This window comes from Paenibacillus sp. OV219 (assembly GCF_900110075.1).
Lineage (GTDB): Bacteria > Bacillota > Bacilli > Paenibacillales > Paenibacillaceae > Paenibacillus_Z.
In genome coordinates this window covers 1-57,671 of record NZ_FOCJ01000017.1, presented here as the reverse complement: position 1 = coordinate 57,671, position 57,671 = coordinate 1, and the positions used below count along the sequence as shown (strand labels likewise).

The 57,671-nt window shown below is 52.5% G+C and carries 49 protein-coding genes (1 of these 49 running past the window's edge); 10 read left to right on the top strand and 39 right to left on the bottom strand.

Features of this window, described 5'->3' with window-relative positions; all coding sequences use genetic code 11:
• Both mutY and BMY11_RS27215 read right to left on the bottom strand, forming a co-directional pair.
• Window positions 1-1,149: the 5' portion of an A/G-specific adenine glycosylase gene (mutY, locus tag BMY11_RS27220; protein WP_090583400.1), read on the bottom strand. 171 nt of this gene lie to the left of the window's left edge; only the first 1,149 of its 1,320 coding nucleotides appear in the window; it begins with the start codon at window positions 1,147-1,149; the stop codon falls past the left edge of the window.
• Window positions 1,150-1,205: 56 nt separating this feature from the next.
• A complete protein-coding gene (locus tag BMY11_RS27215) occupies window positions 1,206-2,063 on the bottom strand; it encodes an AraC family transcriptional regulator (RefSeq protein ID WP_090583397.1) in 858 nt (285 codons plus the stop codon).
• Window positions 2,064-2,212: 149 nt separating this feature from the next.
• Here BMY11_RS27215 and BMY11_RS27210 point away from each other — a divergent pair, with 149 nt between their 5' ends.
• Window positions 2,213-2,563, top strand: coding sequence for a c-type cytochrome (locus tag BMY11_RS27210; protein WP_090583395.1), 351 nt, complete (start codon window positions 2,213-2,215; stop codon window positions 2,561-2,563).
• 74 nt (window positions 2,564-2,637) lie between these two features.
• Here the strand turns inward: BMY11_RS27210 and BMY11_RS27205 are convergent, their stop codons facing one another.
• From BMY11_RS27205 to BMY11_RS27195, 3 genes are all read right to left on the bottom strand, one after another.
• Window positions 2,638-2,865 carry a hypothetical protein gene (locus tag BMY11_RS27205; protein WP_090583393.1) on the bottom strand — a complete coding sequence of 76 codons (228 nt, stop codon included), beginning with the start codon at window positions 2,863-2,865 and terminating at the stop codon, window positions 2,638-2,640.
• Window positions 2,866-2,975: 110 nt separating this feature from the next.
• On the bottom strand, window positions 2,976-3,368 hold the full coding sequence (gene acpS / locus BMY11_RS27200; RefSeq protein ID WP_090583391.1) for a holo-ACP synthase: 393 nt from the start codon (window positions 3,366-3,368) through the stop codon (window positions 2,976-2,978).
• 21 nt (window positions 3,369-3,389) lie between these two features.
• Window positions 3,390-4,526 (bottom strand): SGNH/GDSL hydrolase family protein, encoded by a 1,137-nt coding sequence (locus tag BMY11_RS27195; RefSeq protein ID WP_090583389.1) that lies wholly within the window; start codon window positions 4,524-4,526, stop codon window positions 3,390-3,392.
• 236 nt (window positions 4,527-4,762) lie between these two features.
• On the opposite strand from BMY11_RS27195, the gene BMY11_RS27190 reads away from it, so the two are divergent.
• Window positions 4,763-5,431, top strand: a complete 669-nt coding sequence (locus BMY11_RS27190; RefSeq protein ID WP_256217801.1) for an endonuclease domain-containing protein — start codon at window positions 4,763-4,765, stop codon at window positions 5,429-5,431.
• Between the two features lie 1,123 nt (window positions 5,432-6,554).
• Here BMY11_RS27190 and nadE read toward each other — a convergent pair.
• The 6 genes from nadE to BMY11_RS27165 all read right to left on the bottom strand — a co-directional run bounded on the left by nadE (window position 6,555) and on the right by BMY11_RS27165 (window position 10,947).
• Window positions 6,555-7,364: an ammonia-dependent NAD(+) synthetase gene (nadE, locus tag BMY11_RS27185; protein WP_090583386.1), complete on the bottom strand. Its 810-nt coding sequence runs from the start codon at window positions 7,362-7,364 to the stop codon at window positions 6,555-6,557.
• A gap of 17 nt (window positions 7,365-7,381) precedes the next feature.
• A complete protein-coding gene (locus BMY11_RS27180; RefSeq protein ID WP_090583383.1) occupies window positions 7,382-7,816 on the bottom strand; it encodes a BrxA/BrxB family bacilliredoxin in 435 nt (144 codons plus the stop codon).
• 98 nt (window positions 7,817-7,914) lie between these two features.
• Complete coding sequence (locus BMY11_RS27175; RefSeq protein WP_177182850.1) at window positions 7,915-8,334, bottom strand: DUF3905 domain-containing protein; 420 nt, start codon at window positions 8,332-8,334, stop codon at window positions 7,915-7,917.
• 15 nt (window positions 8,335-8,349) lie between these two features.
• Window positions 8,350-8,493 (bottom strand): hypothetical protein, encoded by a 144-nt coding sequence (locus tag BMY11_RS29045; RefSeq protein ID WP_177182849.1) that lies wholly within the window; start codon window positions 8,491-8,493, stop codon window positions 8,350-8,352.
• 21 nt (window positions 8,494-8,514) lie between these two features.
• On the bottom strand, window positions 8,515-9,213 hold the full coding sequence (locus BMY11_RS27170) for a hypothetical protein (RefSeq protein ID WP_090583379.1): 699 nt from the start codon (window positions 9,211-9,213) through the stop codon (window positions 8,515-8,517).
• A gap of 15 nt (window positions 9,214-9,228) precedes the next feature.
• Complete coding sequence (locus tag BMY11_RS27165; RefSeq protein WP_090583377.1) at window positions 9,229-10,947, bottom strand: ATP-binding protein; 1,719 nt, start codon at window positions 10,945-10,947, stop codon at window positions 9,229-9,231.
• A 195-nt stretch (window positions 10,948-11,142) separates the two neighbouring features.
• Between BMY11_RS27165 and BMY11_RS27160 the strand changes: the two genes are divergently transcribed.
• A complete protein-coding gene (locus BMY11_RS27160; RefSeq protein ID WP_090583375.1) occupies window positions 11,143-12,399 on the top strand; it encodes a BaiN/RdsA family NAD(P)/FAD-dependent oxidoreductase in 1,257 nt (418 codons plus the stop codon).
• Between the two features lie 58 nt (window positions 12,400-12,457).
• On the opposite strand, the gene BMY11_RS27155 is transcribed toward BMY11_RS27160, so the two are convergent.
• Window positions 12,458-12,856, bottom strand: a complete 399-nt coding sequence (locus tag BMY11_RS27155; RefSeq protein WP_090583373.1) for a hypothetical protein — start codon at window positions 12,854-12,856, stop codon at window positions 12,458-12,460.
• A gap of 152 nt (window positions 12,857-13,008) precedes the next feature.
• Here BMY11_RS27155 and BMY11_RS27150 point away from each other — a divergent pair, with 152 nt between their 5' ends.
• Window positions 13,009-13,980: a helix-turn-helix domain-containing protein gene (locus tag BMY11_RS27150; RefSeq protein ID WP_090583371.1), complete on the top strand. Its 972-nt coding sequence runs from the start codon at window positions 13,009-13,011 to the stop codon at window positions 13,978-13,980.
• 99 nt (window positions 13,981-14,079) lie between these two features.
• On the opposite strand, the gene BMY11_RS27145 is transcribed toward BMY11_RS27150, so the two are convergent.
• The 3 genes from BMY11_RS27145 to xylA form a co-directional block, all read right to left on the bottom strand.
• Window positions 14,080-15,852, bottom strand: coding sequence for a methyl-accepting chemotaxis protein (locus BMY11_RS27145; protein ID WP_177182848.1), 1,773 nt, complete (start codon window positions 15,850-15,852; stop codon window positions 14,080-14,082).
• 291 nt (window positions 15,853-16,143) lie between these two features.
• Window positions 16,144-17,643: a xylulokinase gene (gene xylB / locus BMY11_RS27140; protein WP_090583366.1), complete on the bottom strand. Its 1,500-nt coding sequence runs from the start codon at window positions 17,641-17,643 to the stop codon at window positions 16,144-16,146.
• 15 nt (window positions 17,644-17,658) lie between these two features.
• Window positions 17,659-18,972 (bottom strand): xylose isomerase, encoded by a 1,314-nt coding sequence (gene xylA, locus BMY11_RS27135; RefSeq protein ID WP_090583364.1) that lies wholly within the window; start codon window positions 18,970-18,972, stop codon window positions 17,659-17,661.
• Window positions 18,973-19,176: 204 nt separating this feature from the next.
• Between xylA and BMY11_RS27130 the strand changes: the two genes are divergently transcribed.
• Both BMY11_RS27130 and BMY11_RS27125 read left to right on the top strand, forming a co-directional pair.
• The gene (locus BMY11_RS27130) at window positions 19,177-24,696 is read left to right on the top strand and encodes a DUF7507 domain-containing protein (protein WP_090583362.1); all 5,520 of its coding nucleotides are present in this window, start codon (window positions 19,177-19,179) and stop codon (window positions 24,694-24,696) included.
• A 79-nt stretch (window positions 24,697-24,775) separates the two neighbouring features.
• On the top strand, window positions 24,776-25,942 hold the full coding sequence (locus tag BMY11_RS27125; RefSeq protein ID WP_090583359.1) for an ROK family transcriptional regulator: 1,167 nt from the start codon (window positions 24,776-24,778) through the stop codon (window positions 25,940-25,942).
• Between the two features lie 1,116 nt (window positions 25,943-27,058).
• Here the strand turns inward: BMY11_RS27125 and BMY11_RS27120 are convergent.
• From BMY11_RS27120 to BMY11_RS27080, 9 genes are all read right to left on the bottom strand, one after another.
• Window positions 27,059-27,796, bottom strand: coding sequence for a hypothetical protein (locus BMY11_RS27120; RefSeq protein WP_090583357.1), 738 nt, complete (start codon window positions 27,794-27,796; stop codon window positions 27,059-27,061).
• A gap of 140 nt (window positions 27,797-27,936) precedes the next feature.
• On the bottom strand, window positions 27,937-28,881 hold the full coding sequence (locus BMY11_RS27115; protein WP_090583355.1) for a TauD/TfdA dioxygenase family protein: 945 nt from the start codon (window positions 28,879-28,881) through the stop codon (window positions 27,937-27,939).
• 20 nt (window positions 28,882-28,901) lie between these two features.
• The gene (locus BMY11_RS27110) at window positions 28,902-30,254 is read right to left on the bottom strand and encodes an LLM class flavin-dependent oxidoreductase (RefSeq protein WP_090583353.1); all 1,353 of its coding nucleotides are present in this window, start codon (window positions 30,252-30,254) and stop codon (window positions 28,902-28,904) included.
• 28 nt (window positions 30,255-30,282) lie between these two features.
• A complete protein-coding gene (locus BMY11_RS27105) occupies window positions 30,283-31,173 on the bottom strand; it encodes an ABC transporter permease (protein ID WP_090583351.1) in 891 nt (296 codons plus the stop codon).
• Complete coding sequence (locus tag BMY11_RS27100; protein WP_371262955.1) at window positions 31,166-32,089, bottom strand: ABC transporter ATP-binding protein; 924 nt, start codon at window positions 32,087-32,089, stop codon at window positions 31,166-31,168. The genes BMY11_RS27105 and BMY11_RS27100 overlap by 8 nt, the downstream gene beginning before the upstream one ends.
• 27 nt (window positions 32,090-32,116) lie before the next feature.
• On the bottom strand, window positions 32,117-33,178 hold the full coding sequence (locus tag BMY11_RS27095) for an ABC transporter substrate-binding protein (protein WP_090583349.1): 1,062 nt from the start codon (window positions 33,176-33,178) through the stop codon (window positions 32,117-32,119).
• Between the two features lie 183 nt (window positions 33,179-33,361).
• Complete coding sequence (locus BMY11_RS27090) at window positions 33,362-34,579, bottom strand: MFS transporter (protein WP_256217800.1); 1,218 nt, start codon at window positions 34,577-34,579, stop codon at window positions 33,362-33,364.
• A gap of 23 nt (window positions 34,580-34,602) precedes the next feature.
• Complete coding sequence (locus tag BMY11_RS27085) at window positions 34,603-35,022, bottom strand: GIY-YIG nuclease family protein (protein WP_090583347.1); 420 nt, start codon at window positions 35,020-35,022, stop codon at window positions 34,603-34,605.
• A gap of 51 nt (window positions 35,023-35,073) precedes the next feature.
• Window positions 35,074-35,838, bottom strand: coding sequence for a DUF2087 domain-containing protein (locus tag BMY11_RS27080; protein ID WP_090583344.1), 765 nt, complete (start codon window positions 35,836-35,838; stop codon window positions 35,074-35,076).
• Between the two features lie 284 nt (window positions 35,839-36,122).
• On the opposite strand from BMY11_RS27080, the gene BMY11_RS27075 reads away from it, so the two are divergent.
• On the top strand, window positions 36,123-36,632 hold the full coding sequence (locus BMY11_RS27075) for a hypothetical protein (protein WP_090583343.1): 510 nt from the start codon (window positions 36,123-36,125) through the stop codon (window positions 36,630-36,632).
• A 1-nt stretch (window position 36,633) separates the two neighbouring features.
• Here the strand turns inward: BMY11_RS27075 and BMY11_RS27070 are convergent, their stop codons facing one another.
• Window positions 36,634-36,864, bottom strand: a complete 231-nt coding sequence (locus BMY11_RS27070; RefSeq protein ID WP_090583340.1) for a hypothetical protein — start codon at window positions 36,862-36,864, stop codon at window positions 36,634-36,636.
• A 294-nt stretch (window positions 36,865-37,158) separates the two neighbouring features.
• Complete coding sequence (locus BMY11_RS27065) at window positions 37,159-38,394, bottom strand: MFS transporter (RefSeq protein WP_090583338.1); 1,236 nt, start codon at window positions 38,392-38,394, stop codon at window positions 37,159-37,161.
• 205 nt (window positions 38,395-38,599) lie between these two features.
• On the opposite strand from BMY11_RS27065, the gene BMY11_RS27060 reads away from it, so the two are divergent.
• Window positions 38,600-39,652, top strand: coding sequence for an efflux RND transporter periplasmic adaptor subunit (locus BMY11_RS27060; protein WP_090583336.1), 1,053 nt, complete (start codon window positions 38,600-38,602; stop codon window positions 39,650-39,652).
• Window positions 39,653-39,739: 87 nt separating this feature from the next.
• Here the strand turns inward: BMY11_RS27060 and BMY11_RS27055 are convergent, their stop codons facing one another.
• The 6 genes from BMY11_RS27055 to BMY11_RS27030 all read right to left on the bottom strand — a co-directional run bounded on the left by BMY11_RS27055 (window position 39,740) and on the right by BMY11_RS27030 (window position 47,954).
• Window positions 39,740-42,862 carry a beta-galactosidase, LacZ type gene (locus BMY11_RS27055; RefSeq protein ID WP_177182847.1) on the bottom strand — a complete coding sequence of 1,041 codons (3,123 nt, stop codon included), beginning with the start codon at window positions 42,860-42,862 and terminating at the stop codon, window positions 39,740-39,742.
• 154 nt (window positions 42,863-43,016) lie between these two features.
• Window positions 43,017-44,189 carry an ABC transporter permease gene (locus BMY11_RS27050; protein WP_090583334.1) on the bottom strand — a complete coding sequence of 391 codons (1,173 nt, stop codon included), beginning with the start codon at window positions 44,187-44,189 and terminating at the stop codon, window positions 43,017-43,019.
• A complete protein-coding gene (locus tag BMY11_RS27045) occupies window positions 44,155-44,880 on the bottom strand; it encodes an ABC transporter ATP-binding protein (protein WP_090583332.1) in 726 nt (241 codons plus the stop codon). Before BMY11_RS27045 ends, BMY11_RS27050 begins: the two co-directional genes overlap by 35 nt.
• The gene (locus BMY11_RS27040; RefSeq protein ID WP_090583329.1) at window positions 44,880-46,289 is read right to left on the bottom strand and encodes an efflux RND transporter periplasmic adaptor subunit; all 1,410 of its coding nucleotides are present in this window, start codon (window positions 46,287-46,289) and stop codon (window positions 44,880-44,882) included. The genes BMY11_RS27045 and BMY11_RS27040 overlap by 1 nt, the downstream gene beginning before the upstream one ends.
• A complete protein-coding gene (locus tag BMY11_RS27035; protein ID WP_090583327.1) occupies window positions 46,286-47,026 on the bottom strand; it encodes a hypothetical protein in 741 nt (246 codons plus the stop codon). The genes BMY11_RS27040 and BMY11_RS27035 overlap by 4 nt, the downstream gene beginning before the upstream one ends.
• Window positions 47,027-47,180: 154 nt before the next feature.
• Window positions 47,181-47,954 carry a phytanoyl-CoA dioxygenase family protein gene (locus BMY11_RS27030; protein WP_090583324.1) on the bottom strand — a complete coding sequence of 258 codons (774 nt, stop codon included), beginning with the start codon at window positions 47,952-47,954 and terminating at the stop codon, window positions 47,181-47,183.
• Between the two features lie 133 nt (window positions 47,955-48,087).
• Between BMY11_RS27030 and BMY11_RS27025 the strand changes: the two genes are divergently transcribed.
• Window positions 48,088-48,966, top strand: coding sequence for an AraC family transcriptional regulator (locus BMY11_RS27025; RefSeq protein WP_090583322.1), 879 nt, complete (start codon window positions 48,088-48,090; stop codon window positions 48,964-48,966).
• A gap of 97 nt (window positions 48,967-49,063) precedes the next feature.
• Here the strand turns inward: BMY11_RS27025 and BMY11_RS27020 are convergent, their stop codons facing one another.
• Together BMY11_RS27020 and BMY11_RS27015 are read right to left on the bottom strand one after the other, a co-directional pair.
• Window positions 49,064-49,900 (bottom strand): class I SAM-dependent methyltransferase, encoded by an 837-nt coding sequence (locus tag BMY11_RS27020; protein WP_090583320.1) that lies wholly within the window; start codon window positions 49,898-49,900, stop codon window positions 49,064-49,066.
• A 582-nt stretch (window positions 49,901-50,482) separates the two neighbouring features.
• Window positions 50,483-51,241, bottom strand: coding sequence for an SDR family oxidoreductase (locus BMY11_RS27015; RefSeq protein ID WP_090583317.1), 759 nt, complete (start codon window positions 51,239-51,241; stop codon window positions 50,483-50,485).
• Window positions 51,242-51,401: 160 nt separating this feature from the next.
• Between BMY11_RS27015 and BMY11_RS27010 the strand changes: the two genes are divergently transcribed.
• Window positions 51,402-51,995, top strand: a complete 594-nt coding sequence (locus BMY11_RS27010) for a TetR/AcrR family transcriptional regulator (protein WP_256217799.1) — start codon at window positions 51,402-51,404, stop codon at window positions 51,993-51,995.
• Window positions 51,996-52,222: 227 nt separating this feature from the next.
• On the opposite strand, the gene BMY11_RS27005 is transcribed toward BMY11_RS27010, so the two are convergent.
• From BMY11_RS27005 to BMY11_RS26985, 5 genes are all read right to left on the bottom strand, one after another.
• Entirely contained in the window at window positions 52,223-54,460 is a 2,238-nt protein-coding gene (locus tag BMY11_RS27005; RefSeq protein WP_090583315.1) for a response regulator, read from the bottom strand.
• Between the two features lie 53 nt (window positions 54,461-54,513).
• Complete coding sequence (locus tag BMY11_RS27000; RefSeq protein WP_090583313.1) at window positions 54,514-54,744, bottom strand: hypothetical protein; 231 nt, start codon at window positions 54,742-54,744, stop codon at window positions 54,514-54,516.
• A gap of 7 nt (window positions 54,745-54,751) precedes the next feature.
• A complete protein-coding gene (locus BMY11_RS26995; RefSeq protein ID WP_090583311.1) occupies window positions 54,752-55,072 on the bottom strand; it encodes a heavy metal-binding domain-containing protein in 321 nt (106 codons plus the stop codon).
• 117 nt (window positions 55,073-55,189) lie between these two features.
• Window positions 55,190-56,632, bottom strand: coding sequence for a sugar phosphate nucleotidyltransferase (locus tag BMY11_RS26990; RefSeq protein ID WP_090583309.1), 1,443 nt, complete (start codon window positions 56,630-56,632; stop codon window positions 55,190-55,192).
• A 36-nt stretch (window positions 56,633-56,668) separates the two neighbouring features.
• Complete coding sequence (locus BMY11_RS26985; RefSeq protein WP_090583307.1) at window positions 56,669-57,487, bottom strand: DUF6492 family protein; 819 nt, start codon at window positions 57,485-57,487, stop codon at window positions 56,669-56,671.
• Between the last annotated feature and the right edge of the window lie 184 nt (window positions 57,488-57,671).

The following is a 57,671-nucleotide window of genomic DNA, read 5'->3' as shown; positions in this document are numbered from 1 at the left end:
TAACACGGCAGTCTCCTGTTTCTCAGCGGCTTGCAGCCAGAAGCCGAACTCCGCGCGGAATACCTGCACATCCCACACGATGTGGCTGAACACATGCTCCATCTCGCCCCACCAGCTCGTCGGCCGCACGAGCAAGCCTTCCTCCGCCGATAGCGCGCGGCTTATAAAATCCGCTTGCCGCGCGTGCTGCTCCAGCGCCGCGCCCGCGCCCGCGCTCGCGAGCTGCGCAGCAGCTGCGCCCGATTCGGCCGCCGCAGCAGCTGCCGCTTTGGCGGCGGCGCCGCGCCCGCGCCGCTTCGCCGCCGTGCTGCCGGAGCTGTCGCCCTCCGGGGCGAACAGCACATGCGGCAGCTCCCACATCTGCGCGAGCAGGCCGCTCTCCGGCCGCTGGCGCACAAGAATTCGGCCAGCGTGCTCGCCGCTGCCGGTAATGATTGCAGCAAGCCGCGTCTCTGGCCGCGGCGGCTTGGCCTTCGTCTTGATTGGCAGGATGTGCTCCTTGCCTGCCATCCTGCCTTCGCAGTGCTGCATCACCGGGCAAGTGAGACAGCCCGGTGATTTCGGCGTACACACCAGCGCGCCTAGCTCCATGAGCGCTTGGTTGAAATCACCAGCAGCTCCCTCTGGGATGAGCGCTGCTGCAATCTTCTCAATACCAACGCGAGTCGCCGGCTTCGCAATGTCTTCCTCCAAGCAGAAATACCGCGACAGTACGCGCATCACATTGCCGTCCACCGCTGGCTCGGGCCTATTGAAAGCGATGCTCATAATCGCCCCGGTCGTATAAGGACCAATGCCTCTCAGCGCAGCGACGGCCTCTTTATCATCCGGCACTATGCCGCCGTGGCGGCTCAGTACTTCCCGCGCACCAGCCTGCAAATTACGCGCCCGGGAATAATAGCCGAGCCCTTCCCAGCTCTTAAGCACATCCGCTTCCGGCGCTTCCGCGAGCGCAGCCGCTGTCGGGAACTTCGCCATAAACCTCTCGTAGAACGGAATCACCGTATCCACTCGCGTCTGCTGCAGCATGATTTCTGACACCCATACCCGGTATGGATCGCGATTTTGCCGCCATGGGAGATCCCTTCGATTCGCCAAATACCAGCTCAGCAGCTCTCTGCTGAAATAACGGGCTGCTTCCGTTGTCATTGCCATTCTTCCCCTCTCAAACCTTACGATCATGCATGATCTAATTGATGTTAATTCTACTCGTTGTCTTTGCCTTGCTGGGTGTTATAGACATAAATTTGACGGTATCGCTTCGGTGTCAGCCCCGTGTATTGTTTAAAAAGACGTGACAAGTAATGATTCTGAAGTCCAATCTGGCTAGCAACCTCCGCTATTTGGATGTTCACATCCTCCAGCAGCGTCTTGGCACGCTCCATTTTGCGAATATTGATAAATTGAGTTGGCGCGTAGCCGACAATGTTCTTGAAGTAGCCGATAAAATAATTCGGATGCAAAAAAGCCAGCTTCGCCAGCTCGTCCACCGAAATCTGCTCACTAAGATGCTCTTCAATATATTCCAGCACATGATTAATTTTGGCAATCGGCTCAATCTCGAGAAATTTCTTTTCATTAAAGCCGCTATATTCCAGAAAATAAGCCATCATCTCAAACAACGCCGCCCTTACACGCAAGCCGCGTGTCAGCGTCTCCGATTGATACGCTGCGATCAGATGCTTGAACAGTGACACAATATGCTCCTGCTCCTGCTCGTTCAGCGCTATGCTTACCTTCAAATTCAGAATATCGAATAAATCCATATCGCCAATCGTCGCCCGGAAATTGCACCAGTACAAGCTGACGAACTGTCCCTCACTCGGACCGAAGAATTGCTGCGCTCCAGGTGGCAGCATTAACAGCCTTCCCGGCTTCAGCTCGTAGCACTGGTCTTTGATTTGAAGCCCGCCCTCGCCATCCTTGATGAACCAAAGGCGGTAAAATTCCGGTGGTTGCTCCGACTGCCAGCCTTTGTTCGTCACAGAGTGCGCAGCCATGGATACATCGGCATGGAACCGGTGAAAATAATTTTGTATGATCGTTTTGAATGTGAGCTTCATACAGATGCCATTCTCCCATTATCTAGCCTTTGATGTTACAGCAATACGCTCTATTATACCTCATGACGAAGCTTGTGTCGCACAGTTGCATCCTGCTCGCCGAGCGACCTATACTGAATACATCGATGCAACAGGAGGCCTGCTCTTTCATGTCAAACCACTCTACATATAAGATATTTTCAGCAAAATGGGGCTTTTTCGTGCTTTCCGCCTTGTTTGCAGCAACGCTTCTGAGCGGCTGCGACTCATCCTCTTCGGTCCAAACGGCTGCCGCTGATGTCCCGAAGGTATTTAAATCCAATTGCATTTCGTGCCACGGCACCGACCTGCAAGGGCGCATGGGAGCTTCAACAAATTTGACCCAAGTCGGTAAAAGAATGACCCAAGACGAGATTACGAAGCAAATCAAGGACGGCGGAGGCGGCATGCCCGCATTCGGGGGCAGGCTCTCTGCAGCAGAGATTGAAGATCTCGCCAGCTGGCTTAGCAAGAAGAAATAAAAAAAGACACTTATCCGCGGGGCAGCTTGCTCTTGCCTGCCTACACGTAAGCGTCTTCTTATCTATGCTCGTTCTTAGATTGATTCTGTTCTACGCGCATGGCTGCCTTTGCGCTGTTCAGGCAATCCTGTCGCAAGAGAGCCGTGGTAAAGCCACTTGGATATGCCCATTTCCGGATGAGCAGGGAAAAGGTCTCCTTGAATTAGAGGCAGCCAGCCGCCCCATACATCTCCGTATATGCCATCGAACGGCACGAACTCACCGCTCTTGTAATACCGCTTGGATGCGTTCTCACTTTTCATTCGCTTCAGCAGCTCCGTTCCCTTTAGGCCCATAGTAGTTGCTATTGGTTTATTCCAATTATGGGCAAAAGGTGACGCCGCTATGCATTCGTTTTCATTCCGCAGCAGCCTTACGCTTGCTCTGCGATTACATAGGCGGAAGCAAGCGAATGGTCGTGGGAGATGGAGACGTGAATCCGTGTTTGTTCTGCGCTTAGGCCAAGCCGTGACCAAGCGCCCTCGCTTAAGCGGCAGATCGGTCGGCCGCTGCTGTGCCGGTCGATCTCAATGTCTTGAAATCCGAGCGTGCTGCCGATGCCGCAGCCGAACGCTTTGGATACCGCTTCTTTCGCAGCGAAGCGGCCAGACACAAACTCCACTCGTCTTCCCCCGCTCGTTTGTGCTGCAAGCTCCTGCTCTCTCCCGGTCAATATTCGGCTGATGAATTTGTTGCCAATCTCGCCTTGGAGGAGCTTCTCCATTCGGTCGATCGACGAGATGTCATGTCCGATGCCAATAATCACTTCCGCGTTCAACCGCCTTATCTATCGAATGACGCCAATATGCGCCAATCGGAAATTCGTTCCCCGGCATTCCGCTCGGTCTCCGTGAATGACTTCTAGTTCAAACTTATGTTTGCCCGCCGGGAGCTCGTCGCCTAAGAAGTTATCGCGATACCAGCCGTCGTCGCCGCACCAGTCCGGACGCTCGCGTGAGGTCGCGACCCAGTCGCCGCCGTCGATTCGGTACCGGAATTCAGATGATGTTTTGCCAAAATCGAACCCAAGCGACAGTCCCCGTCCCTCGAACGAAAAAGCAAGCTTCGCCCCTACCGCAGCCGTTTCCAGCACCTGATCGATCCACTCGTAGAATGGCCATCGCCTGAGGACCCATGGGCCTTCCGTTCGCACCTCGGTGAGCGGCAGCAATTCGGCATCGCCCCAGTGATGCGGGTGCAGCGGCTCGGGTAGCTGCTGTTGCTGCAGGGAGTCCTGAAAGTTCGGAGGCTTCACCTCTGGGTGGAGTCGTTGATTGTGCTGATTGTACAGCTCCTTCTCGAGAAAAGCAACGATGCTCTGCGCATAGCTCAAGCTGCCGCGATGGGTCGGATGCAGGCCGTCCGGCAGCCATTCCTCCCAGCGCATGCGGCCCTTGCGCACTTCCTCCAGAGCGTGCAGGCCCATCCAGATCGAGCCGATGCCGTAGTGATCGGCAAGAGTTTCCAGCTCTGCAATCGTGTCCGGCACGCCATCCTCGCTCATAGCTGCATACATGCTCTGCATGAACGTGTGCGTGAACACGATGTCCCGGCTACCGTCTTCAAGTAGCTTGCGGACTAGCCCTTCGCGTGTGCGCTGCCGCTTGTCCGTAGGTTCACCGGAGTCGTTCACCGCATAGTCGATAAACACTAACTGGCAGCCGCGGTCGATCAAATCCCGCTTCGCCCGGAACACGGCAAGCTCGCTGCCCGTCGCGCCGATCGCGGCATTTTCGACAACGATGCGCGCCTGCGGGTATTGCTCCACGATCCAAGCAATGACCGGCTCCGGCCAATTATGCCTCGGCCTCGCATCCGTAATCGAGCCGCCAATAAATCCAACCGTCAACTGTCCTTCCTCGAGCGCCTTGCGTGTGTGAACCAAAGGATTGCGATGCTTCCAAACCGCTCCATCCATCGTCATTCATTTCCTCTCCAGTGAGGTTTAATGCGGGTCACATGCCTGAGATGCTAATCTACGTCTATCATATCACACGCGACACGCGACAACCCGATACACTAACTACTTTTCAATTTCCCAATGCTGTGATAAGGTGAGCTAAATGCATACGGTTGTGAAGTACACACCGCTCTTTCTGGACACGACGTGTTCCGGATTGGGCGGTTTTTTATTTTCAGATAGCGAGGAGCGTACTAGATATGAACTTTCAGATGGCATATCAGCAATGGTTCGAGGGGCAGCGCAGTAGCGCACAGGGAGATAGACGGCATCGGCTCGAGGATGGGCATGGACATGCGGAAAAGTTATTTTTGCAGCAGGTGTGGTATCCTGCTTTCCGAAGCTTTGACCATCTACAAACAGAGTACGAGGTGGCGGACTTCAAGGACGGCTCGCGTTACTTGGATTTTGCATTCATTCAATCTCCAATCAAACTTGCGATAGAGATTGATGGCTACGGTCCCCACGCCGCCAAAGCCAGCCGTTGGCAGTTCTCCGACTCACTTATGCGCCAAAATCATCTCATCATCGACGGATGGCAGATCCTCCGCTTCTCATACGACGATGTGAGCGAACGACCACGGATGTGCGAACAGACACTGCAGCAATTCATGGGATGCTGGCTCGGCGGCAACCGTTCTTCGACCAGTAGTGTCGACGAACTCGTCGAAGCCGAGATCTTCCGCCACGCCTTGCGCCTCGACCGACCTATCCGTCCGCGCGATGTGATGGAGCTGCTGCAGCTTGTAAAAAGAGATGCATACGAGGTACTGCATCAAATGGTTCATAAGAAGAAGTTACTCCCAGCTGGGAAAGGCTCTAAGAAGATCCGCTGTTACACAGTTAACTGTGAACTGATCCAAAACTAACAGTCCTAGCGAGAACATAATGTTCTCTCAGCTCCTTGTTTGAGCGAAATTACTTAGGCCGCGGCGATGAGAGCACGTATGTATTCTCTCAGCTAGCTTTCGGCGTGGTTGGATGCTGAGAGCACGTATGTGTTCTCTCAGCGACAGATTGTTGGTTAGTTTGTAAGCCGGCGGCGATGAGAGCACGTATGTGTTCTCGCAGCTAGCTTTCGGCGTGGTTTGGATGCTGAGAGCACGCATGTGTTCTCTCAGCGACAGATTGTTGGTTAGTTTGTAAGACGGCGGTGCTGAGAGCACGTATGTGTTCTCTTAGCTAGTTTTCGTCGTGGTTTGGATGCTGAGAGCACGTATGTGTTCTCTCAGCGACAGATTGTTGGTTAGTTTGTAAGACGGCGGCGATGAGAGCACGTATGTGTTCTCGCAGCTAGCTTTCGGCGTGTTTTGGATGCTGAGAGCACGTGTGTGTTCTCTCAGCGACAGATTGTTGGTTAGTTTGTAAGACGGCGGTGCTGAGAGCACGTATGTGTTCTCTCAGCTAGCTTTCGACGTGTTTTGGATGCTGAGAGCACGTGTGTGTTCTCTCAGCGACAGATTGTTGGTTAGTTTGTAAGACGGCGGTGCTGAGAGCACGTATGTGTTCTCTCAGCTAGCTTTCGACGTGTTTTGGATGCTGAGAGCACGTGTGTGTTCTCTCAGCGACAGATTGTTGGTTAGTTTGTAAGACGGCGGTGCTGAGAGCACGTATGTGTTCTCTCAGCTAGCTTTCGGCGTGGTTTGGATGCTGAGAGCACGTATGTGTTCTCTCAGCCACAGATTGTTGGTTTGATTGTAAGACGGCGGTGCTGAGAGCACGTATGTGTTCTCTCAGCTAGTTTTCGTCGTGGTTTGGATGCTGAGAGCACGTATGTGTTCTCTCAGCGACAGAACAGTAGTTTGTTTGTTTAACTTCGGTGCTGAGAGTACATATTTGATCTCTCAGCTAACTTTTGGCGCGATTTTGACGCCGAGAGCACGTATGTGTTCTCTCAGCTACAGAAGGTTGGCTAGTTCGGTGGGTGGATTTCGACGCAAAAAACCCCCTCCAGCCCAGCCGGAGGGGGTCAACCACACACATACAACTGCTTTAAATCCCAGGGATCGGATCCCGCTTGTGCGCCGTGCGCACGAACTGCTTCTCGAGCTTCGCGCGAGCGGCGTCGCTCACTTGCTTGCCTTCGAGGTAGTCGCTGTTCTCATCGTACGTGATGCCGAGCTCCGTCTCGTCGGTCTGGCCTTCCCATAGGCCCGCGGTCGGCGCCTTCGTGATGACCATCTCCGGCACGCCGAGCTCGGCCGCCAACTGGCGAACCTGCCGCTTGTTCAGCGTGCTGAGCGGCGTGATGTCGACCGCGCCGTCGCCCCACTTCGTGTAGAAGCCGGTGATTGCTTCGGACGCATGGTCAGTACCGACAACGAGCAGGTTCAGCTCAAACGCGAGCGCGTACTGGGTCACCATCCGCGTGCGGGCCTTCACATTGCCTTTACCCCCGCGGCTGAGATGCCGCGAGATGCCGATTGCCTTGAGGCTATGCTCAGCCTCAATCGCAATCTCATCGACCGCTTCTTGAATGTTCGTCTCGACGCGGTGCGTAAGGCCAAGTGCATCAGCTACTGCGTAGCTGTCTGAAATATCGACTTGTTCGCCATACGGCTGGAACACGCCAAGCGTTATATAGTCCTTGCCCGTCTCAGCGGACAACTCATCTGTTGCTTTCTTGCATAGTCCCGTCGCAACCGCGCTGTCCACACCGCCGCTAATGGCGATGAGCAGTCCAGTCGTACCCGACTTCAGCACATACTCTTTCAAGAAATCTACCCGTTGGCGAACCTCCGCTGCCGGGTCAATCTCTGGTTTAACGCCTAATTGCTTGATGATTTCCCCTTGTAGACTCATCGTAAGCAATTCACCTCTTAACGGCAGAAGCGTTCAAAGGCAGAAGTCAAATCTGCAGCGATATCAGCAGCTGAACGGTTCTCAATTTGATGACGCTCGATAAAGTGTACCAGCTCTCCATCCTTCATCAGTGCGATGGAAGGCGATGATGGCGGGTAAGGTGCGAAATATTCACGAGCCTTCGCTGTAGCTTCTTTGTCTTGACCTGCGAATACCGTATACAGGTGGTCTGGTGTCAGGTCATTCTGCAGCGCTTGCGCTACGCCCGGACGGCACTGGCCAGCAGCACAGCCGCAAACGGAGTTAACAACTACAAGCGCAGTTCCTTTCGCGCCAGGCAGCTTCGTTTCAACATCCTCAGGTGTGCGGAGCTCCTCAATTCCAAGACGTGTGAGATCATCGCGCATCGGCTGTACCATATCAAGCATGTATCGTTCAAAAGACATCGACATGTGTAATCGCTCCTTATGAGTTCATTTTCTTTCTATTATACGCCTCGCCGAAAATGAAAGCAAAGAAAAAGCAACCAGGCTATCGCCCGATTGCTCACTCAATTACCAGATTGCTCATCTAAAGTCTGGCTATCGCCCTCTTCAATGCCCATCGCAACGTTTTTGTCGGGATGCATGAAGATGCCACTCTGAGGTGCGATCCCCTGCTCAAAATACTCCCGGTTCTCGCTCGTCATAAAGCCGATGTCCTTGAACGGATGCACCCATTGATCACCTGCCATGACGGCGGGATCGGTTTCTTCCGTCCACTGGCTAAGTGGCGATTCCGGCGACTCATATTGATGATCGCCAATGGTCACTCCGAATTCATTCACGAATGGCGCACTCGGCCCCCGGCCTTGCCGAAACCCGGGCAAGAAATTGATTTCATACGGATCGAGCGCAGGGTCATCTCGCAAGCCATCAACCTGACTGACTTCGTCGCCACCAGCGCTGCCATTTCTATCTGGGCTGCTCATCCCCATCCATCCTCCTTAGGTTGAAGGGCGATTGGGGCCATCTAACTTCTTATCGTAACCTTCCGATTCCGGTGCTTTTCCATTACTACGCTGACTCTTGCTTGCAGCAGTATTCTGTGCCGAAGCGTTCTCCCGCGACTCTTGATTGTTGTCTACCATTGCTGGCACCCCCTTCCAAGCCTAGTATGTGCGGCTCTCCTTCTCCTTATGCTCATCTTTATCCCTTGCGGGCTCAGATAAAGGCAAGAGCGCACCGACCAGACCGCACCCTACAAAAAGCCACTGTAGACGGGTTAAACCAAGCGTCAATTCCGGTACAACACCAGGTGCATACGGGGCAAACAGACTCACAAGTAAGCCACCAAGGCCAGAACCTAACAATGCTATGGAAGCGAGTCTACCGCTCCCTGCCTCTGCATCAACCCTCAGCATCGCAGCATACACGAGCGCATAAAGAACCACATACCCAATTCCATACCGCAGGTCCGTTAACAACGTCCATGCCAGGCAAGCGGGAATAAGTGCAAAAGGCCACGTATCCAGCATCACCAAACTAGGTATTCGCCTGCGATATCGAACATAAGCGATATAGACGATTGAGGCGGCGAAGCCGTTCATCGCATCGAATCCGCTGCCACGCACGATCACTAGAGAGCTTGGCCGCTCCCATAACATCGAAGGCTCACGCAGCAAGAATAACAGCTTCCAACTAAGCAGCGTAATGATCGCAGCATTCACATACAACTGCCCCCACAGCTCGGACCGCTCCGTTCCTGTCAGCTTCAATTTGATCGCTATAAATCCGGCAGCTCCCGCTATAAGTGCAGCAAGCAACACGGAATCAAGCCGCAGCGGTCCTACAGCAATAACTTCCGGCAAAAGCACACGCTCCTTCTATGCAAGATGCACACCAGCAGCAACAGTTGCAGTCGACACTCCATAGTAATTCCGGTTCCGATCAAATTTCACCTTGAACGTCGTGCCGGTCCCTTCCCTCGAGTCGACAGCGATTTCTCCGCCATGCCTTTCAACGATGCTTAGGCACAGCGGTAGCCCAAGGCCCGTTCCACGAGTCTTGGTCGTGAAGAACGGTTCAAACAATCGCTCTAGCTTCTCCGCTGGAATGCCGCTGCCATTGTCTATCACGCGCAGCTCCACATGATCCGGATACGCCGTCGTTTCCAGCCGAAGCACTCCGTGCTGATCCATAGCCTCCATTCCGTTTCGCGCCAAATTCAAGATGAGCTGCTTCATCTCTTTCTCATTCAGCATAAGAGAAGGAATTCGATCATCCAGCTGCAGCTCTATAGATTGCCCTCGCATATTCGCATCGGCCATCAAGAGCGGCATAATATCGTTAATAATGACATGGAGCGAGCAGTTCTCCTTCTCAACGATCCGGTTCTGAGCAAGCGACAGAAAGTCATTAATGATGCTGTTCGCGCGGTCGAGCTCATCCATGACGATCCGGTAATATTGCTGCTGATCGCCGGGACTGCGTTCTTTCATCAGCTGAACAAAGCCGCGAATTACTGCCATTGGGTTCCGAATTTCATGCGTAATGCTGGCTGCCATCTGCCCGACAAGGCTGAGACGTTCCATCCGCCCAAGCTCCGCACGCAGTCGATTCAGCTCGGTAATATCATGCGCGATGAGGGCCGCACCGATAATTTCATTATTTTGAATATCGCGAACACAGATGCCGGAGTTGAGGTAGATTTTACCCTGCTCCTCCACATATTCCGTCGATAGCTTATGCCCATTCAGAGCTTGATGCAGAAGCCGCCCGAGCACATCCTTCTCAATATGATCGTACATAATCGTAAAATGCTGACCGAGCAGCTCATGGCGCATTTTGCCACCAACTTTGTCCCGCAGCAGATGAATCGCCATCTCATTAATATGGGTGATGCCGCCAAACGAATCGACGAAAATAACGCCAAGCGGTGTCTCGTCGATAAACTGCTGCAGCTTCTGCACTTCAATGCGGTAATTATTCGTGACGCCTTTGAGCTGGTGAGCGATTCTCTCTCTTTGCAGCAGACTTTCCGAGAAAACAACAAACAGCCACATAACTAAGAAGTAAGCAAGCTCATGAAGAATGAGGTGAGTCATTTCGGAAGAGGTAAGCTGAGGGTGCTTCACATGGTAGTAGTACATGAAGGAGGAAGCCCGGATGATAAGAATAACAGCCGTCATGCTTAGAACAATCGTATGTTTGCGACGCTTTGATAAATCCAGAAAGCCTTTCTGAAACTTATAGATTAGAGGCAGCAAGAGCAATGCGCCGCCGATTTCTATCCAGCCCCAGTTGCCATGCATCACTGTCCATTCCGATGCGGCGAATATTGCGGCTAGTATGAACATAATGCCGCTGCCGCCATATAAGGAACCAACAATCATCGGCACATAGCGGTAGTCCAGATCGAAGCCTTGAACCTCCGAGCAGATGCACAGCGCCATAATCATGCTTGATGCACATACAGAAGTGATGAGAATCAGGATATTTTTGCGTGGCTTTGAGTAGTCAAACCAGACTTGGAAGACGAAGACTGGCAATAATGCGACAAGAAATTGCAGGAGCATTAGCTTCCACACAAAGTAGAATCCCACCCTTCCAAATCCCCTGTTAATAGGGCAAAATTTTACTGTTATCCCGATTAAAGCACAGGTGACGCTATTTGACAATGTTGCGAATTAGTAGATTTCATGCCTGCTGCCGTGTAGACGGGCAAATTGCTGGATAGTATGATAGGTAACGACATAGAAGCTCTTTCTACAAAAAGCAACAATAAGGGGTATTACCTAATGACATATGACGTAATTATTATCGGCGGCGGCTCAGCAGGCTTAATGGCGGGCATCGCGGCCAGCAAGAACGGCGCGAAAGTTCTGCTGCTGGACAAGGGAGACAAGCTCGGCCGTAAGCTTGGCATCTCCGGAGGAGGCCGCTGCAACGTTACCAATAACAAGGACATCGACGAGCTCATCAAGCACATACCGGGCAACGGGAGATTCTTGCACAGCTCGCTCGCGAATTTCGGCAACAAGGATATCATCGCGTTCTTCGAGCAGCTCGGCATTCGGCTGAAAGAAGAAGATAACGGTCGGATGTTTCCCGTTTCGGACAAAGCCAAAACCGTCGTTGACGCCCTTATCAATCAAGTGCGCAAGCAAGGCGTTGATATTCGTGTGAATACGCCGGTGAAACGAGTGAATTTCAACGAGCAAAGCGTGCTAGGCGTAACGACCGCATCCGGCGAAATGATCTCCAGCAGAAGCGTCATCATAGCAGTTGGCGGCAAATCTGTACCCCATACCGGCTCGACCGGCGACGGCTATCCGTGGGCGGAATCGGCGGGGCATACTATTACGGAGCTGTTCCCGACCGAGGTGCCGATTACGGTGAACGAGCCGTTCATTGCGAGTAAGGAGATGCAAGGGTTGTCGCTGCGCGATGTGAGCCTCTCCGTCTGGAATGCGAAAGGCAAGAAGCTGATCTCGCATGAGGGCGATATGATCTTCACCCATTTCGGCGTATCCGGTCCGATTGCGCTGCGCTGCAGTCAGTTTGTCGTGAAGCAGCTGAAGCAGGCTGGCGGTGGCAACGTTTTGTTGACAATCGACCTCTTCCCAGGCAAAAGCACTGACGAGGTGTACGCTGAATCGCTGCAGGTGCTCAAACTCGAATCGAAGAAGGCCATCAAGAATGTGCTGAAGGGCTACTTGCCGGAGCGCATGGTTCCGCTGCTTCTGGCAGCTGCAGAGCTGGACGAGCAGCTCACCTATGACAATATTCCGAAGCAAGCTTGGCTTGCGCTTGCGAAGCTGATTAAGGCATTCCCGCTCCGCGCCTATGGGACATTGAAGCTGGAGGATGCTTTTGTCACTGGCGGAGGCGTGAACTTGAAGGAAATTGATCCGAAGACGATGGCTTCCAAGCTGAAAAACGGGCTCTACTTCTGCGGCGAAGTGCTCGATATTCACGGGTATACCGGGGGCTATAACATTACGGCTGCGTTCACGACGGGCTATACGGCCGGCACAAATGCCGCGCTGAAATAAGAAAGGCTGACAGGCGATTGAGTATCGCTTGCCAGCCTTTCTTTTCTTTCTTTCTTGATCAAGTATGTACATCGCCTGAGAAGTACCCGTATGAGCCGTCGTCCGGGAAGAATTCATCCTCAGCCGGTGCATCGTGATCCCTGTTCTTAAACCCGCCCTGCGCTTCCTCTTGAGCGACCAAATCCTCATTCACTACATGTGCCGGAATCGTAATGTTCGCCATATTGTAAGCATCGTTCGTCAGCTCAATATCCGGGATCGAGGACTGCACGGCCAATTGTCCGCCGTGTGACTGCGCGATCTCCAGTGCTGAAGTCAGATCGCTGCTCCGAATATGAATATGTACACTAGATCCTTGCTGAATGACGGGATCATAGCCGAGCTCTTGCAAGGTCGAGCTTGCGAGCAGCGCTGAACCTGAATCCCCGAATTGAAACATTAATGCTGTATCCTGCATATCGTGCACATCCTCTTTTTAGCTAAAATTATCCATTCTAAGCTAGCGTTCCTCCATGTGCGATATTTTATCCACCTATCTCAACTTCACTCACTTTATATAAAGTTATGTTATAATACCCGCATACAACACATGCAGGGGTGCGATGCACAATGATGGTTGATATGTTCGCGAATACTGCAAATGCGATATTAATTATACGCGAGCAGCAGAACTCAAGATATATTCATGATTGCACGAAATCGTTTTGCCATGTAACAGGATTCAAGCAGGAAGCGCTCATTGGCAACAAGCTGATGAACATGCCTGAGTCTGTTACGAACGAGCTCTGGCCGCTAATTGACCGGATGTGCGACATGATTTCGGACAAGCTGCCTGAAGCGCATGCGGAAGTAGATGTAACTGCGCCAAATAACATGCATATCTTCGCAGAGTTACATGTGAAGCCGATCAGATATGCGAATGACAGCTATTATCTGCTCACGTTCAGAGACCGTTCCGAGCATAAATGGATCGACGATTTACTCGTTAAGCAGCGTGTAGAACTATCGCTGGTTTTGACGAGCGCCGGTTCAATTACGTCGATGCGCAGCTACCATGAGCCAATTCCGTTTGACCGCCAGACCATTACGATGCAGCCCGGCCAGAGATTCGTTGCTGAATCCGACCGAGAACGTGTTAGAGCCATTCTAGACACGCTTCGAAGCCGAACCGATGCAACTGCAGAGCCGCTTATGTTTAAGCTACAGCTATTTGAGGACCAATACTTAGCCCATGCACTAATTAGACCTTTTTTTTATGCGGACGGCACCTTCCGCTGTTTCGCAATATGCATTTTATCGGTTGAAACGCTCCATCAGGCTGATGAAAAGCCAACCAAGAATATGACGATCGCTATGGAAGAATACAGCCAGGATGAGATGAACGAACCGTCCTTCAAGCTTCGCTTGCTTATGCTGAAGCGGAATATGACAGTTACGAAGCTCGCCGAGCATACACAGATTTCATTAACAACCATCTCCAACATCCGCAATGGCAAAATCAAAAAGCCACAGCGCCTCACCGCGCATCTCATCGCGGAACAGCTCGGCGTCTCGCCAGACGAAATTTGGGGCTCGCTATAACGGAAGACACCTGCGAGCCTCCTTACTAAAACAACCTCCAATTCCACTTCGTACGAGGTGGAATGGAGGTTGTTTTTAATTACTGCTTATAGCTTTCGTTTACAGCTTAAACTTCGAAGCGACTTCGTTCATCCCTTGCGCAATTTCGCTGAGTGAACGCGAAGACATAGCAATCTGCTCTGCAGAAGCTGTCTGCTCCTCAGTCGTCGCCGCTACTGTCATCGCGGTCTCTGCGCTACCTCTAGCGATTTCCTTCAGGCGCTTCATGCTGCTTATCACCTGTTCCGAGCCTGCCGCCATCTGCTCCGAAGCTGCGGCAACCTCCTGCACCTGGCCGGATACCCGCTCCGATGCGGCAGCGATCCCTGCGAACGACTCGCCTGCTTCACGTACGCTGCGCAGACCTTCTCCAGCTTCAACCGCAGTCGCGTTCATCGACTGTACGGCTACAAGCGTATCGTCAGTTACTTGCTGGATGACGTTCTCAATCTCATCAACCGCTTCGGAAGTCTGCTGCGCGAGCTTGCGCACTTCATCGGCAACGACTGCGAAGCCGCGGCCGTGCTCGCCTGCGCGCGCTGCTTCAATGGCAGCATTGAGCGCAAGCAAGTTCGTATGCTTCGACACTTCGCCGATCAGCTTCGAGATCATGCCGATATTGCGTGTATGCAGCTCCAGCTGATTCACTTGGTCAACCGACTTCTGCACCGTTTCATTAATACCGGTCATCTTCACCATCGCCTGCTTCACGGCTTCGAGACCGACAGCAGCTTCACGGCTCGCATCCGCCGACAAGCTCGCAACGACGGAAGTCGACTCCGCAATACGGTTAATGCCTTCGCCAAGATCTTGCGTCGTCTTGCTCACTTCCTCGAAGCGCTGCAGCGTCACTTCCGTACCCGCAGCCATCTGCGACACGGATTCCGCCGCTTGCTGGGACGCGCTTGCATTCTGCTCCGAAATCGCGAGCATCTGCTGTGAGGAGGAAGCGATGCCTGCGGACGCTTCCTGCACGCCGCGCATCGCCGTCTGCAGCTGGCTGATCATGCCGCTTAGCGAAGCGAATAGCGCGCCAATCTCGTCCTTGTTGCGAATCTTCGGCATCGTGACGAGCAGGTTGCCGCCGGCGATATCGTTCACAACTGTAGCCGCTTGCTTGATCGGCTTCGAGATCGCAGATCTTACATACCAGGTGAGCAGCACGACGAGCAGTACGCCAATCGCCAGCGCAATCAACACCATCTGCTTCGATTGGTCATAGATGTCAAGGTTGACCTGCTTCGCATCCTCAGCACCGCTATGGTTATTACGAACCAGATAGTCGATGTTGGCCTGAATAGCCATGTATGACTTCTCCGATTGTTTCATGAAATTGGACACCTGATCTATCGAAAGGTTCTGATTTGAAAGCTCAACCGTCTTCTTATATGTATTCTCATACGTCTTCCAAGCTTCCTCAAGGTTAGTGAGCAACCCTTGATCCTGGGAATCCGTATTGTTAATAATCGACTTATACGATGCGAAGCTGTCATTCACTTTCTGGATCGTCGCATCTGCTTCTGCTTTGTACTGCTTTTTCAAGTTCCCGTTCTGCTCAATGAGAAGCTTATACTGAGTGGACAACACATGATCCGCCATATAGTTGATATTATTGATTGTTTCTACGCCGGCCAACCATCTATCCGCAATGACCTTCGAATTGTCGTTCATTTTGGACATCATCATGGAGCTGATTACACCATTAGCAACGAGCAGCAGGAGAACGCTGATAAACGACAGCATTAGTTTGGCGCCAACCGTCATTTTGAGCTTCACATTCATCGGGTTCAGTTGTAAGTCAGGCTTCTTGTTTAGCTTCAATTTTTTCTTCATCTCGTGGATCTCCGCCTCTGCCATCAGTTAAATAGATTGCTATAATCTAGTCATACTAACACCAGTGTACTTTGGATCAGTCCCCAATAAACAGCGGTCTTATCGACAAATCCCGATTTTTCCCGCTTGTAACTTCTTCCAATCTAGTGCTAGCGTCATAGTTGCTCGTCTATTTTACCATCCCTTTACAGAAGTTTAAATAATTAAATAGTCGCATAAAATGACAAAAAAAATCCGCCGACTCACGTCCTTGAACGAGAGCCAACGGATTGCCTTATTAATGAAACATTATTATTTGCGGTACGGCTGCAAGGCAGCGTTCATGCCACGAGTTTGTGCATAGATATCCTGATAAATCCGGAACAAGCCTGCATACGCATCCACAGCAGCCGGATTCGGCTTGTAAACGGAGGAGCGCTTCACGAACAGCTCCGCGCAAGCGTCGAGACTTTCGAACCAGCCGCTGCCATATGCCGCGAGCATTGCTGCTCCGAGGCCTGGACCTTGCTCATTCTCAAGCGCCACTACGTCTGCATTGAAGATGTCGGCTTGCATTTGGAGCCAAACCGGATTCTGCGCGCCGCCGCCGATCGAGATGATCGTATCGACTGTCTTGCCCGCCTGTCGGAACATATCAACCGACTCGTTAAGCGAGAAAGTAATGCCTTCCATCACCGCTCTTGCAAAATGAATCCGTTCATGAGAGCCGTCGATGCCGATGAAGCTGCCGCGAATGACCGAATCTGGATGAGGCGTGCGCTCGCCGACGAGATACGGCGTGAACAACAGACCATTCGAGCCTGGTTTCACGTCGCCTGCGCCTTGAAGCAGCTCATCGTAGGACTCGCCCTTCGCGAATGTATTCTTAAACCAGCTGAGGCTGTATCCTGCAGCTAGCGTAACGCCCATTGCATAGAAAGCATCCTCTTTGCCGTGGTTGAAGAAATGCACTTTGCCGCGGAAGTCATTGCCGCTTCCTTGCTCATAGGACAGAATAACGCCGGACGTGCCGATGCTGCACATCGTCAGTCCTTCTTGCAGGATGCCCGAGCCGATGGCGCCACATGCATTGTCTGCGCCGCCCGCGAACACTTTCGTGTCTGCGCTGAGGCCGCAAGCCGCCGCCTGTTCAGGCAACAATGTGCCTGTCATCGCATGCGACTCGACAAGCGGTGGGCAGAACGATGCCGGCAGCTTCACCGCTTCCAGCACCTCGCTGCTCCAGTGTTTGCCCGCTACATCAAGCAGCAGCGTGCCAGCTGCGTCGGAGTAATCCATATGAAGCGCGCCCGTTAACCGGTAACGCACATAATCCTTCGGCAGCAGGAACGAAACCGCCTGTGCAAACACTTCCGGCTCGTGCTTACGCACCCATAGAATCTTCGGCAGCGTGAAGCCTTCCAGCGCCGGATTACGCGTTACAGTCAGCAGCTGCTCTTGGCCGACAAGCGCTTCGATCTCGCGGCATTCCGCAGTCGTGCGCGTATCGTTCCATAGAATCGCTTTGCGTACCGGCTTCCCTGCTGCGTCTAGCAGAACAAGACCGTGCATTTGGCCGGAGAAGCTGATTCCTTCGATTGCGTCAGCCGGAATGCCTGCGCTTCCGACCAGCTCGCTAAGCGCGCCGATCGTGCCCGTAACCCAATCCTCCGGCGTTTGTTCGCTCCAGCCGGAATGTTCATGATAAAGCGGATAGTCGCGCGACGCTTCGGCGGCTACAGTGCCGCTTCGATCAAGAAGCAGCACCTTTACCGCGCTTGTGCCGAGGTCAATACCGATGACGTAGGACATGCAGGGTTGATCCTCCTATACGCTGTAGATGATTTCGTTTAGCATCAATTTGACCCGCTCTTGACGGCCGGATTCATTCTTGATGAAGTTGTTTTGCAGTGCGTACTGCTCAAGCGATGCCAACGTTGCGCGGCCTGCTACGATCTCAGCGCCGATGCCGTCGCGGAAGCTGCGGTAACGATTGTCAACGATGTTGTCGAGAACCTTCTCTTCGATCAGCTTCGCTGCTGCTTTCAGACCCCAAGCGTAAGTGTCCATACCTGCGATGTGAGCCAGGAACAAGTCTTGGTCTTCGAACGAGCCACGGCGTACTTTCGCGTCGAAGTTAATGCCGCCACGACCGATACCACCTGCTTTGAGAACTTCGAACATTGTAAGTGTAGTCGAGTAAAGGTCAGTTGGGAATTCATCTGTATCCCAGCCGAGCAGAAGGTCGCCTTGGTTCGCATCAAGCGATCCGAGCATGCCGTTGATTGCTGCAACGCGGATTTCGTGCTCGAATGTGTGGCCTGCAAGCGTTGCATGGTTCGCTTCAAGATTCAGCTTGAACTTGTCTTTCAAGCCATACTTCTGTAGGAACGAAATAGTTGTAGCTGCGTCAAAATCATACTGATGCTTCGTTGGCTCTTTTGGCTTCGGCTCGATGAGGAATTGAGCGTCGAATCCGATTTCGTTCGAGTATGCAATCGCCATGTCGAACAGGCGAGCAAGGTTGTCGAGCTCAAGCGCCATATCCGTGTTCAGCAGCGTCTCATAACCTTCGCGGCCGCCCCAGAATACATAGTTCTCTGCGCCAAGACGTTTGCCCACTTCAAGGCTCTTCTTCAGCTGTGCGCCAACGTATGCGTATACGTCTGCGTTACAAGTTGTTGCTGCACCGTGCACGAAGCGCGGGTTCGTGAACATGTTAGCTGTGTTCCAGAGCAGCTTCGCGCCAGTTGCTTTCATGTTCTCTTCGAGCATATCGACGATTACGTCGAGGTTCTTATTCGTTTCAGCCAGCGTATCGCCTTCCGGTGCGATGTCACGGTCATGGAAGCAGTAGTAAGGGATGCCGATCTTGCTCAGAAACTCGAAGTTCGCTTCAACGCGGCGCTTCGCCTGATCCATTGCGTCAGCGCTATCCCAGCCGCGAACTGCTGTGCCTACACCGAATGGATCGGAGCCAGCACCAGTGAATGTATGCCAGTAAGCAACCGCGAAGCGCAGGTGCTCTTCCATTGTTTTTCCAAGTACGACTTCACTTGGGTTGTAATGTTTAAATGCAAGCGGATTATCCGATCCTTTGCCTTCGAATGCAATTTTGCCGATGTTATTGAAATATGCCATTTATGATTGCCTCCTAGAAATAATGTAAACGTTCTTATGACCCTATTCTAGCATTAAGAAACTTTGTTTGTCTACTAAACAAAGTGTGTTTTTTTCACCCGATTTTATTTTCATACAAGCATCCTATTCCAGACTGCCAGCATACCCTGTATGTAGTTTATTTTCGACAAAGTTCTGGGCATTCTTCAGGAGGCGAACCTCTGAATGGCTTGTGGTAACTTAGGCGTGGCAAATGATTTTAACGTGTTCGTGTTCGGCAATCATACGCAATCGTTCGTCGATTCCGGCGGACGTGTAGCCGTTGGCGGCAATGCGACCTACAACAGCTACGGGATTGGCGTTGCCTTGACATCCTCACAAACAAGAGCCGACCTTATCGTAGGCGGCAATATGAATATTACGGGCGGTACGAACTTCAATGGCAACAGCGTCATCAGTCCGACCGGAACCATTATTAAGTACACGATGACGAACAATAACGGCGTCTCTGGTCAGCCTTTCCGCGGAGCACCGGTTGACTTTGCTGCGGCTGAACAATACTTAACTTGCGCATCTTCCTCTTGGGGTACTCTTAGCCCGAACGGAACCGCATTCGTCAATTTCGGACAAATCGTTCTGCAAGGGAATAGCCCAACACTGAACATATTCACGATCAACGGGAACAACGTCGCTGGCTCAGGCGTGTCCCTCTCCTCTGCGAACGGCATTAACATCATTGCGCCTCCCGGCTCTACGATACTCGTCAATATCACCGGCACAAGCGTCGGGTTCGGTAGCTACGCCATCTTCAGAAACGGCGGTCAGTCCACAGCGGCTGACGGCGCGTTCATCATGTGGAACTTCTTTCAGGCGACGAACGCCTTCAACCTCAACCTGTCGATCAAAGGGTCCGTGCTCGCGCCGTTCGCCGCTTGGAGCGCTTCTGGCTTCGGCAATATCGACGGCACGATCGTAGCAGATTCACTCACGAATACGACCGGCTCCATCGAAGAGCATCATGTGCCGTTCACTGGCTGTTTGCCGGAAGTCTTCTGTACGCCTAGGCTCTCGCTCACGAAGACCGTCAACGGAGGAAGCTCCGTCACAGGCCCGCCGGGGACGCCACTCATCTACGTCATCACCGTCATCAACACCGGTGCCGGCAAGCTTTCGAACATTATGGTCACAGACCCTTTATTGAACTTTCAACAAACGATCCCCGAGCTTCCGGCAGGACAATCGATGCAGTTCACCATTCTATCCGAAATTCAGCCCGGCCTACCGGGAAGCAGTTATTTGAATACCGTAACGGCGCAGAGCAGCCTGACGCCTCCTCAATCCGCCTCTGTTACGATCACGATCCAAAACAGAGACGTTACCGCTGTTTTCCGAAAGTCCGTTCAGCCTACAGAAGCGATGCACGGAGATACCGTCGTTTACACGTTTACCGTCGATGTTCCGGAATTCGTCACACTGACCAATGTCCACTTGGTCGATCCGATACTTGGCATCGACATGACGTTCCCTACGTTTTCAGGTGGAGTCCTTCTGGAAGTGCCGTTCGTCATTCCTGCCAATGCTCCAATTGGGAGCAACTTCGTCAACACTGCAACACTCACAGCTAGCAATTTGCCTGTGACGCTGACGGATTCCGCATCGGTATTCATCACAGAAACGCCCTCTGTCTCTTTGACCAAAGAAGCCGATACCGCCACAGCAATTCCCGGACAAACCATCCATTACACCCTTACGGTCAGAAACGAATCCCAGGCAACACCACTCTTCAATCTGGTATTAACCGACCCGCTCCTGCAATTGAATCAAACCATTACGAAGCTAGACCCGAATACCTCGGTTGTTTTCTTCGGCATGTACACCGTTCCGCCGGGAACTCCTGCAGGTACGATCATTCACAATACCGCAACGCTCGTGTCCTCGCTTGGCACTGAGACGGCAAGCACGAATGTACTCATCACGCCAGCGCCGCTCATTACAATCACAAAGACGCCAAGCACGCAGCTAGCTCCTCCAGGCGCTACGGTTGAATACTCGATCGTCGTGACCAATACGGGCAATATCCCATTAACGGACGTCATGATCACGGATCCAGAGCTGTCGTTCTCCGTAACGGTTCCGTTTCTGCCGGTTGGCGGTCAGTATGTAGCGACCGTTCCATTCGTCATTCCACTTGGGACGCCCGCGGGCACGAAGCTGACTAACACCGCAGTCGTAATCACTGACCAGACGCCAGCCGCCACGGCAAATGCCGAAGTGACCGTTGCAGCTGTTTTCGGCTTATCGGTCGAGAAGACAGTGGATCAAGCTACCGCACTGCCTGGCGAGACAGTCCATTTCACCCTCGTTGTTACGAACACATCCAACACCGAGATCACGAACGTCGTCATTAGCGATCCGCTTCTACAACTGAACGAAACGATCCCTGTCATGCAAGAGAATGGGACCCAAATCTATCACATTCCGTTTACCATCCCGATCGGCACCCCTGCGGGTACGCTCCTGACGAACACGGTTAGCGCCGATTCGGACCAAACGGAACCGCATTCGGCAACCGTTCAGGTCGTTATCGGGGCAGCGCCTTCTCTTGCTTTGGAGAAAACCGTCACGCCGGCAAGCGGGCTTCCCGGCACGCCGATCACGTATACTTTTACCGTGACCAATACCGGCAATACGCTACTTACACAAGTGCGCGTACAGGATCCGCTCCTTGGCGTGGATACGACCATACCAAGCATCGCCATCGGAGGACTGTTTGCTTTCGATTTCCCTTCGGTTATTCCCGCGCTTCCTCCGGGCACCATTGTCCAGAACGTTGCAAACGCCGTTGCGACGGAGACGCCGACGCCGGTGTTTGCTGATGCCTTTATTACGGTCGGCACCCCTCCGACTTTGACTTTGACCAAGACGGTCAGCGCTGCCACCGCACTACCCGGGGAGACCGTCATATTCACGATAACACTGACGAATACGTCCGCCGTTACGTTGACGAACGTTCATCTCGTTGATCCCTTCTTCCAGATCGATTACACATATAGTGCCTTGCTGTCCGGTGACTCCCGGATAATTACCGCCAACTTTACGATTCCAGCCGACACGCCTGCCGGTACGGTCTTCGTGAACGAAGTCACCGTCTCGTCCGACCAGACGCCGCCCGTATCCGCAGATGCTTCCGTGACCACCGAAGCGTTCTTCGATATGGCTGTCACCAAAACAGTAAATATCGCAACGGCGCTGCCTGGGCAGACTGTCGTATTTACGATTGAAATCAGCAATACGGGTAATGCCCCTCTCTTTAACGTGCAAGTTTCTGACCCGTTCTTGGGCTTCTCTACGGTTATCTCGATGCTCCTGCAAGATCAAGTCCAAACGTATTTGATTCCATTTACGATTCCGGAGGATGCCGAGCCTGGCACAGTATTCACGAATACCGTCGTGGCGACCTCAGCGCAAACCGGCGACCGTGAGGCAAGCTCAAGCGTGCTCGTATTGCCTATACCGTCAGGCGAAATCAAGGTGCAGAAGCTCGTCAACACGCTAACGGCAAATCCGGGAGATACGGTCTTCTTCACCATCCTGGTTACCAATGACTCGACCGGCATCGTGAACGATATCCTTATTACCGATCCGCTTCTTGGCATCAGCGAAACGATCAACGAGCTTCAGCCAAGCACGTTGTATGCGCTCAGCGTACCGTACGTCGTGCCTCTCGGAACGCCTGCCGGAACAGTCATCACGAACACCGTAACTGTCGAAGCATTAGGAGAGACGCAGGAAGCTAGTGTTAGCGTGACTGTAAACGCAGTCCCTGGCCTTTCGATTACGAAGACGTCCGATGTGCAGACGGCGTCCCCTGGCGATGTCGTCAACTACACGATTACCGTGCAAAATACCGGCAACGCACCGTTAACAAACGTTACAGTAACCGATGCTACGCTAGGCTTCGCTACCGTTATTCCTGCACTCGCCATTGGCGCAAGCCAGGTGCTGAACGTAGCGTTCGTCGTTCCTGTCCTACCGCCGGGCACGATTCTGACCAATACCGCGTCAGCGACCGCTGATCAGGTGCCAACACCTGTAACAGCCTCGACTTCGATCAGCATCGGTGCGCCTGCTAGTGTGTTTCTTGCGAAAAGCGTTACGCCGGCCACCGCCGCGCCGGGCGAGATCGTTACTTTCACGATTGTAGCGACCAACACTTCAGGCAGCGAGCTAACGAATGTCTTGATGACGGATGAACTCCTTGGTCTGTTCATTGAGGCGCCTATCATTGCTCCAGGGGTATCGAGGACAATCGTGATGAACTATACGATACCGCCTGGCACGCCAGCCGGAACCGTTATTCCGAATGTCGTGACATTGACCACTGATCAGACGCTTCCGGCTTCGGCGGTTGCAGCCGTGACCGTAACCCCAGGGCCTGCCCTGACGCTGCAGAAGATTGAGAGCCAATCGTCGGCGCTGCCGGGAGATACGGTCCACTATATGATTATTGTGACGAATACCGGCAACGTGCCGTTAACGAACGTTCACTTAACGGATGCACTAATCGGCCTTGATGAAACGATCACACTTCTGAATCCGCTGAACTCCTTTACGATCGATATTCCGTTCGAGGTCCCACTTGGGCTGTCAGCCGGAGCGCGGGTGTTCAACACAGTCGTTGGCACCTCCGATCAGACGGAAACGGTAGAGGCCATGACAAACTTGACCATTCTGCCGTTCTACTCGGTTGAAGTCATCAAGACGGCTCTGCAAAGCGAGGTGCTGCCAGGTGGCGTCATTACGTTCAAAACGACCGTCACGAATACGTCTAATGCTCCTCTCACCAATGTGAGACTGGACGATCCGCTGCTCAATATCTCGGAAACCATCCAATCACTCGATATCGGTGAATCCATCACCTTGGTTGCTGATTATGTCGTTCCTAGAGGTACGCCAGCCAACTCGTTCGTGACGAACGTCGTCACGACGGTTTCGAGCGAGACGCCGCCAGCGACAACGATCGCCTCGGTTCTCGTTCTCCCGGCTCCGGAGCTCAGCCTCACGAAGCTGCTACCACCGATTGCACTGCCTGGGCAGAAGCTTCGTATGAGTCTGTTCTTTATGAACCAAGGCAATGTTACGCTGCATAACATCCTGCTCGTCGATGAGCCAGTAGGTCTGTCCTTCCATCTGGATGAGCTGATACCAGGCGCAAGCGAGCTCGGGTATCTATGGTTTATCATTCCGGCGGATGCACAACCAGGCTCGCGGATCGTGAACACCGCTGTCATTTCGTCGAATGAAACGGGGCGGGTTGAAGCAAGTCGAACAGTCAACGTTGTGGGGCTCATCATCGAGAAATCATCCAGCTCGTTGTCCGTCAACGTCCGCGATCGCATTACGTACAATCTGATCGTCCGCAACCCAACCCCGTATCCGGCAACCAATGTTGTGCTCCGTGATCCCCTGCCGAGCGAAGCCGTGTTCGTACCAGGCAGCGTCTGGGTGAACGGCGAACGTCTCCCTGATGCATCTCCGGGTTCTGCGGGTATTCCGATCGGCACAATTGCAGCCGGCGCACATGCAACCGTGTCGTTCAAAGCGACGGTGAAAGAGGAACCGCCGGGTGGCAAGCTGGATAACCAAGCGAATGCCAGCTCCACGTTTACAGATGACGGAACAACAGTCAGAGGCACGTCGCTATCCAATGTATGGACCGTCCGCGTCTACGACGATGAGGAATAAAAAGATGCAACTTCCACTTCCTCGTGGTAAAATCGTTTCCAACTCATCGCAAGAGGCGGATTCGAAGGGACGTTAGAGTATGGCGATTAAGAAAACCGGGGATTTGACGCTAGTCAAAAAAATCAATACAGCAATCGTGCTGGAGGCCGTGCTTCGTCATGCGCCTCTTTCGCGCGCGCAAATCTCGGAGCGGACCGGACTGAACAAGGCGACGGTGTCGAGCCTCGTTCAAGATCTGATCGACCGTCACCTCGTTGTCGATATTGGTCCAGGCGAATCCAGCGGTGGACGCAAGCCGAATATGCTGCTGTTCCATGCCAAGGCGGGCTACGCCATCGGAATCGATCTCGGCGTCAACTATATTCGCGGCATTCTCACCGATCTCGAAGGTACCGTCATCGTCGAACGTACGCTGCCGCTGCATACCCAGCAACAGGATAAAGTCATTAACCAGCTCATCGCTTGCATCGAAGGGCTCAAGACAGCAATACCTACCAGCCCGTACGGATTGGTAGGTATCGGAATTGGCGTGCCAGGCATTATCAATGATGAGGGTACGATTCTGTTCGCTCCGAATCTATCTTGGTCCGATGTGCCGCTGCGCACGCTTATCGAGGAACGGTTCGGCGTTCCGGTGACGATTGATAATGAAGCGAACGCCGGCGCGCAGGGCGAGCAGAAGTATGGCGCAGGCCGCGGCATTGCTACACAAATCTATGTCAGTATCGGCATCGGGATCGGTAGCGGCATTATCCTGGACAAAGAGCTGTACAAAGGCGCGTCCGGCTTCTCCGGCGAGCTTGGCCATCTGTCCATTGAAGCTGGCGGCAAGCCTTGCCGCTGCGGCAACCATGGCTGCTGGGAGCTGTATGCTTCGGAGAATGCGCTGCTTGAGCAGGCTGCTAACGCAGGCTATGACGACGATCTGGACAGTCTGTTGGAAGCAGCCGAACAAGGCAAAGAAGATGTCATCGCCTTGTTCCGGGGCATCGGAGAATGGATCGGCGCCGGCATCGCCAATATCGTCAACATCTTCAATCCAAATGTCGTCATAATCGGCAACCGGATGAGACGCGCAGAAGCTTGGATCAGCGAAGCGGTCACTGAGTCTGTCTCCAGACGCGCACTTGCGTATCACCGCGGACAGCTGCGGATTCTATATGCGGAGCTTGGGGACACGTCCGCTGTTCGCGGCGCGGCGCACTATGCGATTGACGCGTTCCTTGTGAAGATGAAGGACAGCTAGGACAGCTAGTGCGGCGGGGAGGCGAGGCTAGAGAGGATGTGCAACCTTTCTTCAGCGAACTCGCTAACAGTTGCATCGAACGCCATTAGGCTAATAACGGCACTTTCGAATTTTTAACGGATATCAGCGATGCTAATTGGCGATTTGGCAGCGAATTCTTCCGAATTGGTCCAATTAACCTCTCTGGTAACCGTTAGATTTTAAGAAGAGCTATAGGGTGCAAATAAACGCCGTGTCATCCGTTAAAATATGCGAGGGGCTGTACCTACTTGAGGTACAGCCTTTTTTGCATGTTATTAAACGAGACGGCCAGTTATCTTCGTAGTTCCGCTCTGAGAGTCCGGAAATCCGACGCTCAGTCCAATATTACCCGCAGTTTCGCTCTGAGAGTCCGTTTATCGGACTCTCAGAGCAAAAAACACGGCCATACTGACAGCTAAGTACACTGAGAGTCCGGAAATCCGACGCTCAGTCCAATATTACCCGCAGTTTCGCTCTGAGAGTCCGTTTATCGGACTCTCAGTCCCAATCGGCTAATTCCTGGTCGTGCCCGCTGACTAGCACCTTGCAATCTGGATCTACTGGCAAGTTGCGGACTGTTGGGCTGTTGGGCTGTTGGGCTGTTGGGCTGTTGGGCTGTTGGGCTGTTGGGCTGTTGGGCTGTTGGGCTGTCGCGATGTCGGACTGTCTCGATGTCACAATGTCGCCCGCGCTCATCACATGCCCGTTCCCTGCTAACGAACTACAGCAATCGTTATCCGTCCTTTTAGGCCGAGCCTAGCGCTGTAACGAACTGGTATGACGTTATTTGCTGCATATGAGCCTCTTTCGCCGAAGAATCACCAATTAGTTTTGTTACAGTTCGTTAGAATTTCATAAGTGTGATTTGGGCTGCAATAAGGAACGTACGGTTCGTTAGAGCGACACGTGCGACTCCGCGCTGTTCCGTGCTGTTCCGTGCTGTTCCGTGCTATTCCGTGCTGTTCCGCTCAGTTCCGCACTGTTCTGTTCCGCTCTTTTCCCGGTGCTTCGCTCTGCTCGACGCGCATAGCCAGAAAAAAGACCGTCCTCCCTAGCGAGGGATACGGTCTATTGCGGCATATAAGTACCATTCAGCTATGCTGATTCGTTCCGAACAAGTGGCATGATCTTCTGTACGAAAATCTCCCTGAACGCAGCTGTACTTTCAAAGCTATTCGTCGTCGATCCATTGTATAGTGTGAAATAGCGGCCCTCTCGATCAAACTGAAACTGTAGCTCCCCGAATCGTTCTTGCTTGTGATCCTGCCTCAGCTCTATCGTGATGGACGGTTCCCACAATACCGGAACGGTCTCGATTGATCTTGAATCCGCAAGCTCCTTATAGAGTTGCACGCTCTCCGTATCCCGCTCCGCAAGTGTAGCCCATAGCTTCTTTTCGTTGTCCAGAACCGTCATGTTAAAGCCTTGTTTGGTAGGATTAATTCCGCGATCCAAATATGTCGACATCTGATGCGGCGGGTCCATCAGGTGATCCAGCTTTTCAGCGAGCGGGAATAGCGAGAACAGAAACAGCATGCCGCCGAACAGCACCGCCGTCTGCTTCACCGGTCGGTTATGCTTCGTTCTACGCATCATTAAATATGCGAGCACTAAGCCGAGCGGCAGCGCGAAGCCATTGATGCGAAAAGCAAACACCGACAGCACCAAATAGCCGAGAAGCTTCAGGAAGAACAAAGGCTCTGGCACGCTAGATTTGCGCCCAGTCAGCCATACAAGAATCGCCACGAGCAGTAGCAGGACATAGCCGATCATATTGGAAACCATGACCGCTTCATGCGAGGGAGCTAATTCATGCGGTACGATGATTTTCACCACCTTTTTCCATGCGAATTTATTTGTTATTGTCTATCATAGCAAACAATTCACCCTGGAATGCAAAAAAAGCCTCTGACAGCGGCACCGCTCGCAACTAACGCGGGTACCTGACTGCCAGAGGCTATTCCTTCAAGCCATTATGCGCTTTCTACTGCAGTCTGCGGTGATGCCGGCACCTTCTTGCGGGTTACGCTGTGCTTTCCATCAATGCTGACCGGCACATCACCGTCAATCGTTACACGCCGCACGACACGGTGCTGATCGCCATAATCGTTCACAGCGTAGTGCTGTGTCGCCCGATTATCCCAGATGATCACGTCGCCTTCCGACCAGCGCCAGCGAACTGTGTTCTCAAGTCTCGTAATGTGGCTCTGAAGCAGAGAGAACAGCTGCGCGGAGTCCGCCGAGGACAGGCCGAGAATCCGTTTCACAAAATGACCGAGCACTAGCGTACGCTCGCCCGTCTCCGGATGAACACGGACAAGCGGATGCTCCGTCTCATATATTGTGGATGCGAATACTTCGCGATGCTTGGCGAGCGACACTTCATCCACTTCTTTGCTCCGATATGCCGCATAATCGTACTCATTCGAGTGGACCGCCCATAAGCCGTCTACGAGCTTTTGCAGCTCCGCAGGCAGGTTGTCGTAAGCGGCTGCCGTATTCGCCCATACTGTATCGCCGCCCGCTTCCGGCACGACAACCGCGCGAAGAATCGACGCTTGCGGGTACGCATCAACGAACGTGACGTCTGTGTGCCAAGAATCAGCGCGACCGCCATGCGCGGAGTTCAGCTCAAGCACGTAATCGGTCCCCTGCTTGATCGGCACGGTCGGATGCGCCACCGGGCTGCCGAGCAGCTTCGCGAAAGCCTCCTGACCAGCGTCATCCAGCTGTTGCTGACCGCGGAAGAAGACAACTTTATGCTTCAGCAGCGCTTCCCGGATGAAGCTGACTGTCTCTTCGTTCAAATCCGCAGACAGCTCCACTCCTCGGATCTCTGCACCGATTCTCCCTGCTACCTGGCGTACCTCGAAATTCACGTTTGCTTCCACGGCTTCATTACGTTCTACTTGGCTCATATTTATGGCCTCCTTATTAGTTAGATGATTTGGCTATTCTTCGAAATCGTTGCTGCGAACTGATTAACCGGACGGCTAAGTCCAAAATGCTCCCGTAGCGTGCTGCCCTGATACTCTGTGCGGAACAGCCCTCTGCGCTGAAGCTCCGGCACGACCTGTGATGCAAACTCCTCTAGTCCAGCAGGCAAGTATGGCGGCATGACATTGAAGCCGTCGCTGCCTCCTTGCGTGAACCATTCCTCCAACTGATCCGCAACCTGCAGCGCTGTACCCGCGAATACGCGATGGCCGCGACCGCCGGCAAGACGGTGAATGAGCTGGCGAATCGTGAGCTTCTCTCGCCCCGCAAGATCCGCAACGAGCTGGAATCTGCTCTTATTGCCGTTAATGTCGCTGACGTTCGGCAGCTCTGGCAGCGGACCGTCCAGTGGATACGTGAACAAGCTGATGCCGAGCATGTTCGAGAGCTGGGTCAGACCGTACTCAGGCACTGTCAGCTCATTAAGCTGCTGTTCCTTCTCCTTCGCTTCGGACTCCGTAGCGCCAATGACCGCGCATATGCCTGGCAGAATCTTCAGCTCGTCAGGGTTGCGGCCGTACCTTGCCGCTCTCGCTTTCACGTCGCGGTAGAACTGCTGCGCATCCGCAAGAGTCTGCTGCGCCGTGAAGATCGCCTCCGCGAACTGCGCGGCGAATTCCTTGCCGTCCTCCGACGAGCCTGCCTGCACGAGCACGGGATAGCCTTGCGGCGAGCGTGGAATGTTCAGCGGGCCGCGGACATGGAATGTATCGCCCTCATGATGGATCGCCCGCACCTTATCCGGCTGCGCGAACACGCCGGCGTCACGATCGATGACGATTGCATCGTCCTCCCAGCTATCCCATAAGCCGGTCGTAACTCGCAGAAATTCATGCGCCCGTTCATACCGCTTATGATGTGCAAGGTGCGAGTCACTGCTAAAGTTGCTGGCTTCAAAGTCACTGCCGGAGGTGACGATATTCCAGCCTGCACGCCCTTTACTGATATGGTCGAGCGAAGCGAATTTGCGGGCGACATGGAACGGCTCGTTGTAGGTCGTCGACACGGTGCCGATCAGACCAATCTGCTTCGTGACAGCAGCGAGCGCTGAGAGCAGCGTGAACGGCTCAAGTCCGACAAAAGCGCCATGCTTAATGTTGTTGTTCAGTGCAAGACCGTCAGCCAGGAAGAGTGAATCAAACTTCGCTTGTTCCGCGATTTGGGCGATGCGCTGGAAGTAAGCAAGGTCCGTTATGTTGTGCGGCTCAGTTCCCGGATGCCTCCAGGCCGCTTCGTGATGACCTGCGTTCATAATAAATACGTTGAGGTTCATTTGCTTCTTGTGCTTGCTCATTTCTTTTCACGCACCTTCCTTAAGTCACTTAGTCGCCGTAGGTCTGTTTCCACGCCGTTAATTTCCGCTCAATGTACAAGATGACATAGTTGAGAATAAGGCCGATGACGGAGATCGATAGAATGCCTGCGTACATCTCAGGGATCTGAAAGCTAAACTGCGTATATTGGATAAGATAACCGAGGCCTGATTTGGCCCCAACCATCTCCGCAGCAACGAGGACTAGTATGGACGCCGCGCCGGACTGCCGGATACCGATGAAGATCGTAGGAATCGCAGCCGGAATAATTACTTTGCGAAAAAGTGCAAGATGCGACAGTCCCATCGACTTTGCCGATTTAATAAGCAGCGGATCGACGTTCTTCACTCCGCTGATCGTGTTAAGGAGCAGCGGGAAGAAGCAAGCGTAGAAGACGATGGAGATTTTCGATGTTTCGCCAAGCCCGAGAAGCAGGATGAACACAGGCAGTATCGCAAGCGGCGCCGTGTTGCGCATCACTTCGAGCAGCGGGTTAAGATACGCAGCGACCGGCTTCCACCAGCCGATGGCAAGGCCGATTGGAACGCTGACGACGAGCGCAAGCAGGAAGCCGCCAAGCGAGCGGGATAAGCTCGCTTCCGTATGCTCAGCCAGATCGCCGGACAAGAGCAGCTGCCACCAAGCCTTGAGCACGGTCGATAGCGGCGGGAAGAACGTATTGTCTACCAAGCCCGTACGCGGCGCGATCTCCCATAATGCGAGAAAGGCGGCAATGACGATCAAATTACGAAACCATTGCTGCACCTTCACTCGTAACGCCCGGAGCACCACGCCACCATTCAATCGGCTGCTTGCCGGATTCCCCGCCTCATAGCGCCCAAGTACCTCGCCGGAGGATCTCGTCGACGTTGAAGTTGTCGTTGTCGATACGTTAGCCATCAACACCCGCTCCTTTGCCTGCTGTTTTCTTACCCGCCGCATTCAGACTCTTATTCTTCTCCTGCTCCTGCGCCCGCGACACCTCATCCTTCAACAAATCCCATATTTGATGCCGAATCCGCACGAACTCGGAGTTAGATCGCAAATCCTCCTCCGTCGTTCTGGACTCGAACGGAACCTCAATAATTTGCTTAATCCGCCCAGGCCTCGAAGTCATGACCGCTACCCGCTGCCCAAGATAGACCGCTTCTTCGATACCGTGAGTGATAAAAATAATCGTTTTCTTCGTCGCTTCCCAAATGCGCAGCAACTCGGTTTGTAACGTCTCCCTCGTCTGCGCATCGAGCGCCGCGAACGGCTCATCCATCAGCAGCACTTCGGGATCGTAAGCGAGGCTGCGCGCAATGGCGATGCGCTGCTTCATGCCGCCGGACAGCTCATGCGGATAGCGATGCTCGAAGCCCGTTAAGCCAACAAGCTGAATATATTGTCGGGCGATTTCGCCGCGCTTCTTGCGAGGCACCCCCTTCGCTTCGAGGCCGAACTCTACGTTCGCAAGCGCCGTCTTCCACGGAAACAGTGCATATTGCTGGAACACAATGCCCCGATCGAGATTCGGTCCAGTGATCGGCTTACCGTCCATTAGGATCTGCCCGCTGTTTGGTTTCGTGAGCCCCGCTAGCAGATCGAGCAGCGTCGACTTCCCACAGCCGCTTGGGCCGACAATGACCATGAACTCTCCTGGCTTCACGTCCAAATTGATATCCTGCAGCGCAGATATCGGCTGCAGCTCTTCTTTGAGATGGTTCAAGTTCCGCTGAATGCGGAATGATTTGCGCACATGCTGCAAGCTGATCTTAGCCGTCAACTCTGTCGTCTCTGCCGTTTCTATCGACTCTATAGTCTCAGTCGTCATCGCAGTTCTCCTCTCCTTTTCGCCGCACTATTTCGCATTTGCTTCGTCTTTGTAAGGATTGAATTCATTCGTGTAAAGGTCTTTCGCCTGCAGCTCGCCTTCCTTCAAATTCCCTTCCTTCACGAGCCATTCGATCCATGTTTGAAACTCCTTATCTGCGATGAGTCCACCCTTGCCTGCTACGCCTGTGCTCTTCCAGAATTTGATCGCGCCCGCATCCTCCTTGCGTCCTCGCTTCTCAATAATGCTCTCGAATTTCGCCACGACCTCTTCTCTTGGCGTCGTCCGCGCCCACTCAATGGCTTTGGCCGTCGCTTCAATGAATTTGCGAGTCGCATTCGGATTGTTCTTGATGAACTTGTTCGTTAGTACATAGCTTCCTGCGCTAAATGTGCCGAACAGATCTTTATCCTTGAATAACGGATGGATGCCGCCACGTTCCTCCGCCTTATCCCGAAGGATGCCGCCGAGGGCAGCGACGTCGATCTGCTTCGCTCTAAGCGTCTGCTCTGAAGTCACCGGTGGGACAACGACGAGTGTCACTTGGTCGATCTCATCTTTGGTCAGCCCTGCACGGTGCAGGTACTCCTTGATGACAAATTCATGATGGGCACCGAGTGTATTGACCGCGATTTTCTTCCCGATCAAATCCTTCGCCGACTTGATGGGACTGCCGTCGAGCACGTAATATCCCGTCCACGTCTGATCGTCCACGCCATAGTAGGAGATGACGGACTTGATCGGCGCTTTCGCCGCCAGCAGCTTCACAATCGCACCATTGAACGCCCCGCCAAAATCAATATCACCCGTCACAACGGACTGAATATCCTGCGGTCCGCTAATCGTATTGCCGATAAATTTCAGCTTCAGCGGAGCAAGATAACCGAGATCCTCCGCCAGCTCGGGGAAGGACACCGCGCCTACTGAGCCTTGATAGCGCAGCTCCGTTACTTCCAGACCGCCATCACTGCCTTTTGCCGAAGCCGTCGTCGATGCTGTCTTTGCCCCGCAGCCTGTTAGAACGAGGGATGAAGCGATAATGAGGGCGAAAGCAGATAAAGCTGTTTTCTTCGTAAAATACGTTTTCATAGGCGTGACCTCCTTCGGAATTTGGTCGTAAGGAAAAAAAAAAGAGACACATTCATCTCAAGATGAACGAGTCTCTCTCCGGCTATCCGGTGGATTATTTTATTATATTCCTATCGACTTACTGTGATTTAACATGATATTACCTGCTGACCCTTAACGTGTCAACAGGTATTTTTGTAAAATTTATGCAGATAGGCTCGTGTCTGGCATCTTAGGAGCCTGCTGCTTGAACAGCGGCAGAAGCGAAATCGTACCCGCCAGCATGAACAAAGCCGAGATCGTATAGATGACAGTTAACGGCAATACCGTCTTGAGCGGACCGGCGATTGCCATCATTAGCACCATCGCGCCCATGTACATCGGACCCAGAATGCCGCTGACCCGACCGATGAAAGCTGCCTCAGACCATTTCAGCATAATCGTATTAATCGAGATATGAATCATCGGGAAAATCATTCCCATGAACAGCTGCAGCGTAAGCGTAACCGGAACGTTCGTGGAATACCCGACCCCGATCGTGCCGATTGTGCAGACAGCCAGTGCGAGCGCAAGCATTTTGACTGGTGCCATCTTCTTGGACAGCACCGCAACACCAGCACCGCCGACGAGCATGCCGATTCCGCTGATCATGAGCACATATTGCAGAAACTCTTTAGGCTGACCGAGCCGCTCCGTTACGACGAAGATCCCCATTGTTTGTCCGATCCCGCCGGATAAACCGGCAAGCAGGAACGTGATGCACATGGTGCGAAGAACTCGGCTTTTCCATACATAGCTAAGGCCTTCCTTCATTTCGGTTAGGACTGTTGTTTGTTTCGCTTCGGCAGAAGGCGCCGCTGCTTCATCGCGCGGAATGCGGATGAGGACGAGCGCGGACAATAAGCTGGCGACGCCCATAATGGCAATCGAGACATTAATCCCGAAGTTCTGGAAGACAATCGTGCCAATCGTAGGACCTGCAATCATGAACAGTGCCATCAGCGTCTGGAATATTCCCATCGCGCTTTGCAGCTTCTCCTGCGGCACATAACGTTTAAACAGCTTCATCGACGATGGAGCGGAGAATTGGGAGAGCGTAGCCGATAAGAATGTGGCAAAATAGACAGCTGCCCACGACTCATAGATGAGCGCAAGCAGGACGACGCCGACAGCCGCAGCTGACAGGAAGTCGCACCAAATCATCGTTCTGCGCGGACGCCAGCGGTCAGCGAATGTGCCGCCGATAAAGGCAAACAGGAAGATCGGCGCGAACTCCGCGACCGAGATGAGCGATACGGCAACCGGATCATTGTCCGTCTTATCCGTCACATACAGCAGTATGGCGAAGTTACGGACCCATATTCCGAGTTGCAGCAAAATATTAGACATTAATATCGTTTGGAAAAATCGATTGCGGAACACAGTTTTCAAACCCCTTTATTGTTCTATTTGGGCGGCTTATTATAGCCATTCGGAATGTACGGCTGCAGCTCCTGAAGCCATTTCTGCTCCAGCTTCTTCAGCGAATCCCGGTAGGACAAGACGACGGACCGATTGAGCGCATTCGTGCCTGGAATGAGCGAGTCCTTGTAATCATTGCGGACTTCTTCTCCAAGCTTCAGCCGTTCCAGCTCCTCGAAGCGAAAATCTGCGCCAGCTTGCTCTTTGTACTCCTTCTGCAGCTCGCTATTCATGTGGCCACCCATATCAAGCGTGAATTTCTCTCGCTGCCATGCCGATTCGATCGTCGAGGAAGCAGCGACATACCGTTTGCCGTTGCGATCATTTACAATTTGATACACGCCCATTGCGCGTTGTTTCATGCCATATTCATTTTGCAGTTCCTTGCGTCTGTTTACTGTCATTTTGTGAAATCCTCCTACTTGTACTAGTACAAACCAACGTCATACAGCCTGTCACACGTTCAACCAATACGTGCTGCCATCGCTCTCTCGAGCGAGAAATTCGTAGTCGACCAAATATCGTCTCAGCGTCACATACTCCTCCGGCATAAACCGTTTGAGTAGCTCGTTAACCTCAGTTTCCTTATACTTGCGACCTTTCTTGAACGCGGTAGCGACATGGCGGAGCAGTGCTGCTTTGCGTTTCTCTTTACGGGGCAACCCGGTCAGCGGGCCAGACAAGCCTTGCGGTAGATACTTAGTGAGCAGTGCGCTGTACTCATCCCTTGTTAGGGCATATCGTTCATCAACGAGCGGAGCGCTGCGGTGGACTGGAACAAACTTCTGGCCTGCCGCTAATCCTCCGTCCATCAGCTCGATAATGGCTAGAAACAGCTTTGCTTGCTTCGCCTTCTCCTTGAGCGCAAACCGGTGATTGCGTATTGTCGAGGCACTGCCGCCGCCAGTCATCTTAACGGTGTCGGCGTCGGACATGCCTGATGCGAACGCGCCGATGAGCTCTTTCTGCAAATCAGTTAAACCTGTAAGCTTCTTGTCTAGCGCAAGCAAATATTCTAGCATGGACCCATGCTGCTTCGTAATATGCACAGCTACCGCTTTGTGGGCTTCCATAAAGCGCGAATCGAGCTGATATACGATCCCTTCTTCAAACTGCTCACCGCACACGAGGCAATAGTAGCTTTCAGTATCCGCATGATAAGCATAGCCTTGCTTGAGCTCTGTGGAAGATGCGTTGTAGAATGATTCCGATATGTTCATTTGCAAACAACTCCGTATTTAGTTTGGTTTATTTATAGATATTATATAATTATGTTTGTTTATTGGCAACCCTACTCTGCTCTTATCCGAGTGATTTTACACTCACAAGCAGATAATCACCGCTCATCCCACGTTCAATCCATGCTGAGTCCCCCTTCAATTAATGCTCCATTCGCCTCAATCCACGCTCAATCCACCCTCAATCCACCCTCAATCCACCCTGATGAACTGTAACCTTTCGCCTTTCATGTTCGTCTAGAATGAAAATAGAGGGGGATTCAACAATGAAACAGCTGCAATGGCGGTGGGTACTGCTTATTTTGATCGTTGCCTGTTCGCTTGCGTGGGCCATAAGCTTGCCTAAAACGAAGGAATGGAAGGGACAGGTATCCACGAAGGTTCGTGAACTCTCTCAAGATTCGCTGCCTGAATTTCATGTTTCTGCTGGGGATACGGTTGTTCCTGTTACCCAGGGTACATACTGCTGGGGCAATCGCGGCTGCGCCGACTATGCTTGGGGGAAAATGATGACGCGGGGGCTTGAGCCAACTGCTGTTGAAGCTGGTAAGGAGATCCACATCAGCCTTGAGGATGTACCAGTACCTTTGGATTTGATAGCGCAGCAGTTTCTCGATAACAATACGTATGAAACGGTGACTCTGGCGGATGGCGTGTTCAAAGCTCCTACCGCCCCTGGAGTGTATCACTATGGCGTATCCGCTTATTGGAAGACGGAGGACGGAAAGTACTCCAAAGGTGACAGCTCAGTTGTGTTTGTGATCGAGGTGAAGTGATTCATATACCTGCTGTAAACAAGAATGACGATGATCCAAGCTTCAAGCCACTCTGCGGTCGCTTAAAGCCTCGATCATCGTCATTCTTTGGAATGAAGTATTTGCGGCGTTTGTCCGGCTTAATTTGGGTTACCGGTTTCACGCCGTTCCAGCTGCCTCGCTGCATCCTCGGGTCGACACTGCCCTGTCTTAGCTTCTGCTCCAATCGTTTCCTTGCGTCACTCTTCGCCATGCAATATGCACGCTCCTCTAAATAGGCGATCCGCTCGTTAGCTGTCCCTTATAGCTTACGCGATCGGAGCGGTTCTGTTCAAGTCCGCGTTCGATTATAGCGGATTCACATACCAGATCTCTTCACCAACTTTTGGCGCGATTCTGATGCTGAGAGATTGTATTTGATCTCTCGGCTCTCTCCACATATACTCTCTCACCGCCCACCAAGCGACTCGCGAGAATACGCCCCCTCTCAAAAAAATACCCAAGAAACAAGTCCAATAGACTTCTTTCTCGGGTACTTTACCCACACTTATACCGTGTCCCGGCGATCTGGCGGCAGCAGGATGGCCAGCAAACCGATAAGCGGCAGGAAGCTGGAAGTCGTCATCATTCGGTCGAGCCCCCATACTTCAGCAAGCCTGCCAAGCACTACTGCGCCGAGCGCACCCATCCCGAAGGCGAGTCCCGTGATGAGCCCGGAGGCCATTCCGACTTTGCCCGGGAGCAGCTCCTGCGCATAGACGACGCTGACCGAGAACCCGGAAAGTAGGATGAAGCCGAGAATAAACGCAATCGGATATATCCACGCAAGAGGAAGATGCGGTAGGATGAGCGCGAACGGCGAAGCGCATGCCATGGATAGCACGATCATCCGCTTGCGACCGATTCGGTCTGCCATTACGCCGCCGAAGAAGGTGCCGAGCACGCCTGCTGCCATGAACAGGAAGATAGGCACCTGCGCTTCGCGGACGGACAAGCTGTATTTATTTTCAGCAAAAAATTGATAGAATGTCGAGATGCCGCTCATGTACCACGATCTTGCGAAAACGAGCAGAATAAGAATGCCAAGCGCCATCGTTACGGCGGAGCGGCTGAGCTTTACTGCAGCTGCGGCGTTACCAACGTTACCAGCTTTTGCAGCAGACCGCTTCACCGGCTTGCCATTCTGCGCCAGCTGCTCCCGATACCACGGCACGACGCGAAGCAAGATAAGAATCGCACATATTGCAAGCAGTGTGCCCCAGATCGCCCCTCTCTGACCGAGCGGCACGAAGATAAAGATCGTCATCAGCGGTGCCAGCGAACTGCCCGCGTTGCCGCCTACCTGATAGATGGACTGCGCCAAGCCTCGACGGCCGCCTGCAGCGAAGTAAACGACACGCGAGCCCTCCGGATGGAAGATCGCCGAGCCGAAACCGACGAATACGACCGCCAGCAGCACGAACAAGAAGCCCGGAGCATATGCGAGTCCCGCCATCCCTATTAAGCTAAGCCCCATTCCGACAGGCAGCATCCATGGTGCCGGTTTCTTATCTGAGAAGTAGCCGACCAAAGGCTGCATCACCGAAGACGTCATATTAAGAGTAAAAGCGATCCAACCGATTTGCCCATACGATAACGACAATGATTTCTGCAAAATAGGAAATAATGCCGCGACGACCGCCTGCATCGTATCATTCATTAAATGCACCGAACTTATTGCGAATAGAATCGCATAAATGGTGCCGGTCTGCACCGCCGCAGATCGCGCTGTAGCTGTTGCCATTTTTGCTCGTCACCTTCCCTACCTAATCTAAAAGCAACATTAGCACAGATGCGCAGTTGCTACAATTAAAGAGCTAAGCTTTCCATATTGTTCTAATAACTGGAAATGAAACCGTTGACATTGCTATGAACGACCGTTATTCTTTGATATAGTAGCATTTTCTTGTCCTATTAAATGCAATCCCAACGAAGGGGAGAATTTCATAGTGCAAACTCGACGTTCCAGAAGCCGCAGCCACCGAGGTTCCTTGCTGCGACTCACATTAGCCGGCACAATTGCAGTATCGCTGCTTAGCGGCTGCTCCTTGCTGCCAGCTGAAGAAGAAGCGCTCCAGCCGCCCATCCTTGCGAAGAAAGAAGAAGTCCACGATACTGCCGTCGTTACACGCGGCAACATGGAGTTATATCTGACTTCTATTGCAACCGCTTCATCCGATACGAACAACAATGTCTCCTTCACTGAGTCCGGAGGGATATTGAAGAAGCTGCATGTCCAGGAAGGCGATAAAGTGAAGAAGGGCGATCCGATTGCCGAGATCGACACCGGCGACCTGCCATTGCAGATCAAGCTGCAGAAGCTCACTGTGGAACAGCGTTCTCTTCAATATTCGGATGCCGTGAAGAATGGCGCAGACAAGGACCAAATCCAATTTGCCAAGATAGATCTCGAGAAGGAACAGCTTCAGCTCGGATCTCTCGAGAAGCGGTACGCGAAGGCACTGCTGCTAGCCCCCTTAGATGGCATCATTACTTACCTGAATGAAATGAAGCCAGGGGAAGCCGTCGAAGCACAGCGTGTTATGGCCGTCATATCCAATCCGAGTAAAGTGAACTTCGTCTATGAAGCAACAGACGTCAGCAAGATCAGCGCCGTGAAGCCGGGCATCGAGGTCGCTTTGACATTCGATGACAAGACGTATAAAGGAAAAGTCATTCAAACGCCAGCATCTGCGCCAAAAAGTGATGTCGAAAGCATTCAGCGCCGAAACGCGCGAGCACTAATTATTGCGATGGATGCACCGAAACCACAAGTACAGATCGGAACAATGGCTGATATTAAGCTGTTTATCGAGAAACGCGATAATGTGCTTGTCATTCCACGTGACGCACTCCAAACCATGTTCGGACGCAACTACATTGAGACGATCGACAACGACCGGGTGAAAGAGGTCGATGTCGAAGTCGGACTGAAAACAAACGATCAAGTTGAGATTAAGCAAGGCATCACAGAAGGCCAGAAGGTCATTATTGATAATTAATTTGTTAAAAATAAAGCGTCCCAGCCCGTTTATTGTATGGAACACATACAACAAACTCGCCGGGACGCTTTTTCTCACTTGAGCCGCTTATTTCCCTTGAATCGTAAACGAGAATGCATAAGTCCGATTCGTTTGAAGCAGATACTGCGGATGCGGCATTGCGCCCCAGCTATCGTCGCCGCCAACACCCATCTGTCTGTAGTTAATCCGCACGACTGTCTTATCGCTAGCAGGCAGCAGATGTGCATGATCATACGCCTCCAGCTCAAACGGTGTATACGGAAGCACATTCAGCTCGAAAGTAGGCGACCCTGTAATTTGCAGTCCGGTTCCCTTACCAACAGTAATTGCAGCGCGGCGCACAGCCATCTTGTTGCCGCATTCCTGTGGACGAAGATATGGAACGAATTGCTCCTGAACCTTGCCTTTGTACAAGCCTAGCTTCACGCCGGATTGACGGTCCCAATACGATTCCTCCGGCCCTTTGCCATACCATTCTAATTCGTCATAGGAGCTGTCCATGACAAGCATCATGCCCACCTCCGGAATTTCCGGCAAGCTCTCACCTGGAGCGAGCTGTAGGGCGACTTCTATTGCTCCGCTGCCAGAAACCGTGTACGTAACCGTGCACTGGGATGCCGAAGTCGTGGGAAGGAGATAGGATGCCTGAACGATGACACGATCCGGCATCGCATCCCAGCTCAGCTCGCGAAGTACCTTCTCCTCGCCCGCACTGCGCCACGTTGCGCAACGCTCATGATGCTTGTTGCCGCGATCATTATCGGTGTAAGCGCGCCAGAAGTTAGGCGTAACCGCCTCTTTCAGCAGCTCCGCACCGCGTACTTGATAGGAAACGAGACTGCCTGTCGCCTTGTCGAAGGTTGCAGAGAAGTCTGCACCGCTTACAGCTAATGCTGCTGCGGTTTCAACCGCCTGTACTGCACCACTGCTCTCCTTACGCTTTACAGCAGCTACCGCTTGCTCAGCCGCCGGCAGGATGAACTGCTCGAACGCCACTTCATGGCCTGCTTCCGCCCATGCAGACGCTTCCTTCGTTACAAAGCTGATCGTCAACACGGCTTCGCCTTCATTGTTCGCCAGCAACGGCAGCGCCACTTCCTGCGTCTCGCCAGGAGCAACGGATACGGACAGGCTTCCTGAATTGGCCTCCGATACCACTCCGTCAACTGCCACCGACCATTGCAGCGTATAACGATCTACATTCGTGAAGAGTGATTTGTTCCGGACGCTGATAATACCTTTTGATAGATCAACAGCAGTAACATCTATATTTTGATAACATTTCTTCACTTCAACAAGCTTCGGTGTCACACTGCGATCTGCAAAGATAAGCCCATTGCCGCAGAAGTTGCCATCGTGAGGCTTCTCTCCGAAATCGCCGCCATAAGCTAGATGCCCGCCGCTGCCGTCTTCGCTTTCCACCCAGATCGCTTGGTCGACCCAGTCCCATATAAAGCCGCCCTGCAGCACCGGATACTTGTCAAACAGCTCAGTATAGATATGGAGCCCGCCGCAGGAATTACCCATCGCATGCGTGTATTCGCATAGAATGTATGGCTTCTTTGGACGGAAATCATGCGCATACTCTACCAGCTTGTGCGGCTTCGCATACATATAGCTCTCCACATCTGTGGCTGCAGCTGAATCTCTCCACATCGTGACGCCTTCATAGTGAACGATTCGGGAAGGATCCGCTTCACGCAGAAAATCATGCATATGCACAAAGTTCTCTCCGCCGAACGACTCGTTGCCAAGCGACCACATGACGATGGACGGATGGTTCTTATCGCGCTGCAGCATCGAATTCGCCCGATCAAGCACATTCGCTGTCCACGCCGGATTGCTTCCTGGCACATTCTTCGGCACAAGCTCCAACTGATCGTACGACCAGCTGCCGTGCGTCTCCAAATTCGCCTCGTCGATGACGTACAGGCCATACTCGTTACATAGCTCGTACCATACCGGTTGGTTCGGGTAGTGCGATGTACGAACTGCATTGATGTTGTAGAGCTTCATCAGCTTAATGTCCGTAATCATGTCCTGCAGCTCAAGCGCACGTCCTGTGCGGCAAGAGAACTCATGACGGTTCGTACCTTTGAATACGATGCGCTTGCCATTAATGAGCATAAGACCGTCTTTGATCTCGAATTTACGGAAGCCAACACGCGAGCTGATCGTCTCAAGCAATTGCTGCTCATGGTCCTTCAAGCTAATGACGAGCGTGTACAAGTTCGGCTCTTCTGCACTCCACTTGAGCGGATTCGCAACAGGAACAGATGCATCGATCTCCACTTCCGCTTCGCTTGCGCCGAGTGTCGTCGTCACTACAAGCGGTTGGGCCAGCACCGGGTTATGCTCGCTGTCATACAGCTGCGCTTCCACTGTGACCGTGCCAAGCTGCGTTTCCCAGTAGTTTGTAATGGTCGCCTTCAGCTTCAGCTCCGCGTCCTGGTAAGCCTCATCTAGCTCCGTAAGCACGAAGAAATCATAGATATGCGCCTTAGGAGTCGTATACAAGTAAACATCACGGAAGATTCCACTCATCCGCCAGAAATCCTGATCCTCCAGCCAGCTTGCATCGCACCAACGGTACACTTCCACCGCTAGCTTGTTCTCGCCCGCGCGCAAATATGGCGTCAGATCGAATTCAGCCGGTGTGAATGTATCCTCGCTATAGCCTACAAGATCGCCGTTGACCCATACGTAGAACGCCGATTCAACTCCCTGGAAGCTGATGAACACCGGCTGTCCCGCCCAATCCTCAGGCACGGTGAAGCTGCGGACGTAGGAGCCGACAGGATTGTATTTGGTTGGTGCAAAAGGTGGCATCAGCTCAGGCTCCGACTCTTCCCACGGATAGCGAATATTCGTATACTGCGGGTAATCATAGCCTTGGAGCTGCCAATGTGCAGGCACTTTGATTTCTGCCCAATCGGAAGTGTTGTAGCCCTCTTCATAGAAATTGACGATCCGCTGAGAAGGCGTCTCCGCAAAAGCAAATTTCCACATACCGTTCAAGGACAAGCAGCTGGATGAAGCTGCACGATCGCCTTTAAGCGCTTCTTCTACAGAATCGAAAGGCATCAGCGACGCATGCGCTTTCATCCGATTGAGTGCGAATAGTTCAGGATTATTATTCCATTCCGGGTAGCCGTTTGCCGGCGCGACATAAGTAAACTTCTGCTTCAAGCCTAGCACCTCTCTCGATTAAATTACCGTTATAACGCTACTTTAATAGACTGTGCTCGGGAATGAAATATAAAAAAAGCGCTGGGATATAAAAAAAATGAAACAAGCATCGGAAGGCGCTGTCTGCGCCAATCCGAACTTGTTCCATCTGTGGTTATTCGAAACGCAGCGCCTCAATCGGACGCAGATTCGATGCTTTGTTCGCTGGGAACAGCCCGAACACGACGCCGATGAAGACCGAGAAGCCGAATGCGAGGCCGATAATCGGCAGCGACAAGACGACCGTCATCGACATCGCCTTGGACAGCACTTGGGCCGTGCCGATACCAATGCCGACGCCAAGTAATCCCCCTAGACCGCTAAGCGCAATCGCTTCAATAAGGAATTGGGTCAGAATATCCCGCTTCTTCGCGCCAATCGCTTTGCGAATACCAATCTCCCTCGTCCGCTCGGTAACCGATACGAGCATAATATTCATAATGCCGATGCCACCGACAAGCAGCGAGATCGCAGCAACGCCGCCGAGCGCCAATGACAGCGTATCGGATATGCTGCTGAACGAGTCGAGCAAATCCTGCTGATTGAAGACGCGGTAGCTGTCTGTATCGCCGCGGAATTTTTTGCTGAGCGCGGTTTCAAGCTCCGTTACAACTTGGTCCATCTTGTCCGCTTCCGCCACTTGAACGTTGATCGTCTTAACCCCTTTGGATTTAAACAATCGTTCGGACGTCGTAATTGGAATAATGACCACTTCATCGTTAGAACCTGTGAGCGAGCTGCCCTTGGACGCAAGCACACCGACGACCTTGTACCGCACGCCATTAATGAGAAAAGTTTGCCCAACCGCGTTCGCAGAACCGTACAGATCCGTCGCGGTCGTCGAGCCAAGCACCGCAATCCGCTGATAGTAATCGAGGTCAATTTGTGCAACGAAGCGGCCTTGCGCCAAGCTGTACTCCTTCACATCGAGGTAATCGGCCGTCGTGCCGACAACGCTGACAGTCGTGCTCTCACTGCCGTTCTTAATGGTCGCGCTCTGCTGATTGAGGGGCGCAGCGAAGGCGATGTCGTCCTTGTTCGTAATTTCTTCCGCTTCTTTATAATCCACCGTCGTCTTGGAGCCGCGGCCCGTAATGTTGACGGTGAGAAGATTCGTACCGAGGCTCTCGACCTGGTCGGTAACCTGTTTCGTTGTCCCTTGACCGACGCCGACGAGCGCGATAACCGCGGCCACGCCAATAATGATGCCAAGCATGGTGAGGAGTGACCTCATCTTGTTGGCGAGAATGCTTTTAGCCGCCATTTTGAAGGCTTGACTGAGGTTCACGTCTCTCACCGCCTTCTTCGCTTATTTGACCGTCTTGAATGCGCACGACGCGCTTAGCCTGCTTGGAAATTTCAATATCATGCGTAATTAAAATAATCGTATGTCCTTGCTGGTTGAGCTCTTTCATGAGCTGCATGACTTCTGCGCCTGTGCGCGTATCGAGCGCCCCTGTCGGCTCATCCGCGAGCAGAATCGGCGGATTGCCGGCAAGCGCGCGGGCGATCGCCACCCTCTGCTGCTGACCACCGGAGAGCTCGCTTGGTTTATGCTTCACGCGCTCCCCCAAACCGACCTTCGTCAGCGCCTCAATTGCCTGCTCCTTACGCTGCTTCGCCGGAACGCCGCGATAAATAAGCGGCAGCTCCACGTTCTCAAGCGCAGAGAGCTTGTTCAGCAGGTTAAAGCCTTGAAAAATAAATCCGATCTTCCTGTTACGAATTTCGGCAAGCCGACTCTCACGAAGCCGGCTCACCTCCTCGCCATCAAGCCAATACTTGCCTTCGGTCGGCGCATCGAGGCAGCCAATGACGTTCATTAGCGTCGACTTGCCGGAGCCGGATGGTCCGATAATGGCTATAAAGTCGCCATAGTTGATACGCAGCGATATGTCGCTTAACGCATGAACCGTTTCGCCGCCCATCTTATACTGCTTGGAGAGCGTCTCAATCTGGATAAGAGGTTTAGCTTCCATTACCGCGAACCTCCTCCGCCGCCAGTGCCGCCTCCGCCACCTCCGCTTGTTGTACGTTGGCCTTGGCCACCGCCTCCGCTTGCTGCACGGAATGTACCGCCGCCTCCACCGCCGAAGCCGCCTCCGCCAAAGCCTCCACCGAAGCCACCGGCTCCGAAGTTCTGCTGCTGCTGATTAGTGGTTGAAGTGACCACCGTTGGAACAACGACACGGTCGCCTTCCTTCAGTCCGGAAAGAATTTCGATATAATCTTCATTATGAATACCGACTTCAATCATAGTTGGAACACCGCCGCCGAATCGGCTAGCAAAATTACCTCTTGAACCTGTACGACCGGTTTGACCATTTTGGCCGCCTGGTGCTCCTTGGCCGCTAAAGCTGCCTTGACCTCTCGTGCCACCGCTCGTTGCTCCTGGTTGTGCACCTTGGCCAGCTCCCGCATCACCTTTTTCAGTACCAGTGCCAGTGCCAGCTGCGCCTTGGCCTTTACCTGTTGTGCCTGTTGTGCCTGCTGGCAAAATAACCATATAACGGTTGCCGAGCGATTGAACAGCGTCTATTGGAAGCATGAGCGTATTTTCTTTCTTCTCGATCTGAATGCTCGCCTCAGCCGACATGCCGCTTTTCAGCTCGCCTGGCTTATCAATCGCTACCGTTACGTCGAAGGATGCAACACCGTTGCTCGACGTACCTTCGTCAGCGATCTTCGTTACTTTACCTGTAAATGTCTTATTCGTAATCGCTTCTACAGATACTGTCGCGCTTTGGCCGACTTTTACCTTTGCAATATCAAGCTCGTCAATGCCGACCGCGATTTGCAAATGTTCAAAATCCGCAATTTCCATCAATTCCGTCGATGGGCTGAGCGAGTCGCCTACCAGAACAGACAATGTTGTTACTTTGCCGGCAATCGGCGCAATGACTGTGTCACCGTCTTGCGCCTCCTCCAAATCAGCAATCGTCTCGTTCGACTGGTCGATCGACAACTGCTGCTTCTTCAGATTCAGCTTAATGCTGGCGATATCGTTCTCATCCGTCGCAGACTTCAACTTCGATTGAGTATCTTGCAGGTCGAGCTTCTTACTCTCGAGGTTCACTTGCTCCGACTTGATCTTATCGGAATTGTCTTCACCTTCAATGGAGAGCAGCACATCGCCCTTCTTAACGATGTCGCCTTCCTTAACATACACTTTATCTACCGTGCCTTGCTCGCTTCCCTTAATCGTTTCACGCTCAACCGGCGCCAAGCTGCCTGTTCCGCTCACGCTGACATCAATTGTACCTTTCACAACTTGAGTCGTCGCTTGGGCTTGCGCAACCGGTTCTTCTTTCTTGTCCATCTTTAAGTAGACAACAACCGCTGCCGCAACGAGCAGCGCGCCGATGCCAAGCACCCACCATTTTCTCATTGTCCGTTTCCTGCCTTTCCTTGTCCTTGCATATCAGCCGGATTAAACCGGAGCATGATGTATTGTGCCGTTGTATTGTCGGACGCGAGCCATACCGAAAGGACGTCGCCCGCCTTCAGATCAGCAGCTTGCAGCGTATTCGTCGTCATGCCGTCTTGCCCGCGACTGATAGATACAATCTTCGTATCGGTATCGACTGCGACCGAAGTTTGAGCATCTTCATACTTCATTTGGTTCATGAAGCCACCGCCTCCAAACCGGCCACCGCCTTGGCGATTGCCCCCGCGGCCATTGCCTGCTCCGGCTTGTCCGTTCTGGCCGCCTTGCGCGGCGCCCGCCGGAGGCTCAGCACCACCATCAGCAGGCTGGTCCCCATCCGCCGGTGCCTGAAAATCTGCCGATGGTGCATTTCCGTTATCGCCAGTCTGTTTCCCATCACCTTTTGGACGCTGACCGCCACCTCCGCCGCCAAAACCGCCTCCTTGCGGCATGTCACTTGGCTTCGTCGTCGATTTTTGCACAACAATGGTGTTATCCGAGACGCTGACTACTTTAGCAAAGAAGTCCGACGTACGGTCCGGCTGTACCGGTCCGCTGCCGCTTGCGCTATTACCCACGTTACTGACAGCCGCTTGTCCATTATTTGCTGGCTGGCCTTCATCCTTCGCGCCGCATCCGGCCAGCATGACCGAGAGCAGCATCGCTGCAGCCATTAATTTAATACTAGAACGTTCCATAAGGTTAAAATTCCACCTCTCTATTTGTTGTTACACGCTTCACAATAGCATCCATAAATGAAATCCATGTGAAGAAAATCGCATACCAAAATAAACAAGCCGACATGGCGCATCATGCGCACATGCCGGCTTGCTAGAAATCCATCTAAGCGAATTATACGAGATTAAATTCAGGTCTTGCTTTGTTAAAGTTCGGATTCTCACCGCACACCATAATGCCGCTTCCCCAATTGATGTGTTCACGGTTCGTTGGGAAGTCTGTCGCGCTGCGGTACTGGTACAGTACATTGCGGCGAGTCCGCTCGCTCTTGTTCGCAGGCGAACCATGAATCGTCAAGTAGTTGAAGAACAGCACGTCGCCTGCTTCTGCAATACAAGGCGTACCTTCAGAGACCGGATATTCTTTGGCATTCAGATAATGTCTGCCAACATGCTGCAGCGGACCTTGCTTGTGGGAGCCTGGAATGACATGGAGGCAGCCATTCTCGATATCGGCATCGTCCATATGCACGCTTGCGGCAAGCATCGTGTGATTCTCGTGCGGGAAGTACGGCTGATCCTGATGCATCGGGAATGCAGCGCCGTTCTCCGGCGGCTTCACGAGCATTTTGGAATGGTGAAGCTGTACATTCGGACCGATGAGCTGCGACAATACAGCCGTCATATTCGGATGCGCCATTGCGCGCAGGAAAGCGGCGTCATGGTACTGTACGTCGTGGAAGCCTTTCAGCACAAGCTTCTTCAGCTCTTCCGCAGGGAGGAAGTCGCCCTGCCATTGATGGTTCTGATCCATATTCGCCCGTGAGGCGCGGTCAATAATCTTGTCGACTGCTGCGCGCATCTCTTCGATCTCTTGTTTATTGAAGACTCCCTTTACTAACAAATAGCCATTCTCGTTGTAAAAATCTACATCTTGTGGTGTAATCATGTTACATCCCTCCGTGAGATTAGTTAATTTCTTATGGCTTTATTGTAGTAGAATCAAGGGGTTTCGGTCTTTAGAGAGAGAAGCCAGCTTTTTGTCTTTTCACGCCATCAATGATTAGTTAGGAGATGCTGCTATGTTTCTATGGAATGAAAGCGATACGTGGTTAAATCAATATGCTCTTCGGCTGAAATCGTCGGATGCCGTGTTCACCGTTCATTATTGGGGTGTAAACGAACAGTTAACCTCCAACTTCCTACATAAGCATTCCTTCTTCGAAATTTGTTATGTGCTTGGCGGACAGGGCACCTATACAGATGACGGCACGACATATGAGCTTCGGAGCGGCACCTTGTTCTGTTCGCGCCCGGGCATTAACCATACGATTCAATGCGATCCGGAGCTTGCGATCTTCTACGTTGCATTCGAGCTTGACGAGAGCAGCAGCTCAGAGGCGATGCGTGCTGTGTATCAAGCGATGGCGGAGTCGGACACCGTTGTCGTGTACGATGGCGATGACCTCGCAGCCGCTCAGCTGTGGCGATCCATTATGCGCCGCAGCGGCGATGCGCCGTCGCTGCCGGAAGCGGTGCTCCCACAGGTCGCGTGCTCGCTGCTGCTCGCGCTGCCAGGCGTTTTCGTGAAGCCGCTTCAAGCAGAATGGATCGCACCGCGGCGCAGCTCATCGGCGCTGCTGAGGCAGGCGAAGCTGTTCATCACCGACAATCTAAGTGATGACGAGCTGTCGCTGGATAAGGTCGCCGCTCAGATTAATTTGTCGCCGCGTCATCTCTCCCGTCTTTTCTCCTCCGGCGTGAACGAATCGTATACGAACTATGTCCGCAAGCAGCGCGTGCGCAGAGCGGCCGAGCTGCTGCGCTATTCCGAGCAGTCGATTAAAGAGATCGCCGAGACGACCGGATTCGGCTCTGTGCACTACTTCTCGCGAACCTTCCGCAGCTTGATGAACGTCACGCCAGCAAGGTTCCGCGAGGATTCGCAGGCCCATGATTAGACAAAAGGTGCTTACTGTTAGTGCAAATGCACATGACAGTAAACACCTTTTTTAGTTCTCATGCGATTGTGCGCGGGAATGACGGTAAACACCTGTGTTAACGTGCGCTTGGCGCGTACCGCCAAACCGACTCAATCCACGGCGGAGCAACACTTGTAAAATGCCCCCAGTCTCCTGGCTCCGAACCCGGATAATCACTCGTTATTTCGCCGAAATAAACGAGCTGGAATCCTTCCTTAATTAGCGCGTTCATCATACGGCTCAACGTCTGCGTATATTCCACTGGCTGCTCAATTCGGCGAGGGGCTGCTGATTGGTCGTATACCCACTCTTGATCGGGGTACGATGTGGTGCGTTCATCCTCGTACTTATGCTTCAAGGTGTAACCCTCACCGTTCCATGCTTCATGGGTCAAACCGGCGAAGAAAGGGTTCGCGCACATGAAGTAATACAGTCCGTCCGCTTGGAGAATCCGGGATACCTGTTCAAAAACGACACGTGAATCCGGTACAAAATTGAGCGAGTACGGTTGCCAGACAAGGTCGAACGAACTCGCCTCAAAGCAGCTTAAATCCCTCATATCACCTTGCTGTGTGCGGATTGTTACCCCGTAGTGATCCGCCGCCGCTTGATCGCGCTCCAGCTGGGACGGTGACAGGTCAAACACGGTCACATCCGCGCCAAGCAGCGCGAACGCAGCCGATTGCTGCCCTCCGCCGCTGGCCAGGCAGAGCACTCGCTTTCCCGCGGGATCTATGCCGAGCCGCGCCAGACCCAAATACTCGCGCGCCGAATCCGGCGTCAGATCCAGCTTCGGCCTCGTGAACAACGCCTTCGCCTGTGCCAGCGACTCCCAACGCGAGTAATTGTATATGTAAACATTGTCTTGCATCGTAATCACCTCGAGGCGTATTTTACTCTTATAATTCGCCACTGCGGGAAGGCTTCCCTTCTACGATTTGGTATGCTGAGAGAGCCTATTTGCTCTCTCAGCATACCAAACTGTCACTTTCGTTCACGAGAGAGCGTATTCGCTCACTCATTCGCGCGGAGAGTGGATTCGACTTGCTCCGAGAGAACGTATATGTTCTCTCGTTGGTTTTTCGGGTTAGTTTTGGTGCTGAGAGAGCATATTGGATCTCTCAGCACCATTTTCGCGCGGTGAGTGGGTTCGACCTACTCCGAGAGAACGTATATTTTCTCTCGTTGGTTTTCATTGTTAGTTTTTAGTGCTGAGAGAGCATATTAGCTCTCTCAGCACCATTTTCGCTGGCTTATGCAAGCTTAGAGTCGGAATACACAACTCTCAGTTCAAAACCAGCCGTAGTTCTGCTCCGAGACACGGAAAATCCGACTCTCAGCAGCTCAATCCCGGCCGAAATGACGAGTGACCACTTTATTGACAGATGTGCATTCCCGCTCAACTCGCCCTACTCCCGTGACCGACCAATCAACAAAAAAAAGCCGCCCCACAAGCCACAACTGTGACTTGCGGGACAACCAAATTCCTTTACACTTAATACGCCGTCCAGCCTGCATCGGCGGTAACGACCGTGCCGTTCACGAAGCCAGAATCATCAGACGCGAGGAACAGCGCAACTTTCGCGATTTCCTCAGGCTCGCCCGTGCGTGGGTTGATGCCCATACCGAGCATCGCGCGCTCAATTCCGAGCGGATTCGGCGCTGACATCGTCGTACCGATATTGGTGTTCACACCGCCTGGAGCGATGGCGTTACAACGAATACCCTGGTTTGCATATTGGAAGCCAACGTTCTTCGTAAGGCCGACAACCGCATGCTTCGATGCCGTATAAGCCGTGCCGGCTCTCGAACCATTGAGACCGCCGACAGATGCGATGTTTACAATTACACCGCTCTTACGCTCTGTGAAGATCGGCAGCACCTTGCGGATGGTGCGCATCGGCCCAGTCGCGTTGACCGCGAATACGCGCTCCCACAGCTCGTCCGTCAGATCGCCTGCCGGAACCATATTGTCCATAATACCTGCATTGTTTATCAAAATATTAACAGTGCCAAACTGCTCCACCGTCGTATTAACTAAACGCTGTACGTCCTCTTCAATTGCCACGTTCGCCGCAACTGCTAGCGCATTTCCGCCATTTGCGATGATACCTGCAACTACCGTTTCCGCCGCTTCCAAGCGCATGTCAGACACGACCACGTTAGCGCCTTCAGCGGCGAACAGCTCTGCAATTGCCTTTCCCATACCAGATGCTGCTCCTGTTACAACGGCTACTTTGCCAGAAAGTTTCATGAATATCTACCTCCCGTTATTAGACAGATGTTCAGTAAACATACACCTGTTAATTTGAAGTATAATAAAGAAGTGACAAGACAAACAATCAGTAAACGCGCTATCTTTGTTAACTAACGAACAGTTCCATTCCCCATGTTGAATAACGAGGTGAAGAAATTTGTCCCAGCTACCTAAGAAAATCGACCGCCGTATCGTCCGAAGCAAAATCGCTCTGAAACAAGCGCTACTAACGCTTATGTCCGAAAGAGGCTACGATGATGTCTCCATTACGGACATTGTCGAACGGGCGGATTATAACCGCGGCACTTTTTACACACACTATGACAATAAAGATGCGCTGCTGAGCGATATTATCCACGAATTGATTCTAGAGCTGCTAAAGTCGTTTCGCGCCCCATACGAGCATCAAGCGATATTTCGGATCAGCGAGATGAGCGCGAATTCGATTAAAATCTTTGAACACATTCACGAACATGCCGCCGTCTACAGCACGCTGCTTCAGAGCAACGTCGCGACAAGTTTGCGGGAGCATATGTTCCAGGCGCTAAAGCAGATCTCAATGGAGGAGCTGGTCTACTCCGAGAGTGGTATCGATCCGGATCTGCAGGCTGCGTTCTCTATTCATGCGCTGCTCGGCCTTATTTTTCACTGGGTAGAGAGTGGATTCAACCATTCGCCTGCCTACATGCAGGAGCAGCTCTTCAAAATGATCCATTGGCATCCAATGGAAGCAAAGACGAAGTTGAGATGATGAGAATCCAGTAGTCTTAGCTAGCAGCCGTAACAATAACAATTGCAAAAAAAGTCCATCATACATGAAAAAGCTTAGAGTCGATGGGGGACTCTAAGCTTTTTCGCATCTTGCGTCGGTGGCCGTTCGAGGGTAATTTATGCGCTTCGTGAGCCATGAGCGCCAGCTCGTTCATCAGACTTAACTCCGCATAGAGCAGCTACCCGTGCGAATAGGCGCTACGGCAGCTACTTACGCTGTATAAACCGCTGCAAAATACTAAACACCTGCATCGGATCAAACGGCTTCGTCACGTAGAAATCCATCCCTGCCCCGAGCACCTGCTCCTCGACGCCTTTCATGGCATCAGCCGTCATCGCAATGATTGGCGTACTCTTCGCATACGGAATCTCCCTAATTCTCCGCGCCGCCTCATAGCCGTCCATAACCGGCATCTGCAGGTCCATCAGGATCACATCGAACGGCTGCTGCTTCACCTTCTCGACCGCTTTGGCACCATTTTCAGCTACCTCGACATGAATATGCTTGCCGTGCAAAATTTCTTTGACAACGAGCTGGTTAATCTCGTTATCCTCCACGAGCAGAACACGCGCATGGCTAAGCGAAGCGAATGTCTCCGCATGTTCTCCCTCTTCCGCAGCAGCGGCTTGGCTGGTGAGAAAATGCTCATGGAACAGCCCCATCAGCTCATTGTACAGATTGGAATGACTGATCGGATAATAGAGAACCTTCTCGATCACAGACGATTGCAAGCTTTGGTGCAGCTCCGGATCGTGATACGCGGTAATAAGAACAATGACTTGTATCGATCTGGCAAATTCATGCTTAATTCGTTCAGCGAGTGGAATTGCCACCTCGTTCGTTGGCTTCCAATCCAGAATGACAAGGTCATATCGACCGCCTTGATTATAGATATGCTCGATAATATCAACTCCGGGCTCCACAACGGTCACAATGAACTGGAATTGCTCCAGCTGCCCTTTGAGAACGAGCTGCATATCCGAATCCTCGCAGACGAGCAGCACCTTCAAATATTTCAGCGCCTTCGCAGTGTGCATCGAATAGAGCGCGCCTGAGCTATAGCCAAACTTAGCCGTGAAGGTGAAGCTGCTGCCTTGCCCCGCTTCGCTCACCACTCCGATCGTGCCGCCCATAAGCTCGACGAGATTTTTGCTAATGACAAGCCCAAGACCTGTACCGCCGTACTTGCGCGTCGTCGACATATCCGCTTGACTAAATTCGTGGAACAGCCGCTCCTGCTGCTCCTCCGTAATGCCGATTCCCGTATCGCTTACAGCAAATTGCAGCACAATTCCGCGCTCGCAACGCTCGTACACCGTAACTTCAAAGGAAACTTCCCCATGCTCGGTAAACTTCACGGCATTATTCGATAGATTGAGCAGGATCTGACTCAGCCGGAACGGATCGCCTAACAGCATTTGCGGTACTTCGTGATGAATGGAAAAATGCAGCTTCAGCCCTTTATCATACGCGCGAACACTGATCAGCTTCGACATTTGGCTGAGCACCTCATACAGATCGAAGTCGACCTGCTCCAGCACAACCTTTTTGGACTCGATCTTGGAAAAATCAAGAATATCATTGATGAGCGTATTCAGGTTCTTCGCCGATATGAGCGTTTTCTCGACATACTGCTTCTGAAGAGGCGCAAGCTCCGTTCGCTGCAGCAAATAGCTTAGCCCGATAACCGCATTGATCGGCGTCCGAATCTCATGACTCATGTTCGCAAGAAACTCGCCCTTCGCACGGCTTGCGTCCTCTGCAGCCATCTTCGCCTCTACCAGCTGCGTGTTATTGGCGACAAGCTCGCTTGTCCGCTCATCGACGAGCTCCTCCAGATGCTCCTTATATTCCACCAGGGAGCGCTCTGCCCAGAATCTCTTTATTTCCCGAGAAATTAACGAGTAATAGAGCGGTATTGCAACGGTATGAAACAGCGTGAATGTTACGGAAAAATGATTCATGTAGTAATGAGACGATTCATTCGGCGAGAAGAAATAGAACCATAGCGTAATTTGCAAGCCGATTGCGAAGCTGAACAGCCATATGTATTTATCGAATGAATCCTCGCGCCACTGCTTCACCCGGTAAGCCGCGACACTTATGAATGCCGAAACAATGAGCGATCCAAGGGGCGTTAAGAGCTCCCCGCCCATCGACAACCGATAAAGCCCAATACAAAGTGTCGTAATTAGAACGGAGATTGGCCCGCCAAATACACCTGACAAAATAATGCTGACATGCCGTACATCCATATGCAGGCCATGGGTAAGATCAAGCGGCTTCTGCATAATCGCAACTCCAATGATCGTGAATATGAGCCCGGAGAGGATCGGCCGTACTTTCGGCGAACATCGCTCATAGAACGGGTAGATCCATCTTAGTAGGAACACATAAGCAACGATAATAGCGCTGCACTGTGCAAAATAAATGAGAAATTCCATCTGCTCACTCCATCTAGATTGTCGCTTTTTTTCGTTACTGTCGCAGAAAATGACTACGAGTCTATCGTTTGGTAGAACCGATCTCCCGTACGCGGGTTAAACCACACCTGCTGCTTAATTCCAGTCGTCGGATCAATGAAGATTTCATCTGTGAGCTGAAAACCTCTAGGCGGTTGGTTCGACCGCTGCGCCAGACGATTGCGACGGTACCAAAGCGTGCCTACTACCGCAAGGATGACAATAAGTAGCTGTATGGCAAAATAAACGCTCAGGAAGTAGGGCATCCCATCACTACTCCCTCTCCGCCACAACGGCAGTGCCGTACGCCACGATCTCGGACATCGTCTGCCCGATCTCACCTGAGTCGAAGCGCATCATAATAATTGCGTTCGCGCCCATCGCATGCGCATTCTTAATCATCCGATCAATGGCTGCCTTCCGTGCGTCCTCGATCATTTCCGTATATTCTTTAATTTCCCCCCCGAACAAGCTGCGAATGGACGCAGTAATATTCCCGCCAAGTCCGCGACTTCGCACAACGACACCAAACGTGTGCCCAAGCACCTTCTCTATACGGTATCCGGCAATCCCCTCTGTTGTCACGACTAACATGGCACGACCTCCAGCAATAATTTCATTGTTATATCCACATTGAACCTAACATAGCATGTAAGAATATTCCTTGTCAAAAGAAAAAGAGGACCTTCGGCTCAGTGCCAAAGCTCCTGCTTACGGCTGGGCAAGTCCCCCTGGGCCGTTTCGTTGTCCAATGTTGTCCCAATCTGCATCAAGCTGAGACACATCGTTTTCATCCAGCTCGTTGCCGATCTGCACTTCAATATATTCAAGCGCCGACAATGCACGTATCGCGTGCTTCACACCGGCAGGGATATGCAGCATATCCCCGGCTTGCACCTGGCGACTGGCCGCCTCCAGAATAAACTCCCCTGTACCGGATAGAATCGTCCAGTACTCCTCCCGCTGCTTATGCGCATGATAGCTTATAGCTTTAAGCGGCAGCAGCTGAATTAATCTCGTCATCGTCTGAGGCCCTTGCTCAGGCAACGAATAATTGAGAACGCGGTAGCTGCCCCACCTCTCCTCACCGTACATGAGCCGCTGACCATCATGATGCATCGACTTGATCCGGTTCGCCGCCTGCTTGTGAGCGACAAGAATGCCATCCGAGCTGGCAGCGACGATAATGTTCGGCACGCCGATGACATGAATCGGCTGCTGCAATTCATTGACAATGTGCGTACCCGCTGAATCGTTCGAGACAGATCCTGCACCTACTATTTTCGAGCCTCCCAAGTAATGCGGGAGCACGTTCCAATCGCCTAAATCCCTCCACTCTCTGTGATAGGGAATAACTGCTGCCGATACGGTCTTCTCCACAACCTCGACATCGAAGCTTTGCTCGGGAAGCTGCTCGTAGCAGGCAAGCAGCTCGTCATAGTCCGTCGGCAGCCCTTTGCGAGCCATAATATCCAGTATGAACTTGAGTGAAAAAGCGAATATCCCGCAGTTCCACATCGCATCGCGGTTGATGAGCTGCTCCGCAGTCGCTTCATCAGGCTTCTCAGTGAACTGCTCGACCATCGCATAGCCCGCTGGAGGGGCGGAAGAAGCGGTAGAAGCGGAATAGGAAGCCGTCTGATCCGGCTTTGGGACAATGTAGCCGAATTGAGTAGAAGGATGCCCCGGCGTCACCCCGAGCAGAGCCAGCTCCGCTCCCGACGCAGCAAGGACGGAAGGAAACTGGCACAACATACTTAGAAAATCTACGTCTGCGTACAGATCCGCGGGTATGACGCAGATCGTCTCCTCCATCCCAGCAAGCTGCTTCGCATGCAAATACGCCGCAGCGAGCGTAATGGCATGGAATGTCCCGCGACGATGCGGCTCCGCGATGAACGGGATGCGATTGCCGATATGATGCTGCGTAATTCCCTCCTGGCGTTGATGCGCCACAACGGAAGCGAAGGTCAGTAGTCCGGCTTCCTCCAGCTGCCGGCACACTCGCTGAATCATCGACTCTTTGCCTGAATCCGCGCTGCCAGCGTTCGTAGCATTCACAGGAAGCAGCTTCAGGAAGATTTTCGACCTAATCTCATTCGACAATGGCCACAGCCGCTTCCCCGAGCCGCCGCACAGCAGAACAATTCGCAACGTTATGCCCCCTTCAATCCGCCTTCTAAGCGCCTGTTAGCGTCTTTTCGAAGCCGACTTTGTTTTTCTTGAGTAGCCTTTGCGCTTATGGAAGGAGAGCGAGCGATATTTGCGCGATAGAGACTGCATCCGCTTCTGCGACATCCGCGAGATGCTCATATTGAAGCTGCGGTTCAGCGTTTTACGCAGCAGCACGCCCTTCGGATTGCCCGCGTACACATAATTTCCGTATGTCTCAAACTCGGAGAAGGCAAACTGCTTCGTACGGTCCATGCTGCGAATAATCGCCCGATACCAGCTTGTGCCGTGCTTTGCTGCGATCATCCGCTTCATCCGCCGCAGCTTCGACTTCTCGAACAGCATATAGTGGGCCACGAGCGATCTTGGTGCGGACCTCTTCTTGCCCATTAGCTTGCGATAGGTGCGAAAATATTCCGGCTGGCTCCAGTTGCGGCTGTAAAATACGGTCTTGCCGCCAGCGGTCCGAAATACATGGGGACGAATGAGCACTGTATCAGCGTCGATCGTCAGGAAGTACTTCGAGCTGCACAGCTTATCGCCGCTCAGCTTCAGCAGCTGCTGAAACAGCCAACCCGAACGCTCCCACCGCTTGGAACGATAGATGATGTCGCGCTTTGTAATCGGTAGAACCGTATTCTCGTTCACGAACCGGCAGCCTTTGCGCTTGCACATCGCGATGATCCGGGACCGCTTCGGCGATACGATGTGAATACGGCCAATTGGATGCTTCACATGCTTGCGGACAGCGTTAATCACATAGGGCAAAGTCGTCAGGTCCTTCTCTATTGCCGGAATGAGCACATCTATCTTTACAGCCAAATTTATCAGCTCCATTGTGCAGTAATGTGATCATCCTATGCTGACAGGCTGCGGATGGAGCAGGCGGTTATGACTTTGAAATTATTAAAAAAAAGGTATGCCGCGTAAACTGGTCCCCATAGACTGGACACTTTGAAAAAAGGTGTTTAGGCTATGGGGGCTTTTTTGTATACTGGTATTGGCATTTAAGGAGGGCATC

Coding starts and splice junctions, on each gene's coding strand:
- BMY11_RS27015 (WP_090583317.1), bottom strand. CDS start 51,241: ATGAAACTTTCTGGCAAAGTAGCCGTTGTAACAGGAGCAGCATCTGGT.
- BMY11_RS27115 (WP_090583355.1), bottom strand. CDS start 28,881: ATGAGCCAAGTAGAACGTAATGAAGCCGTGGAAGCAAACGTGAATTTC.
- BMY11_RS27130 (WP_090583362.1), top strand. CDS start 19,177: ATGGCTTGTGGTAACTTAGGCGTGGCAAATGATTTTAACGTGTTCGTG.
- BMY11_RS27190 (WP_256217801.1), top strand. CDS start 4,763: ATGAACTTTCAGATGGCATATCAGCAATGGTTCGAGGGGCAGCGCAGT.
- BMY11_RS27025 (WP_090583322.1), top strand. CDS start 48,088: ATGTTTCTATGGAATGAAAGCGATACGTGGTTAAATCAATATGCTCTT.
- BMY11_RS27045 (WP_090583332.1), bottom strand. CDS start 44,880: ATGGAAGCTAAACCTCTTATCCAGATTGAGACGCTCTCCAAGCAGTAT.
- BMY11_RS27175 (WP_177182850.1), bottom strand. CDS start 8,334: ATGAGCAGCCCAGATAGAAATGGCAGCGCTGGTGGCGACGAAGTCAGT.
- BMY11_RS27210 (WP_090583395.1), top strand. CDS start 2,213: ATGTCAAACCACTCTACATATAAGATATTTTCAGCAAAATGGGGCTTT.
- BMY11_RS27095 (WP_090583349.1), bottom strand. CDS start 33,178: ATGAAAACGTATTTTACGAAGAAAACAGCTTTATCTGCTTTCGCCCTC.
- BMY11_RS27085 (WP_090583347.1), bottom strand. CDS start 35,022: ATGACAGTAAACAGACGCAAGGAACTGCAAAATGAATATGGCATGAAA.
- BMY11_RS27195 (WP_090583389.1), bottom strand. CDS start 4,526: ATGACGATGGATGGAGCGGTTTGGAAGCATCGCAATCCTTTGGTTCAC.
- BMY11_RS27110 (WP_090583353.1), bottom strand. CDS start 30,254: ATGAGCAAGCACAAGAAGCAAATGAACCTCAACGTATTTATTATGAAC.
- xylB (WP_090583366.1), bottom strand. CDS start 17,643: ATGTCCTACGTCATCGGTATTGACCTCGGCACAAGCGCGGTAAAGGTG.
- BMY11_RS27145 (WP_177182848.1), bottom strand. CDS start 15,852: ATGAAGAAAAAATTGAAGCTAAACAAGAAGCCTGACTTACAACTGAAC.
- BMY11_RS27180 (WP_090583383.1), bottom strand. CDS start 7,816: ATGTCGATGTCTTTTGAACGATACATGCTTGATATGGTACAGCCGATG.
- BMY11_RS29045 (WP_177182849.1), bottom strand. CDS start 8,493: ATGGTAGACAACAATCAAGAGTCGCGGGAGAACGCTTCGGCACAGAAT.
- BMY11_RS27030 (WP_090583324.1), bottom strand. CDS start 47,954: ATGATTACACCACAAGATGTAGATTTTTACAACGAGAATGGCTATTTG.
- BMY11_RS27005 (WP_090583315.1), bottom strand. CDS start 54,460: ATGGAATTTCTCATTTATTTTGCACAGTGCAGCGCTATTATCGTTGCT.
- BMY11_RS27100 (WP_371262955.1), bottom strand. CDS start 32,089: ATGACGACTGAGACTATAGAGTCGATAGAAACGGCAGAGACGACAGAG.
- xylA (WP_090583364.1), bottom strand. CDS start 18,972: ATGGCATATTTCAATAACATCGGCAAAATTGCATTCGAAGGCAAAGGA.
- nadE (WP_090583386.1), bottom strand. CDS start 7,364: ATGAGTCTACAAGGGGAAATCATCAAGCAATTAGGCGTTAAACCAGAG.
- BMY11_RS27105 (WP_090583351.1), bottom strand. CDS start 31,173: ATGGCTAACGTATCGACAACGACAACTTCAACGTCGACGAGATCCTCC.
- BMY11_RS26985 (WP_090583307.1), bottom strand. CDS start 57,487: ATGGAGCTGATAAATTTGGCTGTAAAGATAGATGTGCTCATTCCGGCA.
- BMY11_RS26995 (WP_090583311.1), bottom strand. CDS start 55,072: ATGTTAGTCGTGACAACAGAGGGGATTGCCGGATACCGTATAGAGAAG.
- BMY11_RS27150 (WP_090583371.1), top strand. CDS start 13,009: ATGATGGTTGATATGTTCGCGAATACTGCAAATGCGATATTAATTATA.
- BMY11_RS27205 (WP_090583393.1), bottom strand. CDS start 2,865: ATGAAAAGTGAGAACGCATCCAAGCGGTATTACAAGAGCGGTGAGTTC.
- BMY11_RS27080 (WP_090583344.1), bottom strand. CDS start 35,838: ATGAACATATCGGAATCATTCTACAACGCATCTTCCACAGAGCTCAAG.
- BMY11_RS27075 (WP_090583343.1), top strand. CDS start 36,123: ATGAAACAGCTGCAATGGCGGTGGGTACTGCTTATTTTGATCGTTGCC.
- BMY11_RS27040 (WP_090583329.1), bottom strand. CDS start 46,289: ATGAGAAAATGGTGGGTGCTTGGCATCGGCGCGCTGCTCGTTGCGGCA.
- BMY11_RS27065 (WP_090583338.1), bottom strand. CDS start 38,394: ATGGCAACAGCTACAGCGCGATCTGCGGCGGTGCAGACCGGCACCATT.
- BMY11_RS27000 (WP_090583313.1), bottom strand. CDS start 54,744: ATGCCCTACTTCCTGAGCGTTTATTTTGCCATACAGCTACTTATTGTC.
- BMY11_RS27215 (WP_090583397.1), bottom strand. CDS start 2,063: ATGAAGCTCACATTCAAAACGATCATACAAAATTATTTTCACCGGTTC.
- BMY11_RS27160 (WP_090583375.1), top strand. CDS start 11,143: ATGACATATGACGTAATTATTATCGGCGGCGGCTCAGCAGGCTTAATG.
- BMY11_RS27035 (WP_090583327.1), bottom strand. CDS start 47,026: ATGGAACGTTCTAGTATTAAATTAATGGCTGCAGCGATGCTGCTCTCG.
- BMY11_RS27155 (WP_090583373.1), bottom strand. CDS start 12,856: ATGCAGGATACAGCATTAATGTTTCAATTCGGGGATTCAGGTTCAGCG.
- BMY11_RS27070 (WP_090583340.1), bottom strand. CDS start 36,864: ATGGCGAAGAGTGACGCAAGGAAACGATTGGAGCAGAAGCTAAGACAG.
- BMY11_RS27125 (WP_090583359.1), top strand. CDS start 24,776: ATGGCGATTAAGAAAACCGGGGATTTGACGCTAGTCAAAAAAATCAAT.